49 protein-coding genes (1 of these 49 cut by a window edge) are annotated in these 57671 nt (G+C 59.2%); 7 read left to right on the top strand and 42 right to left on the bottom strand.

What is annotated here, in order from left to right; genetic code table 11:
* From ONB52_02420 to ONB52_02375, 10 genes are all read right to left on the bottom strand, one after another.
* A protein-coding gene (locus tag ONB52_02420; GenBank protein MDZ7414996.1) for a LysM peptidoglycan-binding domain-containing protein crosses the window boundary here: on the bottom strand, positions 1-58 show its 5' end (the start). It extends 611 nt beyond the left edge of the window; only the first 58 of its 669 coding nucleotides appear in the window; the start codon lies at positions 56-58; its stop codon lies off the left edge, out of view.
* 145 nt (positions 59-203) lie between these two features.
* Entirely contained in the window at positions 204-869 is a 666-nt protein-coding gene (locus ONB52_02415; GenBank protein MDZ7414995.1) for a hypothetical protein, read from the bottom strand.
* A 134-nt stretch (positions 870-1003) separates the two neighbouring features.
* Positions 1004-1213, bottom strand: a complete 210-nt coding sequence (locus ONB52_02410; GenBank protein MDZ7414994.1) for a hypothetical protein — start codon at positions 1211-1213, stop codon at positions 1004-1006.
* Positions 1168-1530, bottom strand: coding sequence for a phage tail assembly protein (locus tag ONB52_02405; GenBank protein MDZ7414993.1), 363 nt, complete (start codon positions 1528-1530; stop codon positions 1168-1170). Before ONB52_02405 ends, ONB52_02410 begins: the two co-directional genes overlap by 46 nt.
* Before the next feature lie 85 nt (positions 1531-1615).
* Positions 1616-2050 (bottom strand): phage tail protein, encoded by a 435-nt coding sequence (locus ONB52_02400; GenBank protein ID MDZ7414992.1) that lies wholly within the window; start codon positions 2048-2050, stop codon positions 1616-1618.
* Between the two features lie 88 nt (positions 2051-2138).
* Positions 2139-2588: a phage tail protein gene (locus ONB52_02395; protein MDZ7414991.1), complete on the bottom strand. Its 450-nt coding sequence runs from the start codon at positions 2586-2588 to the stop codon at positions 2139-2141.
* A gap of 24 nt (positions 2589-2612) precedes the next feature.
* Positions 2613-4535 (bottom strand): phage tail sheath subtilisin-like domain-containing protein, encoded by a 1923-nt coding sequence (locus tag ONB52_02390; protein MDZ7414990.1) that lies wholly within the window; start codon positions 4533-4535, stop codon positions 2613-2615.
* A 29-nt stretch (positions 4536-4564) separates the two neighbouring features.
* Positions 4565-5398: a Pvc16 family protein gene (locus tag ONB52_02385; protein MDZ7414989.1), complete on the bottom strand. Its 834-nt coding sequence runs from the start codon at positions 5396-5398 to the stop codon at positions 4565-4567.
* Between the two features lie 55 nt (positions 5399-5453).
* Positions 5454-5591 carry a hypothetical protein gene (locus ONB52_02380; GenBank protein ID MDZ7414988.1) on the bottom strand — a complete coding sequence of 46 codons (138 nt, stop codon included), beginning with the start codon at positions 5589-5591 and terminating at the stop codon, positions 5454-5456.
* A 66-nt stretch (positions 5592-5657) separates the two neighbouring features.
* A complete protein-coding gene (locus ONB52_02375; GenBank protein ID MDZ7414987.1) occupies positions 5658-7391 on the bottom strand; it encodes a DUF4157 domain-containing protein in 1734 nt (577 codons plus the stop codon).
* Here ONB52_02375 and ONB52_02370 point away from each other — a divergent pair.
* Positions 7390-8034 carry a hypothetical protein gene (locus ONB52_02370; protein ID MDZ7414986.1) on the top strand — a complete coding sequence of 215 codons (645 nt, stop codon included), beginning with the start codon at positions 7390-7392 and terminating at the stop codon, positions 8032-8034. The genes ONB52_02375 and ONB52_02370 overlap by 2 nt on opposite strands.
* Before the next feature lie 193 nt (positions 8035-8227).
* Here ONB52_02370 and ONB52_02365 read toward each other — a convergent pair whose 3' ends face one another.
* The 3 genes from ONB52_02365 to ONB52_02355 form a co-directional block, all read right to left on the bottom strand.
* Complete coding sequence (locus ONB52_02365) at positions 8228-10498, bottom strand: AAA family ATPase (GenBank protein ID MDZ7414985.1); 2271 nt, start codon at positions 10496-10498, stop codon at positions 8228-8230.
* A 487-nt stretch (positions 10499-10985) separates the two neighbouring features.
* The gene (locus tag ONB52_02360) at positions 10986-11258 is read right to left on the bottom strand and encodes a hypothetical protein (protein MDZ7414984.1); all 273 of its coding nucleotides are present in this window, start codon (positions 11256-11258) and stop codon (positions 10986-10988) included.
* A gap of 253 nt (positions 11259-11511) precedes the next feature.
* On the bottom strand, positions 11512-12876 hold the full coding sequence (locus tag ONB52_02355) for a sigma-54 dependent transcriptional regulator (protein MDZ7414983.1): 1365 nt from the start codon (positions 12874-12876) through the stop codon (positions 11512-11514).
* 396 nt (positions 12877-13272) lie between these two features.
* Between ONB52_02355 and ONB52_02350 the strand changes: the two genes are divergently transcribed.
* On the top strand, positions 13273-14052 hold the full coding sequence (locus tag ONB52_02350) for an RNA methyltransferase (protein MDZ7414982.1): 780 nt from the start codon (positions 13273-13275) through the stop codon (positions 14050-14052).
* Between the two features lie 170 nt (positions 14053-14222).
* Here the strand turns inward: ONB52_02350 and ONB52_02345 are convergent, their stop codons facing one another.
* The 8 genes from ONB52_02345 to ONB52_02310 form a co-directional block, all read right to left on the bottom strand.
* Complete coding sequence (locus tag ONB52_02345) at positions 14223-15497, bottom strand: hypothetical protein (GenBank protein ID MDZ7414981.1); 1275 nt, start codon at positions 15495-15497, stop codon at positions 14223-14225.
* Between the two features lie 54 nt (positions 15498-15551).
* Complete coding sequence (locus tag ONB52_02340; GenBank protein MDZ7414980.1) at positions 15552-17417, bottom strand: hypothetical protein; 1866 nt, start codon at positions 17415-17417, stop codon at positions 15552-15554.
* A gap of 617 nt (positions 17418-18034) precedes the next feature.
* Complete coding sequence (gene metH / locus ONB52_02335) at positions 18035-21496, bottom strand: methionine synthase (protein ID MDZ7414979.1); 3462 nt, start codon at positions 21494-21496, stop codon at positions 18035-18037.
* Positions 21497-21939: 443 nt separating this feature from the next.
* The gene (locus ONB52_02330) at positions 21940-22266 is read right to left on the bottom strand and encodes a hypothetical protein (GenBank protein MDZ7414978.1); all 327 of its coding nucleotides are present in this window, start codon (positions 22264-22266) and stop codon (positions 21940-21942) included.
* 33 nt (positions 22267-22299) lie between these two features.
* Positions 22300-22779, bottom strand: a complete 480-nt coding sequence (locus ONB52_02325; GenBank protein ID MDZ7414977.1) for a heme-binding domain-containing protein — start codon at positions 22777-22779, stop codon at positions 22300-22302.
* A gap of 477 nt (positions 22780-23256) precedes the next feature.
* Entirely contained in the window at positions 23257-24417 is a 1161-nt protein-coding gene (locus ONB52_02320) for an ArgE/DapE family deacylase (protein ID MDZ7414976.1), read from the bottom strand.
* 93 nt (positions 24418-24510) lie between these two features.
* Positions 24511-26253, bottom strand: a complete 1743-nt coding sequence (locus ONB52_02315; GenBank protein ID MDZ7414975.1) for a hypothetical protein — start codon at positions 26251-26253, stop codon at positions 24511-24513.
* Between the two features lie 36 nt (positions 26254-26289).
* A complete protein-coding gene (locus ONB52_02310) occupies positions 26290-26622 on the bottom strand; it encodes a YbjQ family protein (GenBank protein MDZ7414974.1) in 333 nt (110 codons plus the stop codon).
* Positions 26623-26802: 180 nt separating this feature from the next.
* On the opposite strand from ONB52_02310, the gene ONB52_02305 reads away from it, so the two are divergent.
* A complete protein-coding gene (locus tag ONB52_02305) occupies positions 26803-28074 on the top strand; it encodes a tetratricopeptide repeat protein (GenBank protein ID MDZ7414973.1) in 1272 nt (423 codons plus the stop codon).
* A 592-nt stretch (positions 28075-28666) separates the two neighbouring features.
* Here the strand turns inward: ONB52_02305 and ONB52_02300 are convergent.
* From ONB52_02300 to ONB52_02240, 13 genes are all read right to left on the bottom strand, one after another.
* The gene (locus ONB52_02300) at positions 28667-29089 is read right to left on the bottom strand and encodes a biopolymer transporter ExbD (protein MDZ7414972.1); all 423 of its coding nucleotides are present in this window, start codon (positions 29087-29089) and stop codon (positions 28667-28669) included.
* Positions 29089-29484 carry a biopolymer transporter ExbD gene (locus ONB52_02295; GenBank protein ID MDZ7414971.1) on the bottom strand — a complete coding sequence of 132 codons (396 nt, stop codon included), beginning with the start codon at positions 29482-29484 and terminating at the stop codon, positions 29089-29091. The genes ONB52_02300 and ONB52_02295 overlap by 1 nt, the downstream gene beginning before the upstream one ends.
* Positions 29481-30113, bottom strand: a complete 633-nt coding sequence (locus tag ONB52_02290; GenBank protein MDZ7414970.1) for a MotA/TolQ/ExbB proton channel family protein — start codon at positions 30111-30113, stop codon at positions 29481-29483. Before ONB52_02290 ends, ONB52_02295 begins: the two co-directional genes overlap by 4 nt.
* 169 nt (positions 30114-30282) lie before the next feature.
* Positions 30283-31914, bottom strand: a complete 1632-nt coding sequence (locus tag ONB52_02285) for a S41 family peptidase (GenBank protein ID MDZ7414969.1) — start codon at positions 31912-31914, stop codon at positions 30283-30285.
* Positions 31915-32112: 198 nt separating this feature from the next.
* Positions 32113-32994 (bottom strand): PorV/PorQ family protein, encoded by an 882-nt coding sequence (locus ONB52_02280; GenBank protein MDZ7414968.1) that lies wholly within the window; start codon positions 32992-32994, stop codon positions 32113-32115.
* 225 nt (positions 32995-33219) lie between these two features.
* Positions 33220-34656 carry a hypothetical protein gene (locus tag ONB52_02275; protein MDZ7414967.1) on the bottom strand — a complete coding sequence of 479 codons (1437 nt, stop codon included), beginning with the start codon at positions 34654-34656 and terminating at the stop codon, positions 33220-33222.
* Positions 34657-34672: 16 nt separating this feature from the next.
* Positions 34673-35839 (bottom strand): hypothetical protein, encoded by a 1167-nt coding sequence (locus tag ONB52_02270; protein MDZ7414966.1) that lies wholly within the window; start codon positions 35837-35839, stop codon positions 34673-34675.
* A gap of 68 nt (positions 35840-35907) precedes the next feature.
* On the bottom strand, positions 35908-36876 hold the full coding sequence (locus ONB52_02265; GenBank protein MDZ7414965.1) for a hypothetical protein: 969 nt from the start codon (positions 36874-36876) through the stop codon (positions 35908-35910).
* Positions 36877-37293: 417 nt separating this feature from the next.
* Complete coding sequence (locus ONB52_02260) at positions 37294-38028, bottom strand: HAD family phosphatase (protein ID MDZ7414964.1); 735 nt, start codon at positions 38026-38028, stop codon at positions 37294-37296.
* Between the two features lie 521 nt (positions 38029-38549).
* Positions 38550-39590 (bottom strand): asparaginase, encoded by a 1041-nt coding sequence (locus ONB52_02255; protein ID MDZ7414963.1) that lies wholly within the window; start codon positions 39588-39590, stop codon positions 38550-38552.
* 34 nt (positions 39591-39624) lie between these two features.
* The gene (locus ONB52_02250; protein MDZ7414962.1) at positions 39625-40341 is read right to left on the bottom strand and encodes a pyridoxine 5'-phosphate synthase; all 717 of its coding nucleotides are present in this window, start codon (positions 40339-40341) and stop codon (positions 39625-39627) included.
* The gene (locus ONB52_02245; protein MDZ7414961.1) at positions 40341-41555 is read right to left on the bottom strand and encodes a divergent polysaccharide deacetylase family protein; all 1215 of its coding nucleotides are present in this window, start codon (positions 41553-41555) and stop codon (positions 40341-40343) included. The genes ONB52_02250 and ONB52_02245 overlap by 1 nt, the downstream gene beginning before the upstream one ends.
* 51 nt (positions 41556-41606) lie before the next feature.
* Complete coding sequence (locus ONB52_02240) at positions 41607-42287, bottom strand: hypothetical protein (GenBank protein MDZ7414960.1); 681 nt, start codon at positions 42285-42287, stop codon at positions 41607-41609.
* Positions 42288-42639: 352 nt separating this feature from the next.
* Between ONB52_02240 and ONB52_02235 the strand changes: the two genes are divergently transcribed.
* Positions 42640-43644 carry an NUDIX hydrolase gene (locus ONB52_02235; protein ID MDZ7414959.1) on the top strand — a complete coding sequence of 335 codons (1005 nt, stop codon included), beginning with the start codon at positions 42640-42642 and terminating at the stop codon, positions 43642-43644.
* Between the two features lie 121 nt (positions 43645-43765).
* Here the strand turns inward: ONB52_02235 and ONB52_02230 are convergent, their stop codons facing one another.
* The 6 genes from ONB52_02230 to ONB52_02205 all read right to left on the bottom strand — a co-directional run bounded on the left by ONB52_02230 (position 43766) and on the right by ONB52_02205 (position 50530).
* The gene (locus tag ONB52_02230; GenBank protein MDZ7414958.1) at positions 43766-46822 is read right to left on the bottom strand and encodes a BamA/TamA family outer membrane protein; all 3057 of its coding nucleotides are present in this window, start codon (positions 46820-46822) and stop codon (positions 43766-43768) included.
* 69 nt (positions 46823-46891) lie between these two features.
* Positions 46892-47692: an alpha/beta hydrolase-fold protein gene (locus ONB52_02225; GenBank protein ID MDZ7414957.1), complete on the bottom strand. Its 801-nt coding sequence runs from the start codon at positions 47690-47692 to the stop codon at positions 46892-46894.
* 330 nt (positions 47693-48022) lie between these two features.
* Positions 48023-48859, bottom strand: a complete 837-nt coding sequence (locus tag ONB52_02220) for a phenylacetate-CoA oxygenase subunit PaaI (GenBank protein ID MDZ7414956.1) — start codon at positions 48857-48859, stop codon at positions 48023-48025.
* Positions 48860-48948: 89 nt separating this feature from the next.
* On the bottom strand, positions 48949-49164 hold the full coding sequence (locus ONB52_02215) for a phenylacetic acid degradation b (GenBank protein ID MDZ7414955.1): 216 nt from the start codon (positions 49162-49164) through the stop codon (positions 48949-48951).
* Positions 49165-49242: 78 nt separating this feature from the next.
* On the bottom strand, positions 49243-49560 hold the full coding sequence (locus tag ONB52_02210) for a metal-sulfur cluster assembly factor (GenBank protein ID MDZ7414954.1): 318 nt from the start codon (positions 49558-49560) through the stop codon (positions 49243-49245).
* A gap of 25 nt (positions 49561-49585) precedes the next feature.
* Positions 49586-50530 carry a phenylacetate-CoA oxygenase subunit PaaI gene (locus ONB52_02205; GenBank protein ID MDZ7414953.1) on the bottom strand — a complete coding sequence of 315 codons (945 nt, stop codon included), beginning with the start codon at positions 50528-50530 and terminating at the stop codon, positions 49586-49588.
* 106 nt (positions 50531-50636) lie between these two features.
* On the opposite strand from ONB52_02205, the gene ONB52_02200 reads away from it, so the two are divergent.
* The 3 genes from ONB52_02200 to mnmA all read left to right on the top strand — a co-directional run bounded on the left by ONB52_02200 (position 50637) and on the right by mnmA (position 53482).
* Positions 50637-51029: a hypothetical protein gene (locus ONB52_02200; GenBank protein ID MDZ7414952.1), complete on the top strand. Its 393-nt coding sequence runs from the start codon at positions 50637-50639 to the stop codon at positions 51027-51029.
* Positions 51026-52222, top strand: coding sequence for a cysteine desulfurase (locus tag ONB52_02195; GenBank protein MDZ7414951.1), 1197 nt, complete (start codon positions 51026-51028; stop codon positions 52220-52222). Before ONB52_02200 ends, ONB52_02195 begins: the two co-directional genes overlap by 4 nt.
* A gap of 63 nt (positions 52223-52285) precedes the next feature.
* Positions 52286-53482, top strand: coding sequence for a tRNA 2-thiouridine(34) synthase MnmA (gene mnmA, locus ONB52_02190; protein MDZ7414950.1), 1197 nt, complete (start codon positions 52286-52288; stop codon positions 53480-53482).
* 309 nt (positions 53483-53791) lie between these two features.
* On the opposite strand, the gene ONB52_02185 is transcribed toward mnmA, so the two are convergent.
* Complete coding sequence (locus tag ONB52_02185) at positions 53792-54220, bottom strand: hypothetical protein (protein MDZ7414949.1); 429 nt, start codon at positions 54218-54220, stop codon at positions 53792-53794.
* A 180-nt stretch (positions 54221-54400) separates the two neighbouring features.
* Positions 54401-57481: a CHAT domain-containing protein gene (locus ONB52_02180; protein ID MDZ7414948.1), complete on the bottom strand. Its 3081-nt coding sequence runs from the start codon at positions 57479-57481 to the stop codon at positions 54401-54403.
* Positions 57482-57671 lie beyond the last annotated feature (190 nt).

Here is a 57671-nt window from a genome sequence, read left to right as displayed (position 1 = left end):
CGACGAATTCCACTCTCGGGTTGTGCTCCACCTTGATGCTTGCTTTGACCAGTCCCATCCGTTTCCTCATTCATATTGGTTTTGGTCACTCAAAACGTAAAGCCTCGGTTGGCGGTTGACGACTATCCATGGTCCTGCTGGAAGCATTTTAATGCCGTAGCGCCGGCTTCCAGCCTGCAGGCAGGCAAGATGCCTGCGCTACGTTAAAACAGTTTTCCCATGCGCTCCCGGTACGCAATCAGCCGATGGTCAAGCTGGCGAATCACTTGTTCGGTCAACTGATCGAGGTTGATTGCGGGCGCTGAAGCTGCCTGCGGCCACGTGCGTGTGCCGGCCTTGGTGAGAGGCTGAGATTCCATTGCGGTTCGCTCTGCCGCTGAAGGGCGGTCTTGATGATGCTGAACGAGTTGTCGCGCGACCGTAGAACTTTGCATTCTCTCTTCCACTCTTTGCCTTTCATGGACAACCCGGCGCAGAATCCGCAGGCTCTCTTCCACGAGCAGACTCGAACGATTCACCTGTAATACCCCATTGATTCTATCCGCGCGACCAAAGACCTGTTGCCAAGGCGCTCCATCTCTTCCTCCGATCTCACGGTTGCTGAATGTGCTTCGGCCAGAGCTGGAGCCAAGAGGGTTAAGAAAGATCACCCGATTACCGGCCTGACCGCGAGCCTGAACAGAAGGCGAGGCGATACGTCGAGCATTCACTCCGGCATAAGCCGGCGGGAGAACGGGGCGCTCTTTCCAAACCGTCTGCCGCAGGATCGGTGCAATCGCCAGGTTGATTTGTGGAGCGAGCTTCCAGGCGTGGCTCTGCCAGCGCTGGCAGTGGAGATAAAGTCGCGCGAGCGGTTGGAACAAAATCATCGCCCGCGCCCCATGGCGCAAAGGAATTCGTCCGTGCCGTTCGGTCAAAGACCGAGTCCAGCGCGTCCACCGCTGCGAAGGATTGCCCCGCCCGGGCAACCCCTGCCAACGCGAGATTGCCCGAATCATTGCCTTCATGCCCTGGCGCTTTCGTTCATGCGTTGATTGATGACCGAAATCTCCTCGACCCAGCGCCGTCGTTCGGCGTGCTCCAAATTGAGTATTGCTTCGTACGGCCAATGAAAGTGATAAGCCACAAAGGCTACCTCCTCGTACAGCGCCGCGAGGGGGTAGCCGGCTACCCCCCCGCGACGTTCAGCTCCACCTCGAACGTATGCGCACATTTGGGGCAGGCGGCTTCCACGCTGGCCTTGCCGTTGCGATTGACGCGGTTGTAAAACTCCTGCAAGTAAGCCAAATCCGCCGCGTACAATCCCTCAATCACTTTGGGGTTGATATTTTCAATGCTGCCCAGCCGCACGATGACGCGCGAGAGCAAGATGATGATCAGATATGCCTGGTTGTTTTGCACCCGCGCGTCGCGCAGAGGCAAAATCTCATCCGCGGCGGTGGCCAGGCGCATCACACCATCGCGATGCAAACTGCCGTCACCATCCTGATACCCGATCGGCAGGGTGAATTCAAATTCGGTTTGGATCATGGTTTTTAGTTTTTGGTTGCTGGTTGCCGGTTGAATTGACTTTCCCCAATCGCCCTTTTCCCCTCTCTTTCCCCCTTCTCCCTCTCTACGCTCTTTCCAATCCCTCATGCGCAATCTCGAGTGTCTCAATGGCGACTTCATTGCCCTTGGCAGTGAAAGCCGGGCCTTCCCACTTGGTCGGCCAGCCGTTGCGAAAATTCCAGCGCACTGTTTCGTTGCCTTCGAGATCGAGCACGACAATGCTGCCGGTCCTGCGCCGGATTCTTCCATTCACCACGTCACGATACCAATCATACAAGTCGCGCGAATTCGTCAGGCCCCATTTGAGCGTAATATTGTTTTGCTTGGTGCGACCCACGAATTTGTGCGAAGCGTGATTCACGCCGCCTTCATTGACTTCAACCGGTTCGGTGGTCGCCCCAAAGCCGGAGCAATCCGTGAAACCGGCCTGGGTGATGCCGTCAAACTCGACGTAAAAATTGAAATTGCGCAAGGGGTCCGCGCGTTGTCCAGTGGGCATAGACTGACTCTCCGGTTTTGATAGTTCCTAATGCCTTTCGGCACCCTCTTTTGCTGCATGCCCGACCCTGAAGGGGCTACCACGAAACTTACGCCCTTTCCACCCCTTCATGCGCGATCTCCAGCGTCTCGACCGCCACGTCGTTGCCCTTCGAGGTGAAATCCGGGCCGTCCCATTTCGTCGGCCAGCCGTTGCGAAAATTCCAGCGCACCGCTTCGTTGCCTTCGAGATCGAGCACGACGATGCTGCCGTTCTTGCGCACAACCTTGCCTTTGCCGATGTCGCGGTACCAGTCGTACAACTCCCTTGAATCGGTCAGGCCCCACTTGAGCATGATGTTGTTATATTTGGTCATGCCCGGCAGTTTGCGCATGGTTTTGGGATCCTGCCCGGGGTTCTCGTTGCCTTCACGATATTCGATGGGATCGGTGTTCGCTCCGAAGCCGGAGCAATCCATGAATCCCGCCTGCGTAATGCCGTCGATCTCGACCAGAAAATTGAAATTGCGATAGGGATCGACGCGTTGAGCGGTTGGCATATTCTTCTCCTTGCTTGCGTTGGTTTATTCTTCTACGGTCGGTCCACCCGGTTCTTGAATAATCCGGAACACAACGAACTCAGCGGGCGTGGTGGGAAAGACGACGACTTCGATAATAAGCTGCCCCAAAGCGCGCACACTCGGCGGGTTCAATTCCTCATCGACCCGCACCCGGAACGCTTCCTCCGGGCTGGCGCCAAACAGGGCTCCGTCACGCCAGACGCGAGTGAGAAAATCCGTGACTTGCCGTTTCACCTTTTCCCAAAGCCCGAGCTCGTTCGGCTCGAACACCGCGAATTGCGTGCCTTCCTGAATGGATTCCTCGATGAAGAGCATGAGCCGACGCACGTTGACGTAGCGCCACTGCGTGCGGTCCCTGGGAGCAATCGTGCGCGCGCCCCACACCCGAAAGCCGCTGCCCGGGAAAAACCGCAGGACGTTGATGCCATTTTCATTCACCGGGCCCTGCTCCTCGTCGGTGAGTGTTCTTTCCAATTCCAGCACCCCGCGAATCGGCTCGTTCGCCGGTGCTTTATGAACACCGCGGGTGCCGTCGGTGCGCGCGTAGACACCGGCAACATGGCCCGAAGGCGGCACCTTGATACGCCCGGAGGCAACCGGATTGGCAATATAAATCCACGGATAGTACAGCGCGGCATAGCCATTGTCGGAGCTCAAGTTGTTGCGCTGTGTAAGAAGGCCATTTGAAGGGGTGGCATTCGGCAGTGGATCCAGAATCGCAAAGCGATCTTGCATTTTCTCACAATGCGCGATCATATAGGCTTGAATCTCCTGATCGGTGCGGTCGGGAACGCAAAGGAGGTTGACGTCGTCCACCCTTTCCAGCGCATCAATCGCACTCTTATAGTGTGTCGGCTGAATTTGCGAAAGGTCGTCATCCTGTCCGCCAGTCAGCACCGGGGCCGCGATCACCGCGGGACGATTATCCGGTGGCAAGGTCGGATTCGGCGGATCGACAAGCGCCACTTCCACGCTGGCAGAATTCACCACTTTCGCAAAGTAACGGCTGTGGCGCGGGTCCATGGCAAGATTCGGAAAGTTTTCGGCGCCCAGGCCCGGTGTAGTAATGATGAGCGTAAATTCCAATGTCTGGAGATTCACCGCTGCATCGGTGGAGGCCATGGTGTAGGTGTTGGTGAGACCGGAAGCAAGTGTAATGAAATGGTTCACACGCTCGACCGACTGCACCACGCGCGCTTCCGTGGTTGCGCCTTGCGCAATGCTAACATACGAGCCAGGCTCAATGCCGGTAGTGGTGCCGATGCGGATTTGGGTCTGCCCGGGGATGAGGTTGGCGATGCGGATCGTGCCGCCTGAGTAGGTGTTACTCAGGTTCGCTTGAAATGTGATCGTCGTGCCACTGATACTGGCAATTGTTGTCCGCTCATTGGTTCCGCCTTGTTCCAGGAAGACGGTGTCACCGGGTCGGAAATTCGCGGCGTCACCTGCTGCGGTAACGGTGGCTTGATTATTCGACGCGGCAGACAAGGTGGCCTGCGCCCTTACCACGGCAACCGTGGCAACGATACTGGCATCCTGCACTTCAACCGTGATCGCGTTGCCGGTAACGCCTTCTTCCTTCGCCGTAACGACAAGTGCCGGGCGTGCCGTTGGTGTGCCGCGGTCGTTCAACGTGCGCGACGCCCGCACCGCCGTGCCGACGCGCACGAAGTAGCAGCTTGTCCCACCGTTGTCGAAGAACCCGCGCACCGCATGGGTGACATACACCATCGGCGCCGTGATATAGCCGCCGAAGGCATTTTGGAACTGTGTGAGATTTGTCAGAAACGTGGGTATAGTGAGAGGACCTTTTTCCGCTGGGCCGATGAAGGCGGCGGTGCTGGTCCCGACTCCGGCAATCGGGCCGGGCACTTGCACTTCCTCGAGGTAAACGCCCGGCGCTTTGTTGATCGGGTTGAATGGCATGGTATTCCCTCTTTCTTAAAATGTTTTCATTAAAGCGGGGTTAAAATGATCTCATAATCCTCCGGCCGGCCCGGCACAGGCACGGACTGGGTTTTGGGCGCAAACCCGACCGCCACCACACGGATGGTGCGGGTGCCAACCGGCACGCGCGGAAAGGAGTAGCGTCCCTCGGCATCTGTTGGTGTCCGCAATCCGGCATCGATGATGTCCACGAGCGCATTGGCAATACCCTGGCCCGTAGGATTGAGCACGCGGCCGCCGATTTGTATCCAGGTCTCGTCAATCACACCGGCGCCGGCATCAGTGCCGGTGGAATGTGTCGTTACCAGCGGGCCTGCGATTTTTACGCCGGAGTCCATCGCAATCGTCACCAGCAGATTAAAGGAAGGCCGTGGCGGTTGCCCCAGTGCGGTCCAAAACTCGCCCATGCTCTTTTCGCCATTCGGCAGCGCCACCTCGGTGCGATGGGGAAACGGCGGATTCTGCAAGCTGCCGACGAGATAGCGATCGGGAATGACCGGAAAGCGGCTGAGCCATTGCAGGGCCTGGCTGAGCAGTCGATGCTCTCTCTTGGCTTTCTCCTCGCCACTGCCATCCCCCCAGGCCGTAACCATATAGGAGCAGTCAACCCGCAGCGGCGGTGTACGACGGACATAGCTCGTTCCGCTCTTTTCAATAATCGGCACCGGATCGCGCAGCACGCGGTTCTCATGCACATTGTAAAGAAAAAGATTGAGGGTGGGCCTGTCGGGCAAAAAGGTTTTGTCCGGCAGCAAAAAGCTCACCTCGGCGCTCTCGAGATCATCCGGAGCCTCGGCGTCATCGAGAATATTTTTCAAGGTGTCGTCAAGATCGCGGAACATGGAATGTCATTTTTCTATTGTTTGCTCTGCTTTATTTCAATCTTGAAGTTCAAGATCAAAGGAAAATCCCCGTTGCCAAGGCCAGCGGCAAAAGCCCCAACTGCTTGGCGCGAAAATCGGCGATCGCATGAGAACTGCGGCAGACTTCCTGATAGGCTGTCAAGAGGGCTTGTTGTTTGCCATCATCAGTCATGATTCTCTCTGGCAGTTTGAGCAGTCTAGTCGAGTGCTTGGTAACGCCGCGGTTCAGGCTGAAGCATCAGGGGACCATGAGCTCTGTATACGTTACTGTGGTCGTCACACCAGGATGCAAGATGTCCAACCGATTGTCCTGCACCTCAACGATTGGCGGATCGATCACCTCGCGAACCATCGCAATCTGGAGCATGTGGAGTACTGGCGTTTCGGGCATCCAGCCGAGCAACGGCACATACCGGCTGTAGTCTTTCGCCTCGATTTTCACTCTCATGTAGACCGGCTTCAATGGATCTTCACGCTTGAGCCGCTGAGCCCAGGGCATCGCGCCATGCCGGGCCTTGTCTATCGCGGCCTCCAGATCCTTCTCCAGCCGCCTGCGCACTAGGTACTCCAGCCCGGCAAAGACCAGTGCAACACCGAGCGCCTTACCGCCGGCCTGCAGACCCGCCTTCCAAGTAGACGACGGGCGGACAGGTGGAGCCACGACCGGGGGTGGTTGGACAACAGGTGCAGGACCGGGTGTCGGAAGCGGCTTCACGGTCGGCACGAGGGTTGACGGCGGTGTCGTGGCGGCGGGTGGCTTTACTGGTGTGGTGGCGACAGGGGGAGTCTTCGGCTTCGGCTCGGGTAGGTGTTGAACGCCGACGGATTGCAAGCGCCTAGTGACACCAGTTGATCGTCCACCGACGGTCGTCACGACGAGCTTGACGTCATTTGGCAACGGCTTGCCAGCGGCGAGCGCAGCCTTGAGGGCCCGTAGCCGTCCAAGCAAACGGATACGTCCAGGAACGTCCTTTGCCGCCTCGACCCGCTGGATGAGTCCGTCCAGGTTCTTGGGGAGGTTCCGGGTAGGATCAATAGCTGTCGCGCTGCTAACATTACCCTGCCTGCCCAGGGACTTGTTGTCGACGAGGTGGATCTCCCCGGTGCGTGTGTTGTAGGCGACGGCGTCAAAACCGCGTTCGGTCACGCCATGGCCGGCCGATCCGCCCGGCCCCTCGAAGAGGATCCAGCCCTCCTCGCGCCGGTAATGTATGAAACCCATGCCTTGTTCACCCGCGTAGCCGCGGGCGTGACGAGGGTCCATCCGCTGCCGAGCTACCCCGACAGTTGCGCCGCTGTTTTGCTGCACCACGTGTGTCAATTCGTGGGCAAGGAGCCGTTGCCCCTCGTACGTCCCCGGCGCAAACTGGCCCGTATTAAAAACGATGTGCTGAGCCACGGTATAGGCGCGAGCGTTCATATCTCGTGCAGACTGCTCGGCGACTGTATCCGAATGCACCCGCACGTGAGAAAAATCATGTGCGAAGCGCGCTTCCATGAACCCGCGCGTGGCCGGGTCGAGCGGCTGACCGGGTGAGCGCAAAACATCGAGGGCGAGGGACGGTTCTGCACTCAGCTCGAGAGCAGATGACCTGGCGTGCTTGGTCAGTAAGCGCTGATGCCCTTGAGCGAGTTTCTCCGTCTGACGCTTGGGGCAGCCCCCACTGCAGGGGCACGTGCGCTGCATCTGCGGCTCAGACATGCGCATCACCTGTTCAGCCACACGATCCGCTTCTTGCTCATATCGATCTCCAGGCTGGTTGATCGCGAGTTTTGCTTGAATCCTTGAAAAACGGCTCATGCTCAAATTAAGCATGTGCCCAAACGCCCGGTTGCCAATAGTTCGCTGCAAAAACATAACATCGGATTCTGAGCCATGGTCGGCAGGCTGGCGCTTCGAATTCTGCAGGCTTCGCTGAGTTTGCCTGACGCTTTTTTCCTTCGCAGCTCTTGTTGAAAAGAACCCAACCATGCTAATTTTTCTCCTCGGCCAAAGCCGAGCCTTTCTGCTCCAAATTCGATGGCCAATCCGGCTCATTAATTTGCGGATTCACCACCTTGTTCTCAAAATCCAGCCATATCCGTTTATCCTGCCGGCAATCAAAAGCCCGGCAGGGCACTGGCCGATGAGGATGAATCGTGCAACATTTCTTCTCGCGGTGCCAATGCTGACAGCAACCGTCCGGGCCCCTGGCGATGAGATACGGCGCGGAAAAATCCCAGCGCACGACGCCTTCTTCCACATCCTGCTTCGAGAGCGCAAAACGCAATTTGCAACAGGCGGCGTGGCACAGGTGAATCCGATTTTCGCAGCCGATTGGGACTTCGCCCTCGAACTTGTATTTGTCGTACTCCGGTTTCTGATACACCATGCCCATGCCGCGCTCGGAGAATTTTTCCACCAGATTGGCGGCAACTTGCTTTTTGCGCCCATCCAGCTCGGCGAGATCGAGCAAGCCTTTTTGATTGAGCAGATCAATCGCCGCATAGAGGAACGAGGCGACTTCCAAAAGCTTGCCGGTATTCGCGTCGGCGAGAAAATGCGCGTAGCGCAGGCCTTCGGCCACCTCATGGCGGTCGGCGACGCCATTGCTGGTTTGGCCATTCACTTTTGATGCGATTGGCGATGGGTTTTGAAAGTTTTCGATCAGCTCGTCCATCACCAAGTGCCGTCCGCGAACTGTGTCACTCTGAAAGAATCCCTGCTCGTAACGATTGTGTTCATGCAGAAAAAGATTCCCACGGGATGACCCGCCCGCTCTTTTCTTTGCAGCTCCCTTTTCGTTGCAAGCCCGGTTTGGTGCAAGCTCAACACATACCGACCTGCGCGAATTCACTTTCGTTGATCACCTTGCCCATCTTCTGAAACTCGCGCCGGGTCGCCTGCAGCAAATGCTTCATCGTGACCATCTGCCCATTCTCTGCCGCCAAAAACGCCGCCGCGAGGGCAATGTTGCGAATGTTGCCGCCGGTGAGCTTGAACTGCCGGGCGATGAAATTGAAATCGACTTCCGGCGCCACCAGCGTTGCCTTTGGCCAGATGCCCTGCCAGATGCGCCGGCGATATTCCTCGTTGGGAAACGGAAACTCCACAATGAACCGGATGCGCCGCGTGAACGCCTCGTCCAGATTTTGCCGCAAATTGGTGGCAAGAATGGTGATGCCTTCGTACTCTTCCATTTTTTGCAGGAGATACGCGATCTCGATATTGGCATAGCGGTCATGGGAATCGCGCACTTCGGAGCGTTTGCCGAACAGGGCATCGGCCTCATCGAAAAACAGGATGGCGTTGCTGTGCTCCGCTTCCGTAAAAATGCGGTTGAGATTCTTTTCGGTCTCACCGATGTATTTGCTCACCACGGCCGAGAGATCAATTTTGTAGAGATCGAGGCCGAGGTCGTTGGCGATCACCTCGGCGGCCATGGTTTTGCCGGTGCCGCTGGGGCCGGCAAAAAGCGCGGCGAGTCCGCGTCCCAGCGCGAGTTTGTTGCCAAAGCCCCATTCGCCCATCACGGTTTGCCGATGCTTCACTTGATTGGCCAGCTCACGCAACTGCGTCATTTGATCCTCGGGCAGCACCAACTCGCTCCAGCGATATTTTGGTTCGATTTTGCGCGCCAGCGCGACGAGCTTGGGCTGCGACTGCACCCGGCTGCTCGCCAACAGGTCGTCGAGAGTCACCTGGCCTTGTTCGGGATCACGCACGAGCGCCGCTTGTTGGGCGCGGCGCACGGCGCGGGCAATCTGGCCACCGGTGAGATCGAATCGCGCCGTCAGCTCATCGAGGTGGGGCCAATCATTTTCCGCCAAGATGCCATCGAGATGGATTTCCCACAGTTTTTTTTGCGCGGCGTAATCGGGCGCTGGAATTTCTATAGCGTAAATGGTCGCGAGATCAAGCAGCTCGGCCGGCAACGGATTTTCACTCCCCAGAAAAGTGAGCCAGCTCAATTCGCGCAATTCCTGCATCAACATGGTCAAATGGGTGATATTTTCGCCATCGGCGTTTTCCAGCTTTTCGAGATGGTCGAAATACACCGCGCACGGTTGCAGCAAGCCTTCGCGCAAAATCAGCCGGATTTTTTCCACAAAATTTTCCGGTGCGCGCAGCAGCGACCGCACATCGACGACCGCCAAGCCCACGCCGGCCTCGCCGCACAAGGTGCGCGCCACGGTCTTTTTCCCAACGCCGGATCGGCCATAAAGATACAGAATGGGACGCTGGCCGGTGGCATCATTCAAATGCGTTTGCAGGAGCTTTTGCAGGCGATGCTGCAAGGCGGCAGGAACAACAATGTTCTTCCACGGCAGCGGCGGAAAAAAACACAGGTGCGGCAACACACGCGGATCCGGCGCCTGATTGCCCAGCACATATTGCACGATTCGCGCATCGGCACGCAGGAAATGCTGCGCTGCTGAAGTGCCGGCCTCACTTTCCGCGCTTTCGAGCAGGCCGTAATGGCGCAGCCGCGAGCCGGAAGAGAAGTGCGGCAAAAGCCGCAAACGCTCTTCCGGGCCCGGCGAGAGCAAGCCGAGAATCAAATCCACGCTGGGGAATTTTTTGGCGACGTCGTTCTGCAGATAAGCGTAAAGTTTTTCATACCGCGCGTCGATGAGCGGTGCGAGGCAAATCACCAGCGCCTGCTGCTCAAATTCGCTCAGATGAAAGCTGCGGGCCAGATGAACGAGCGGCAGGTGAACATTTCGGGTCAGGGCCTCTTGAACCCGCCGCCCAATCTCTTGGCGCAAATCCTGTGCTTGCTGCATCAGCTTCGCCATGTGCTTGCCCCGCTCGTCGTCGCTACGCAAGCTGTCTGCTTCAAAAATCCCAGCCATGAGCAACGCATCAATCTCCTCGTCCGCAATAAAGACATCGCGAAAGCTTTTTACCCGGTCATAAAAATCCACCCGGCGCAGGCGCAACACGTGGGCGGCCAATAGCCGGTTGAGCCAGCGCAGCTCGTCGAGCAAGAGTGCATGGGCATGCTCGTAGGGCAATGCCGGTCGTTGCTTCAGTAGCTTCACCGGCGCAGATTGTGCCGGCCGCCCGGCACTGGACTTTTTGTAAAAGAGATTCATGAGTTTGTTTCAGAGCTGTGCAAAACAACTCGGGCGCCACAGTCGGATTTGACTCAAGGTGATGCGATTGCTGTTTGACAACCCGCAACATTCACGCCATCCCAAACAGTGTTGTGGCGACGAGATAAGTGCTTTGTTTGCAGAAGAGACATTCGCTGCGGCGGACGTGAGGGCCAACCATCTGAGGTGTGCGCGCCTCAGTTGCACCGGCCCAGGCATGGTATTACTCCGCAGAATTATCCCACCCGTGAAGTTTTTTGACCCGTCAGGCTGACAGGAACACAAAGCAATACCAGCCTGGCGCGCTTTGCGGCCTGGCGGTTGATAGATTTGGTTGTGGCTGTGCCCATGCTACGGTATTACCCGGAAGGAACTATTACGATCGCGAAGTTTTTTGGTGTATGCTTCCAGCTTGCTTTGACTTGCAGGTTGGAAGCATGCGTTACGCGATCTGTTGATTTAGTGGAAGCATCCCGAGTTTCGGCTGTTATTTCTTGCATTGCTGCCGCCAAGTCTGCTCGAACAGGTCGAGCGCGTGTGGCACATTACACTCGGCGGCCAACTGGTAGAGATGTCGGCGCTTCACCAGAATGCCCTCGCGCAGCAAGACTGCAAGCGCCTGTTCCACGGCATCTCTGTCCTCCCCCACCCACCACTGGGCGATGCCCCTGGCGCTGTCCTTAGCCTGGGGATGGTCACGAAGGTAGTGCAGAATCGCGATGGCGATGCGGTACGTCTCGTTTGGGGAGCGTCTCTTCAAGTTGCTTGCTTGTTTCCGGGTCGGCTCACGGCTCATGTTGCGTCAGCAACATCGTTATGCGATGACAGGCGGGCAACATCCAGACCATGAAATTGGCCTGCAGGAAAACCGCAATTAAGGCGGGATTCTTTGCTCCGGGGAGCAAACTGCACGGGCGGGGAAAAGAGGGTATGAGGTGCAAACGCCTCGGTGCGAACACAGCATGCCGGCAAAACAACCATTTCGCCGGCCAGCAGACTGAGGTGTGAGAACCTCAGGAAACAGGTGAATAGCGGTGGCGCGGAGAGACGATCCCATATTTCTTGAGCAAGTGTGCCAGATTTTTGCGGTGAATCTTGGCGAGACGGGCAGCAGCGCTGAGATTGCCCTCCGTCAGCTTCATCAGTTTTTGCAGGTAGGTGATATCGCATTGGGCGAGCGCTTCCCGCCTGACTTCCATGAGCGGCTGCACGGCCTCGGGATCAGAACCGGCAAAAGGCGCGCCGGTTTCCCAGCCGGGCTGTTGTGCGAGCAGCAGCGACCTGATCTTGTTTTCCAGTTCGCGTACATTGCCCGGCCAGTCATAATTTAACCAGTCGCACAGCACGTGTTCGGGGATGGTCGGAGCCGGCTCCGTCGCGGGTGACGAATACTTTTCGAGAAAATGAAAGGCCAGCGCGGGAATATCGGCCTTGCGTTCGCGCAGGGGTGGCACAATGATTTTCACTCCCTCCAGGCGATAATACAGATCCTGGCGGAATTCCCGCTGCCGCACCGCCTCCGCCAGGTCGCGATTGCTGGCGGCGATGACCTGCACATCCACAGTGATATATTTCGTCTGACCCAGTGGTCGGTACTGATGCTCTTGTAAGAAGCGGAGAAATTTGGCCTGCACACTCAGCGGCAGCGCTTCGATTTCATCGAGAAAGAGTGTGCCGCCCGCAGCCTCTTGAATCAAGCCGATGGCGGAAGCGTTGGCGCCGGTGTAGGCGCCACGGCCGTGACCAAACAATTCGTTCTCGCTGAGATGCTCCGGCAAGGCGCCGCAATCAACCGTCACAAACGACTGTCCGGCGCGCGGGCCCAGATAATGAATCGCGCGGGCGATTAATTCTTTACCGGTGCCGGTTTCACCGGTGAGCAGGATTGTTGCTCCGGCATCACCCAACTGCGGCAGCCGGCAAATAATCTCGCGCATCGCCCTGCTTCTGGCGACAATCTGGCGTTGCCGCATTTCGCGGTGCAGCCGTTCCTGCAGCGCGCACAATTGATGCACGGCGGCGCTCTTCTGGAAGAGCCGGGTGCACACAGCAGTCATTTGGTGCTCGTTGTGTGGCGGAGAAATGATTTCATCGATACCGAGAGCGGCATGATCCGCCAGCCCGGCCGCCACCTCGTGGGGAGCAATCAGAACAACGGTGGCTGCGGGATTGATCCTGCTGAATTCCTGGAAAAATTGTTGCCGGAGAGCGATCGCCCGCCATTCGACGATGAGCAGGTTGAAGTGGTGGAGTTGAACGGGTGGGCAGTCTAAAGCGTTGTCGAAGCTGGAAACCTGACAGCCGGCGCTCGCCTGCAGCGCGTGGCGCAATGATCGGTTGAGCTGGCTATCCTGCGCAATCATACCGATTTGGCACATCTCTTTTTCTCCTCTGTGTGAAACCGATGCGGAAGAAAAACGGCACGAACAACGCAAGAGTCGGCATGCCGGCCCGTTGGAGATGTTTGGCAAAGGCGGTCGCAAAGCGCCACTGCACACGACCGCTTTGCCCCCGTGTGCAGGATGCGAGCGTGAGTGAAGAAAGCCCCACTAACAAAGATACAGTTTCGTGAAAGTTTTCTTCAGGAAAGTGCAAAGATCTGGAAAAAGCACACAACGATCGCCACTGCCGGCGCAAGCGCCGCCGCCGGGGCGGGCAGCAGGACCCTGTTGCTTTTCTCCGGGAGTTGCACCAAATTGCGACCGTACAGAAAATCGAACCCGCCGGCGACGACTCTCAAACGCTGCGGCAAAAATGGAATTTCGCAACAAGCCATGGAAATTCTGGAAGGGAAACCGTGTGTGCTGGCGGCTCTGCTGGCGCGACGACGCCGGTTCAAGCTGTTGCTCGTCAAGCAGGGTACGCCGGGGTCGCGTCTCCAGGAGGTGATCGCCGCGGCGGAGTCTCAGTCCGTTCCGATCAAGTATGTGACTGCCGGCGAACTGGAATCGCTGACCAGGGGCAGATCCCATGGCGGGCTGGCGCTCATTTGCACACCCAAACCACCGACGTCAGTGTCCGAGCTGCTCGAGCACTGCCGGCACTTCACTGAGCCAGCTTTTGTTGTCTTGATTGAAGGAACGGAAGATGCCCAGAATCTGGGGTACACGCTCCGCACAGCGGAAGCCCTGGGAGCGCACGCGGTATTTCTCAAAAAGCACGTGTGGAATTTCGACGGTGTGGCGGTCGCGCGCGCCAGCTCCGGTGCATTCGAACGCCTGCCTCTCGTGCAAATCGAAAATGTCGAAAAAGAATTGACGCCCTTGCGGCGGCTGGGAGTGAAGTTCTGGGGAAGTCTTGCCACCGCCAAACGGGCAATGTATGAAGTGGATCTGACTGGCCCAATCCTGCTGGCGATTGGCGGGGAACGACGCGGCTTGTCGCGCAGTCTGCGCGATTTTTGCGATGGTTTTCTCCGCATCCCCACCGTGGGAGGCGCCACCTCCCTCGCGCTCAGCCACGCCGCCAGCATCGTAATGGCCGAAGTCCGCCGGCAGCGCCTGCTGGCGGCGGGAGCGGATCATTCCACGGAAGCAGAAATTCCGCAAGACTAAAAGCCATTGGCGCAATGGCCGTTTTCGGAGGCAAAGAAAACTCGATTCTTTTACTGGATGATGATCGGATTGGGTACAAACCTCGAGACGGCAGTCATGTCAAGAAGAGTGCTGGCGTGATCCCCAATAATGTCTTCCACATTCGAGGTCTGCTTGCTGTGAGGTCGGGTTCATCTCTGCAGGCGCATGCCCAGTGCCAAGCCTGCGCCCTTGCCGGCAGACGGCAGCAAGCCGCCACGCGTCTGGGCGCCCATGTCAACAGCGAAGGTTTTGTGATTATATCCCAAACCAAAGGCCGTTCCCCAGCCGCTGCCTCCGCCGGTGTTCACGCCCAAACGCAAGGGCAAAAATGACCAGTAACGTGCCTCGCAGCCAAGGCGAAGGTCGGGCCGGCGGGAGAGGGCAGCCGTCCGGCGCAGAGGCTGTACGACATCGGCTGTCATCTGCAGGCAACCGCGACGCCAGGCGATACCGGCATGCAGCATCGGCGGCAAGGACGAGAAGAACGCCGGGCCGCGGCGCTCCCATGACCAGCTTTGCAGAGCTGCTTCCGGGTTGTCATTCCAGCTCCGGGCGGTCAGCGAGTCGGCATGCACGCCCCATTCATATTCCCTGACATTGTGATTCCAGTAAATGGCGCTGAGCAAGTGGCGCATGGCGAGACCGATTGACCAGTGTCGATTGATCACTGCCGTTGTGCCGCAATCGAATGCCAGCCCATGCCCGCCGGTTGCAATTCGCATTCGGGCGCGCCCGTCTCCGCTCAGGCCCTCCCAGGTGGTGAGAAAAGCGCCGCCCGCTTCGCGTACTTCGGCGGCCGCCAGGCCATGCAGATAGGAGATGGTGATGCCGGCGGCAAACTCCCGCACATGGCGCGTGAGCAAAGGTAGCGAAACGGGCCGGCCAAAAGAAAAACCGGCAACCACGGCGGCGAAAGCACTCCCGTGGTTGCCCGCGAGCTCGTAACGGCGGTTGAGCACGTTGCCCTGCAAAGCCAATGCGATAAAATCACGTTGCAGGCGGCCGGAGGAGAATCCCTGCAGCGCGACCGTTACGGCGAGGTGCTGGTGTGAATAGGCAGCCAGCGTCGCCTCACTGCCCACCTGAAAACGTAGCCCATCTGAGGGGATGAGCTGCAAAATCGTTTCCTTGTCCTTCTCACTCAACCACGCGCCGTTGTAAAGATGATAGTCATTTTTTGCAAAGGCGTTGTTGGAGATATGCAAACCCAGCGCAAGAAAGTGCAGGGAACGTGCGGGATTATCCCGCAATCCCAAATTGGCGGGATTCCACGAACTGACTTCTGCGCCGCGCGCGAGCGCAAGATAGGCGCCGGCCATGCCGAAACTGCGGGCATTGGCCAGGCCGCTTTGTGCGAGCGTACGGGAGTTGTCGCCGACAAGAAGAAGTACGAAAAGGCAAAAGACCAACCGTTGCAGACTCATGGTGCAATCCTGTGCTGGGCAGTCCTCCACTGGCATGTTGTTCCACCGCCGCTGTCACGGCACGCGGTCTCCCATCCGGGTGGCGATCTCGACCACCGCCTGGACGGCGAGATAATCCTGCACCTTCACGCGCACGGTCCTGCCTGCGCTGCTGGCGAGATCGAGCACGACACCGGCATGCAATGGCACGTTTTGCAAAACCTGCAAATCGGCCGCTGACAGCGGGATTTCCGTCTCTTTCATGACCGGCCGCACGACACGCCCCTTGGCATCCAGTGAGGGCGCCGGCAGGCTGAGCGATTTCACCAATAACGGCTGGGAGTAGACCCCGGTGCGGCGGGCGGCGAGATGCAGGCTCAACACGGCGGCCACGGGAAGGTGGTTGGTCACCCGCACGCGCAACCGTCCCTCCTTCACTCTCTCCTCGAGTTCCCGCCGCAGTGCGGCTTCAATCTTCACTTCCGTGAGCGGTGCCTCAATCTTCTGCGACGGCAATTGAAACATCAGCGGAGCATCCAGACGCAGCGTGCCGGTGACAAAGTCATTTTCCTGCGCGCTCCCGAGATAGGTGGCATCGCCCACCAGCACCCGCCCGCGAACCGTGATGGCGTGCGGCAGGCTGCTGAGAAATGCTGCCAGCGTGCTGTTCTTTTCCGTCAGCAGAATCTGCGCGGTGGTTGGTGCGCTGCCGCCCGCCGGTGAGGCCTGCCCTTGCAGGCTGAGTTGTCGAGCGTGATCCCCCTGAATTTGAAAAGCAAGGGTGAGCGGAAAATTGATGCGGTTGCGCAGGGTGACGGTCATCTCGGCCGCCGCCAATTGCAGACTGTCCAAACCCTCGGGCAGGGCGAGTGCAAAGCGGCGGGGGGCAAGGTCGAACGCTTTGGTCTGAAAGCGGCCGCGCACTCGTGAGAAGACGAACGGAGTGCTGGTAAAATTTCCCTCCACCAGATCATTGTTTGTCAGTGTCACTTCCTGCTGCGCCGCCGCCTGCGACTGCAAACGCCAGTGCAGGCGAATTTTTTGCCGGCCAAAGGGCGCTGCCAATGGTCGAAAAACATGGCCGGCAAGGTTCAACTGAAAAGAAGAGAGTTGCTGCGGCTGCAGCGACAGTGAATCGCGCAGCACGGCGCGGCCGGGCGGGTAAAAATCCGGCAGCGTTGCCACCATCCAGCTTGCCACCGGGAATGAACTGCGCACATTCAGGGATAGACTCCCGCTCTTGATGTCCGCCCGGCTGACGCTCAGCGAATCCCCCAGCGGGATCTCCTCCTCCCCGTCCAACGAGAACGAGGCGAGCGGCAATCGCACGCGACGAATTCTCAAATCGCTTACCGCCACTCTCACCTGCACCCCATTGGTCGCCGCAACCGTGACAAACCGGCCGCCACTGCCCGGACTTTCGCCGGAAAGCTGCAACACCAGCGAGTTGGAGAATTTTTTGGCGCTGAGATCAAAACGCTGCTCCACTACCCCTCCGGGGGGAATTTCCGTACGATGCAGAAAATCGACCAGCACGGCGGACAAGCTGTCGTCGTGGAGCCGCAGGTGCAGCGGCGGGCCGAGTGCAACCGGCAGTTCGTTGTGCAAATGCAAAAGCAAAATGCCGCTCTCCACTTCGACCCAGGCGAATCCCTTGTAAGCCGGCAACGGCACAGCGTTGAGGGCAAAGGGGAAGGGAGGAATGATCGCCCTTTGGCCGGTGAGATTGCCGCTGGGCGCATAAAAATCCGGAAAGGAAAGACGCTGCTGGACTGTGTCAGCGGGGATCGTCAAGTAACGCTTGTGAAAACTCTGGTCAAAGCCGGCATATCGCAAGCGTTCGCCCACCACGAAAGTGTCGAGTTGTGACTCTGCCAGGAAGTGCACCAGGCTGTCGCCACCCGCGTAAAGCTGATCATCCTCGGCAATCAAAGTTCGCATGTCATAGCGAAAATCAACGAGCGGAACAGTAAGGTTGGCCTGCCAGCGGGGTGCCTGGGGCGGCTCCAGCCTGCAGGCAGGCAGGCAAAGACCGCCGACAAGTAAAACTGTCAGCGCCGGCAGGGTTCGCACGCCATGTGATGCCCGGCTGCGGGGAGTGCCGTCATTGATCTGCAAAATTTTTCCTGTTCGCTTGCAAATTCGAGATTGCCATAACGCCATTTTACTGAGCCTGCTTGAGAATCAGCGAGTTTCAAATGCAGGGGAAATTAGCCGGTGGGAAGAGTGCAAATGCCTTACCAAAAGCCGCCCGGCGTTGCAGAGAAGTACAGACAGAGAGGGTCGAGTACAGAGGGTGAATTTATGTGGGAGAGCTTGCGGCGTGCAGCAACCGGGATGCGGGATGATCTGACCTGCCCGCTTGACAAGGCGTGTGTTTGGGCTTTATCGTGGGGAGAGCAGGCGGCGGGTTCTTCTGTTGTCTGCCCGCGGCCTGGCAGCAGGCATGTTGGCAGAGGCCCGGTGGCAGGCGCAATCCTGCCCTGCGGCAAATTGCCAGCGGCGGCAACAAAACTCTCTGCCTGAGGCGGCCGGCATCTCAGCCGCGCCGGGTCCGATCAAATGTTGAAATATCTCGCGGCCGGGTGATGCACGATGATCGCCGAGGTCGATTGCTCCGGCACGAGCTGAAACTCTTCGGTCAGCGAGATGCCGATGCGGGCCGGTTCCAGCAGGCGGAACAGTTTGGTCTGATCTTCCAGAGCGGGACAGGCGGGATAGCCAAAGGCGAAACGCGCGCCGCGATAGCCCTGCCGGAAGAGATCGCGGAGGTCGGCGGCATCTTCTGCTGCCAGGCCCAACTCGGCGCGCATCTGTTTGTGCCAGTATTCCGCCAGCGCCTCGGCGCTTTCCACGCTCAAGCCGTGAAAATAGAGATACTCGGAATACTTGTCGTTTTCAAACAGACGGCGTGAGATTTCCGAGGCAATGTGGCCGACGGTGACTATCATCATGCCGATCACGTCGCGCCGGCCGCTGTCCAGGGGCGCGAAGAAATCCGCCAGGCAGAGACGATGGCCCTGTGACTGACGTGGAAAAGTGAAACACTCGATCTCCCGCCTGCCCTGCTCATCGAAAATGATGACGTCATTCCCCTGGCTGTTGCAGGGAAAATAGCCATAAATCACTTGCGGCACGAGCAGGCGTTCGGCCAGGCACCGCTGCTGCAGCCCGGCGAGCAGCGGTTCGAATTTTTCCTGCACCAGCCGTTCGTATTCCGGCACCGACATTTTGCCCCGACGCACCTGCCATTGGCCGCGAAAGAGCGCGATCTTGTTGAGATATTGGAACACGGTGGCGAGCGCGATGTCGCGCACCACCCTGGTTCCCCAAAAAGGCGGCGTTGGAATGGCCACCGGCTGCCAGCCCGGCGTGACAGCCGCCGTGTCCGGCGCGGCGCCGGCATCATCCTGCTCACGGCGTGCCGTCCCGCGCCGGCGGGTTGGCGGCGCGGAGGAGGATGCCGGCGGGCCGCCCTCGCAGATTTCCCGCATGAACTGCAGGCCGGCGAAAGCATCTTTGCCGTATGCCAACGGGCCGCGATAAAGCGCGGTCAGCTCCTCCTCAACGTAGGCGCGCGTCAGTGCCGCGCCCCCGAGAATCACCGGAATGGTGAGGCCGCGCTCATTCAGCACCTCGAGGTTTTCCTTCATGATCAGCGTCGACTTCACCAGCAGGCCGCTCATGCCGATGACATCCGCGCCGTGCTGCTCGGCCGCGTGAATCATCTGCTCCACCGGCACCTTGATGCCGAGATTGATCACCTGATAGCCGTTGTTGGTGAGAATGATGTCAACGAGATTCTTGCCGATGTCATGCACGTCGCCCTTGACCGTGGCCAGCACCATCGTCCCTTTGCTCATGCCCTGCACTCGTTCCATGTGCGGTTCAAGATACTTCACCGCGGTTTTCATGGTTTCGGCGGATTGCAAGACAAAAGGCAGTTGCATCTGGCCGGCGCCAAACAGGTCACCGACCACGCGCATGCCGTCCAGCAGAATGTCGTTGATGATGGCGAGTGGCGCATGTTTTTGCAGTGCTTCGGCGAGATCGGCCTCCAGCCCCAGCTTGTCGCCGTCGATGATGCGGCGTTTCAGGCGTTCCTCCACCTGCGCCGGCAGCGGCGCGGCTTCCTGCTTGTGTTCGCTGCGTCCGGCATAATAGGCCATGATCTCCTGCAGCGGATCGGAAACGCAGGTGCCGGCTTCGTCGAAGCGGCGCTCGTCGAAAATCAACCGGCGGTGGAGTTCGCGCTCGGCCTCGTTGATGTTGTGCAGCGGCAGGATTTTGGAGGCGTGCACGATCGCCATGTCGAGGCCGGCCTGCACGGCATAGTAGAGAAACACCGAATTGAGCACGTGGCGGGCGTGCGGCGTGAGTCCAAAAGAGACGTTGCTGACGCCCAGAATGGTGCGCACGCCGCGCAACTCCGCCTTGATGCGGCGAATGGCTTCCAGGGTGGCGATGCCGCTTTTGCGAAATTCCTCGTCGCCGCTGCCCAGGGTGAAGGTGAGGCAGTCAAAAATCAAATCCTGCGGCCGCAGGCCGTATTTTCCGCAGGCGAGATCGTGAATGCGGCGGGCGATCGCGACCTTTTGTTCGACGGTTTTCGCCATGCCCTGTTCATCGATGGTCAGCGCGATCACCGCCGCGCCATAGCGCCGGCACAGGGGCAGAACATGCGCCAGACGGGCCTCCCCGTCTTCCAGGTTGATGGAGTTGACGATTGCCCGGCCGGCGATGCGCTGCAAAGCGGCGTCGATCACCTGCCATTCGGTGGAATCGATCACCAGCGGCACGGAGACCTGGGTGTTCAGCCGCTCGACGAGCGCTATCATGTCCCGCACTTCGTCGCGGCCGACGTAGGCCACACAGACATCGAGCATGTGCGACCCTTCACGCACCTGCTCTTTCGCCATTGCCACCATGGCCTCCCAATCCTCCTGCTGCAACAGCTCGCGAAATTTCTTCGAGCCGTTGGCATTGAGGCGCTCGCCGATCAACAGCGGCGGGGGATCGAGATGCAGCGGGATGCTGCTGTAAAGGCTGGCGGCCGAAGGGATGAAATCAACCACGCGCGCCCGGGGAGCGAGTCCGCCGACCGCCGCGACCAGCCGGCTGATGTGCGCCGGCCCGGTGCCACAACAGCCGCCCACAATCTGCACGCCCAGGTCTTTCACGAAGTGGGAAAGATAATGCTCGAGGTCCTCGGGCGTGAGTTTGTAATGCGCCTGGCCGCCGATGTTTTCGGGCAGGCCGGCGTTGGGCATGCAAAAAACCGGAAACGGGCTGTTGCCGGTGAGATAGCGGATGTTCTCCGACATTTCCTGTGGGCCGGTGGCGCAGTTCATGCCGATGGCGGTGAGCGGAAAGGGTTCGAGCGCTGCCAGCGCCGCAGAAATGTCACTGCCCAGCAACATCGTGCCCATGGTTTCGACGGTGACGCTGGCAATCACCGGCAGATGTATTTTCTTTTCCGCGCAGTAGGCAAAGATGGCCGCGAGCGCAGCTTTGGTTTGCAGCAGGTCCTGGCAGGTTTCAACGCAGAGCAGGTCGACCCCGCCTTCCACCAACCCGGCAGTTTGCTCGAAGTAGGCGTCGAACATTTCATTGTAGGAGATGTGCCCCAGGCTGGGAAGCTTGGTGGTGGGGCCGATCGAGCCGGCCACAAAACGCGGATGGTCGGGAGTGGAGAAATCGCGGGCCACCGACCGCGCGATTTCGGCGGCGCGGCGATTGTGCGCATGCGCCTGGCGGCCGAGATCATACTCTGCCAGCACGATCGCCGTGGCGCCAAAGGTGTCGGTTTCGATGACATCGCAACCGGCTGCCAGGAAGCTGGCGTGGAGATTCGCGACGGCGTCCGGCCGGGTAAACACCAGGTGTTCGTTGCAGCCGTGGTAGATCTCGCCGCCAAAATCCTCCGGCGTCAGGTTCAGCAATTGCAAATTCGAACCGGTAGCGCCGTCGAAAACAATGATTTTTTCCTGCAGTCGCTGCTCAAACAGATTTCTGCTCATGCTGCCGCCCTGGTTGTTTTGCTCGGGAAAAATTCCCGGCGAATATAGAAAAAGCCGGCGGGAAAGGAAAGCGGTTTGTTGCCCACAGGCGCGCGGTGGACGGCGCGGCGGCGGCCCACCCATCAGGTGATAAATCGGCTTTCAGCCGACTCGAGCTTTGCGCCTGCGATTTCAATCGCAGACGGTGAAGGCATCATGCCCCATCCAAAATTCAGGTGGGAAATTTTGTTGCAACCGGGGTGCAACGCTTTCGAACAGACAACAAACGGCCGCGTAGCATGAAACAGGCCGCGGCTTGTCCCTCCAGAATCTCGACGGCGCAAATGAAACACACACCGCTTCATCCCGGCGGCGTGCAGATGTTGGGTTTGGGAAAGGAGTTGTTGTCGAACCTTCGTTGGTTGCCATCCGCTGGCGAAACAACCGCTGCAAAACGACAAATGTCAGTAGACCCAGAGCATCATCAAAAGGGTGGTGAGAAAGCTGACGAGAGTGCCGAACAAAAGGAAGATCGCCATCAGGGCATACGCCAGCCCGGCATAGCCGTCTTTGGCCGAACGCGCGAGCAACACGAACACCAGGCCGCCCGCCAGCAGCACCAGAGGCATGAGATAGGTGAGCAGCCACCGGTCCTGAAAATGCCGGCCAATGAAATGAACATACAGCAACGTGAGGAAGACGGCAGCGGCGGCCACGGCCGCAAAAATGCCGGCCAGGCGCGCATCGGAGCCTTTGGCGTGCAGACGCAGGGCTGCTTGAAAGACGTTCATCTCATGCCCTCGCAACCGGGAAAGATGCCCGGCCTATTGCTCATCAGGCGATTCCTGCTCCAGGCGCTGGTGCGCGCTCTTGGTCCATGCGCAGAGGGTTTCGACCTCGGCCGGAGTCAGTTTCGCATCGGGATGCAGCAGCAGATAGGACTTCAGCGGCATCTCACCGCTGGAAATGACTTCACAGATTTCCTCCAGTTTGTGCCGCGCCTGCTTCGGTGTGTATTTTGCCCAATCGGAAAAATTCAGATGGCGGCGGCCCTCGTTGACATGATTGATCACCAGCCAGGAGGCCGGGGCGACATTGCTGTACCAGGGCCATGTGGTTTGATGAGAATGGCAGTCCCTGCAGGCGCGGTCGAAAATATTCTGCACCTTCGCCGGCACGGCCATTTGCGCCGCCAGCGTCCGGCTTTGATCCACCGTCGGCGTGGTCCTGGCCGGCCGCACGAATTGCGCCCCCACAAGAAATGCAATCAGCACCATCCCTGCAATCTTGAGAACTTTTGCCATAAGTTGCCCTACGTTTGAGATGTTGGATTGTCACGAAAATACTTTTGCAATAGAGCCTTCAGGGTTGGTGCCTAAAGGCACGACTGCAAAAGCTCGTTTTCATTCTGATGAATGCAACGCGCGGCATGGCAATTACCTCGCATCCCCTTGGACCATTCCTTGTCACAATCAAAGTGGCGCAGGCAGCGGGGCAGCATGCCTGTCCCCTGCCGCATTCAGGACAATTCTCAGAAAAGGCCAATCTGAAACCATCTGCCTCCGCGCAGGCTTGTTTCCGGGGCAATTCCCCTGTCGCAAGCAGCCGGTTCTGCCGGTGAAAGTAGGGCATAGCATAAAGCATTTGTGCTGGAAAAGCAAGAGGATTGTGGCAATTGCAGGCTGTCACAAAGCCTGGACGCAACCTGGTGCAGTATGAAAATGGGACGGTGGGTGTGCAGCAGACCGGACGACTGGAGAATGAAGTGCCGGCAGCGGGAATCAACGGCAATAGGCCATCGCGGCATGCACCAGAATTTGCGCCAGGTCCATCAACGACTGCAACTCCACCCATTCCACTTCCGCATGGGCACCCGCGCCTGTCGGGCCGATGACGACGGTCTCGATTCCGGCGGCAGCCAGCAGTGCGGAATCCATCCAAAAAGGCATGCCGATCATTGCCGGGGGCTTTCCCATCACCCGTGTGGCAGCCTCCGTGAGAATCACAACCAGTTCCGACCGCGGCGACACTTCAAAAGGATCGCGGGACAACACGGCGCCAAGCCGTGCCTGAAAGCTGGCATGCTGCTGTGACAGGCGGGCCAGGATCGCTTCGATCTCTGTCATGACCCGGGTTGTGGTTTCACCGGGTATCGTCCGGCGTTCGATCTGCAGCCGGCAGTTGGCGGCATAAGTGCTCCAGGCCGTTCCTCCCTGTAGCCGCGCAGCATGCAGCGAGGGCGGACCAGTAAGTGGATGTCCCCGTTGCTGACGCAGTTCGGCTTCCAGCATTCCCAATTCGGCCAGGAATCTTCCCATGTTCATGTTCGCATCGATGCCGTCTTGGAAGCGGCTGCCATGTGCAGCGCGGCCGATGGTTTCCACCTCCAGCCAGACGAAGCCCTTGTGCGCCAGGCAAAGCTGCAACTCCGTCGGCTCGGTCACAATGGCGCCGTCAGCACGGAACTGTTGCAATACTTCGGCCGTGCCCCGGCTGGCATACTCCTCATCGGCAACCGCAGTGAGCATCACTTCACCGGCGGGCACCACGTTGGCTTCCACCAGTGCTTTCATGGCAGTCAAACAGGCCGCCAAACTGCCTTTCATGTCATAAGCGCCGCGACCGTAAACGCGGCCGGCGCGAAACACAGCGGAGAACGGCGCTGACATGCCTGCGATTCCGACGGTGTCGAGATGGGCATTGAGCAACAGGGATTTACCGGTGCCTGTGCCCGGAAGACGGGCCACCACGCTCGGGCGGTGAGGGTGCGCGGCAAGCATGGTGGTATGCAGACCCAGAGCGCGGCATGCCTGTTCCACGTAGCCGGCGATTTCCGCTTCACCAGCGCCGCCCGGCACCAGATCCGGATTGATCGAATTGATGCCGATGAGATCCTGCAGCGTCTGAATCAAATAATCACGATCAATGGCGGGGGTCGTCACCTGTTGCGGTCCTGAGAGATTCCGAATCGCAGCCGCCTCCCGCCTGCAAGAGGGTGCGCGGCAGGATCTGCGGGCGGCATTTCACCAATGAATTTACTCTGTCACGCGGTACACCGTGATGCCATAATGCACCGCATCAGGCGGGGGAGGAGCATTCCAATCACCGAAGGAATGGGAATCATCGGTGGTGAAGCAGAGGTCATATTCGCCGGCTTTCAACCAAATGGAGTCATTGAAGAGACGGTTTTTCGCACTGCCGCCGGCGTGAACCGTCATGCGGTAGGTCATCTCCCAAACAGTGCGGCGGCTGGTAACTTCCGTGATCCAGCCAAAGTCGAACATCTCACCGTTACGGCCCTCCCCAAGGGCGTAGAGGCGGACCATTCCGGATTTGTCCAGCCTGAAGCGGGTGCAGCGTTTTTCATCCTGGCGCACGCGGATGAGCTGGGCCAGGACGGCAGCTTCCCGGTCTGCGAGGTATTCCGTCACCATTCGGGGATTGAAATCCTCGTCGACGGCGCTCAGCGTGAGACCCCAGTGTTCGGGATCAAACGGTGGGCTCGCGTTCCATTCGCGATAGGAGTGTGTGCCGTCGGTTACGTAGTGGGCAATATAGCTGCCTGCTGCAAAGCGCTGGACCTCGTCACTCATGCGGTTTTTGCTGTTGCCGCCGGCATGATCCGTTTTGTGGAAATCCATTTGCCACACTGTCCGACCAGTCCCGGCCTCGGTAATCCAGCCGTAGTCAAACATTTCACCGTCGCGGCCTTCGCCCAGAGCATAAATGCGCAGCGACAGTGGCTTCTTCAAGGTGAAACCTTTGGAGAGATAATCATCATCGCCGGCGCGGGTGAGACGAACAATCACATTGGTTTCGCCGGGCTCTTCATATTCGAACGTCCGGGCAAACGCCTTCATCCGGGGGTCGACAGGACTGATCATCATACCCCAGAAGGCGGGATCGTAAGGCGGGGCAGCGTTCCAACAGCGACTGGAGTGGGAGTCATCTGTGACATAGTAGGCGAGGTAGGAGCCGCCCGGCAGTGTGAGGGTGGTGTTCACCAGGCGATTTTTCATGTCGCCGCCGCCATGCTCGGAATCACGGTGGGAGAATTGCCAGACTTTTTGGCGGGTTTCCTGATTGATAATCCAGCCATAATCAAAGCTGTCTTCGTAACGCAATTCCCCCAGAGCGTAGATGCGAACTTCCATCGGCCGTTCTAAAGTGAAACCGCGGCGTTCATAGGCACCATCAGGCAGATTGTTTATGGCAAGGATGGCATCAGCCTGCAAGCGGCGGTGCCAGTCGACCAGGGCTTCTTCGGGCACGGACCGGCCTCTGCCCTTGATGGTCACCCTGGTCTGTTCGTACACTTCTTCGGTGTACTCGTCATGGCGGCGGTCCCACATGAAGAGCTTGTCGAACAAATGACTGATGGCGTCACCCAAATCCTGCAATTCGTCGGGACGGTGGAAGGTGTCATAGAAGGAGGAGACATAAAGCTCATACTGCCCAGCGGGCAGGTTGACCTGGTCTTCCAACGCGAGCAAGCGGCGGTTGCGGCGCTTGTGTTCGGCGTGCCGCCCCTGCCAGACGACTTGGCGGGTCTGTGCGTCTAAAATCCAGGCTGCGGTGACGGGTAAATCCCGGCCGCGGTCACGGCCGAGCGCGCCCACTGCCTCGATTTGCACCGTTTGATCCTGGTCAAGCACGAAGCCGGCGGACTTGATTTCGTGGAGCCGCACCTTGCGGATTTCAGCCAGCGTCACTTCCTGTGCCTGGCTGGCGGCGCTGGTCCATGCAGCGCATGCTGCGAGCAGTATCGTTCTTTTCATCGTGACCTCCCTGGCAGCGTCGCTTCACCGGCAGCACTACTCCGGTCGCACGACCACCGCGGTTCCGTAGCACAGGACTTCGGTGACGCCCTGCATGACTTCATTGGCGTCATAGCGAATTCCAAGGACGGCATTGGCGCCGATCTCCTCGGCATGCCGGAGCATCATCTCGAAGGCTTCGGCGCGCGTCTTCTCACAAAGCTCGGTGAACAAGGAGATGTTGCCGCCCATCAGCGTTTGCAGCGACGCGCCAATGGTGCCGAATATGGAGCGTGAGCGCACGGTGATGCCGCGCACCACACCGAGATTCCTGACCACACGATAGCCGTCCAGAGTGAAAGCCGTGGTTGTCATCGCAGAGGCAATCATGGCACTGCCACTTTCTCCTTTAAATTTAACCGGTTGCCATTTGGGGTGCCCTTGTTACGGCAGTCGGACCGAAAGGTTGCCGCATCTGCCGGGACCGCCCGCGGTTGAACGAATTCCCGCGGATGACGTCTTTTCGTTTAAACATTTAAAACCCGAACCATTTTCCCCGGAGCCCCGGCCATGAAAATTCCCCCCTCTTACCGAGTTTTCAGCTCCCTCCTGCTGACCGGTTTACTGCTGACCACCAGTTACGGTCAGAAAAAGCTTCCCCTGAGCACTCAATCATCGGACGCCCAAAAATACTATCATGAAGCGGTACAGGGCATCGAGTCCTTTCAACCCTCGCCAAAACTGCAAGCGCTGGCACGTCAGAGCGTGCAGGCCGATTCCACTTTTGCCATGGGACAACTGCTGCTTGCCAGTCTGACGCCGGCAAAAGATCGCCAGCCTGTGCTGGACAAGGCGCGCCAACTGGCGGCAAAAGCCTCCCGCGGTGAGCGGCTCTATATCGAGGCCACCTCGCATGCACTCGGCAACAACCGCGAAAAAGCCATCGTTCTGTTCACCAAGCTGCACCGGGATTATCCCGGCGAACGCCGGATCTGCATGGTGCTCGGGCAACTGCATCAACAACTGGCCCGCTATTCCGAGGCCGTGAAATACTATGACGCCGCCCTTAAAATCGATGACAACTCGCCGCGGGCCTACACCCTGCTCGGCGACTGCCACTTGCTGCAGGAGCAATATGCCCGGGCGCGTGAGTGTTACCAACTTGCCATCAGCAAACTCGCCGCCGATGCCTCGCCCTTTGCGCCGTTTTCCGGCCTGGCCCTCACCAGCCTTTATGAACGCAAACCGGAACAAGCCCTGGAAACCATTCAGGAGTTCCATCGCCGCTACCGCCGCAACGGCTCAGCGGAAAATTTCCCGGACGTCTGGATTTGGAACTACATGGGGCGCGTCAATTTGGAATTCGGCCGGCTTGAGGAAGCGCTGCAGTGTTATGAAACCGGCTATCGCTCCGTGCCCGGCAGTGCACTCGACAGCATCGAAAAGAAGATCTGGTTTGGCCGCCTGTTTCACGGCAAGGCCAGAACCCTGGCAAAAATGGGCCGCCACGCCGAGGCCTGGCAATACGCCGATCAAATCAAAATGATGATCCAAACCGGTGGCCCGCGGGGAGAAGAATTCTGGAAAGCCTATCATTATCTCGCAGGCTACCTTGCGCTGGAAAGTGGGGACAGCAAACGCGCAGTCGAGCATCTGGAACAATCGGATCAAGAGGATCCCTTTCAAAAGCTGCTGCTGGCCAGGGCCCATCTGCAACTGGGCAACAAAAGCCGCGCCCTCGAACTGTGCCGCGACATCGTGAAGAACACCACCAACAACCTCGATCGCGCTCTTGCCTATCCCGAAGCCAAAAGGATTCTCACCACCACCGGCAACTCATAACGCTGACTGCCAGCAGAGGCAAGCTGGAAGAATGTGTCACAAAAATGCCCGCGATCGTGACGGCTTTTCCAGGGTAATAATGCGAGGCGGCCTCTAAGCCGCACCCCCATTGGGGGGCACAGATGGACGACGATTACCGCTGATTTTTTGTATCGGCGCTCGTCAGCGAAAATCGAAGTTCCAAAAATCTTCGCGGTCACGATCGTTTTGCCGGCAAATCCAGCTTGCCTCCCCTCTCTCTTCCCAGTCGAAAGGGCGGGGGATGAGTTTCAAACACCTTCAGTCACAGAGACCGCTTCTTTTTGGCGTCTGTCCCAAAACATTCCCACCCGGTTGAGCTTGGGGGGTGTCTCCAACAGCCAGCCACGGGAAGATCCGGGGTATTTGAAGCGACAGCCAAGCCATCTCGGAGACAGCCGTTGACAAGTCAGTGCTTTCGGACGGGCACTTTGGGGTTCGAGCTTGTCAGGCTTCTCCGGCCCTCTCCTCTTTTGCCACGCATGCGACAGCTTGCCACTGCTGCCACACCCGCCCTGCCTGTCGCTGGGGGCGTTCTTTATCACGCCACCTCTGCGCCCTGCCGAAAGCCATCTCATGGACGGAAAGACCGTGCGGCATAGAGCACATTCAATGCCTCCGCCTCGCGCAGTTGCTGCTGCACCGCATAAACTTGATCCATCTTCACGGTTTCATCAATGTGCAGGGCCACCGCCTTCAGCGGATGCAGGGGATCGCTGCGCCGGGCAGTCATGATCTTTTGCAGATCCGCCACACTCACGATCTTGTCATCCAGCATGAGGCGGCCGTTGCGGTCGATCCAGAGATGGGCCACATCGCGCTTGCCCGGCAGTTTCTCGATCAGGCGCGCCTGCGGCAGGGTCACCGGCAGGCCTGCGTACTGCTTGAAGACGGTCGAGACCATGAAAAAAATCAGCAGCAGGAACACGATGTCCGGCAACGAGGCCGTGGGAATGCCGCCGACAGCCCGGTTTTTTCGCTGGAATCGCAACGCCATCAGTCCGGCTCCGCGATGGAAATGCGCCTGCCCCCCGCCTGTTTGATTTGATCGATCACCGCGAGATAGACACGGTACTCCGCCTGTGGATGTGCCTTTACGGAAACGATGAGATTGGGATTGGCCGCCAGCCGGGGCTGCAGCACCTCCTTGATTGCCGCCAGCGCCACCTCCTGCTCATCAAGCAGCACTTCCCCCTGGGCATTGATCAGAAGCATGATGAGGTCCGGACGTGCCACCACGGTGGCTGCGCCTTTGGCCGGCAGTGTCAGGCGAATGCCCTTTTCCACATCGATGTGGGTGGTGGCGAGAAAGAAAATGAGGATGAGAAAAGCCACGTCCGCCAGCGAGGCGGTGGGGATCTCGGGCATCCGGCGTGCGGGTCGGCGGATCATAGCGGGCGGCCCTGCTGTTCGACCAGCGCTTCCACCAGCTCGAAGGCGCTTTTTTCCATGTCGATCACCAGCTTGTCGATGCGACTGACAAAGTAGTTGTGGCAGGTTTGAATGATGATCGCGACGATCAGGCCGAAAAGCGTGGTGATCAAGGCCACCGAAATGCCGCCGGCCACGATCGCGGGGCTGATGTCATTTGCCATCTCGATGGCTTTGAAGGCAAGAATCATTCCCCACACCGTGCCGAGAAAACCCAGCAGCGGCGCCAGCGAGATCACCGTGGTCAGCCAGACCAGATTTTTTTCCAGAAACGCCATTTCGACCGCGCCGGCATTAATGATGGCTTTCTCCACCTGGTCCAGCCCGCGGTCGGCTCGCTGCAACGCGGCATGGAAAATGGCGGCCACCGGCCCGCGCGTCCGGCCGCACACCGCCAGCGCCTCGGCGATGCCGCCGCTCTGCAAGGCGGCCCTGATGCGCGGCAGGAATTTTCGGGGATCGACGTTTGAACGCGACAGGGTCCAAAAGCGCTCCACGCTGATCGCCAGACCAATGACGAACAAAATCAAGATCGGATGCATGAAGCCACCGCCGTCCTGATACAACTTCAAGACAGAGTACCCTTCCACGCGGCATTCTCCTGCAAGCCAGGTTGGGATGAAATCTGATTCGAATTGACGAAGCGGCGAAAATCTCAAGAAGTTTGCTTTGAATGTCAAGCCCATTTTGGGCCAATAAAAAAGGCGCCGGTGCCGGCGCCTTTTTCAATCCCGGGGGAACACGATGCCATTTTAATTTTTAATTTTTGCGCGGGCGCTGGCTGCCCTCCCCCATGGCGGCCAGTTTTTCCGCCTGCGGGAACAGGCGCAACACCTGTTGAAATTGCGGGTCCTCGTGAATTTCCACCTGCGCGGCATGCTCGCGATCCCACAGGTGCAGGGCGATTTCCTTTTTCAAAAGCATCCTGATCATGCCCTGGTCGGCGTTCCAGCTTGCCTGGTCGAATTTGATGCCTTTGCTGTCGCTCAACCGGCGCAACTCCGCCAGCATGCGCTCATAAGGCATCCACGTCTGTTTAAAACTCTCGAAATCATTTGCCAGGTGGCGGTTCTTGCTGGCAAACTCGCTGGCGTATTCCAGAAACACGTTGGCAATGATCAGATCATAGGTGAACCGCGAAGGCAGCAGCCACTTGAGGCGCACGTCGGGGGTGATGCCGCCGCCACCAAAAACTCCGCGGCCGGCGCTGGTCTTGTACATCGGCCGGTGTTGCGTGCTGTCCGGGGTGGCGTTGGGGTCGACATCATCATAGGCCTCGTTGACGTACTCGGTGAAATTGCCGTTCTCATAGGGCCGCTGAATCAACCGGCCGCTGGGGGTATAGTATTTGGCGGTGGTCACGCGAATGGCGGAGCCGTCCTTCAAGCCGATTTGCGTCTGCACCAGACCCTTGCCGAAGCTGGTTTCCCCAACAATCAGGGCGCGATCCCAATCCTGTGCCGCGCCCGCCACAATTTCCGACGCGCTGGCCGAGCCGTGATCGATGAGAATGATCATGGGGAATTGCGGATGATGATCATCATCGGTGGCAAAGTAGTCATCGTCAGCCTGGGGAATGCGGCCGCGGGTGTAGACAATTTTGCGGCCGCGCTCGATGAATTTATCGGCCACTTCCACCGCCTGGTCGAGATAGCCGCCGGCATTGCTGCGCAAATCGAGGATAAGCTGGCGCATGCCCTGCGCCTCCAGCTTGGTGAGCGCGTTTTCCAGCTCCTCCGCCGTGGTTTTGGAGAAACGCTTCACGCCGATATAGCCGGTGCGATCGTCGATCATGAAAACCGGCTCGACGCTGTAGATCGAAATCCGGTCGCGCGTGATGGTCACTTCAAAAGTCGAATCGAAGCCGGGGCGTTGAATGGTGATGCGCACCTGCGAGCCGCGCGGGCCGCGGAGCTGCCGGATGACTTCCTCCTGCTCGAGGTTGTAGGTCGACTTGCCTTCGATCTGCACGATCTGGTCGCCGGCACGCAGTCCGAGGCGCTCGGAGGGCGAGCCGGCGATCGGTGCAATCACCGTCGGCCATTTTTTGACGATGAGAAATTCGATGCCAATCCCGAAGAAATGCCCCTCGAATTTCTCGGTCACTTCCTCGAGCTGGTCTTTCGGAATGAAAACGGAATGCGGATCCAGCTTGCTGAGCATGCCGGAGATGGCGCCGTCCACCAAAGTTTGGGCTTTGACTTCCTCGACATAATACTTGTTGACCGCGCTGAGCGCTTCACTGAAGCGCATCATCTCCTGATAGAGATTGCTGTTGCGCTGCGGCCGCTCCCACGGCAGGAGACTGAAAGGCTCGAACAGGGCAAGGGTGGAAACGGTTACCACCGCGAAGGTTGCCATCCAAACTTTGTGATTGCCGAAAGACTTCATCGCGCACCTCGAGTTGTGGCGGGAGTACGACGGGAGAGTTGCACCAAAACCGCGCCAAGGTTGCTCACGGACGAACGGCCGCAAGGGTCATTGCTTGATGTCTAAAAACTATAGCGGCGCCCCGCTTCGCCGCAGACGGAATGACAAAATTGAAAGCACTGGCTGAGACGCTGGCGGCCTGAAAAAAGTTGCCTGCCCTCAAAGTCGTGCCAGCAGGGCAAAGCGATGCGTCGCACCCAGTCCCTGATCGAACGGCAAATAGCCATAATCCAGTGTGAAGCGGCCGCGGGTCGCGCCGAAGCCGGCAGCCAGGCCGCGGTTTTCCCGGCCCAGTTGATAACCGGCCCGCGCGGCCAGGCCGGGCAGCGGCCAGTATTCCATACCCGCGTTGACCGCATGGCCGCCCTTGAACAGCATCACGTTTTCAAACGTGAGCGCAAAGGCCGGGGTGCCACTGGCAGAGGGAAGTTGCCAGGCGGCACCGGCACGCAGCAGGGCCGGCAATGCAATGTTTTCCCGCGCCGGCGCACCCATGCTGCCCAGGTTTTGTACGCTGGCCGCCACGCGCACTGGTGAGCCGGGCTTCTGCCATGCCGCACCGAAGTCAACCGCAAAGCCACTGGCAGAATGGAGATAGATCTTTTCGTAAAGGTACTTGGCAGCGAGGCCCCAGGACAGCGCAGCGCCATGCTTTCGGCCATAAGCCAGCGCCAACGCCAGATCGCGGCCATCAAAGGTGCCGATCGGCTCCGCGGTCGGCCGGTCACGCATTTCGATCCCGGGAACGCTTTGCATCGTCAAACCCAGGCCGAGCACGCCGTCAAAGCCTGCAAAGCTGACGGCATAAAAATCATGATTGATGCTCTGCAACCATTCCAAATGGCAGAAGGCAAGTTGCGTGCCCTGCGCCTGAGCCAGACCCGCGGGATTCCAATAGATGGCGGTGGCATCCTGTGCCAGCGCAACATAAGCCTCACCCAATGCTGCGGCCCGGCCGCCCACACCGATTTTCAAAAAAGCCAGCCCGGATTTGCCCGCCTCCTGCGCCAGTACGAAACGCGGCAGGCAAACGAGCAGCAAAAGGCCATGCCAAAAACTCCTGCCTGACATATGATCGGTTTCACTTTCAAAATTGTGTTATCGCTTGTCCGTCTGCCGGGCTGTAAAAAGCAAAAACGCACGAAAAGAGACACAAAGAACACACAAACGGGCTCTCCTTTGCGACCCTTTCCACCGTCGCGCTTTCGCACGACAGTTTTTGCTTTTTGCCAAGCACTGCATTATAACGGATCAATCGCCTGCGTGTCAATCCAGCACCATGATCTTGCCCCAGTACACGCCCTCACCTGCCAGTTCCACGCGGTAGAAATAAACGCCGTTGTGCACCACTTCGCCGCGGCTGTTTTTGCCATCCCAAATTTCAAAGTAATTGCCACTGCGGTTGCGCGGCTTGCCGGAGACGATTTCTGCGACCAGGTCCATGGCAAAATCGAACACCTTGATGGTGACGGTGGTGGCCCTGGTGGTATTGTATTGCAGGCGAACATAGCCGGTCTCGTTCAGGCGATTATGCCGCGACGGTGAAAACGGATTGGGATAAGCATAGGTGCGCGGCTCACCTGCCTCGCCAGCCGGCACCGAGCCGCGAAGAATCTTCCAGGTTTTGCCCGCATCGGCGGTGACCGCCAGGCCGTCCGGCCCGCCCACAAAAAGTTGATTGCCGAGCTGTCCGGCACAGAAGAATTCGTCGCTCAAATAGGGCTGCTGCTCGCTGGCATCATGGATGTCCGGGAATTTCGCCCAGGTGCGGCCAAAATCGTCGGAGCGATACAGCCCCTTGTCCGTGACCACATATGCGGTCGCGCCGTTGAATGCGAAGTTGTGCGCGAATTCATCCAGCAGGGTGACGTGCCAGGAATAGCCGCCATCCTGGCTGATGGAAACCGCACGGCGCTCACCGGGATCTTCGGCATTCACGGTGGCGGCCCACAGGTATTCACGGCCCTGCCATTTCTGCCAGGCGAGCGCAACGACAAAATTGCCGGAGATCGGCTGCGGCTGGTTTTGATGCGAAAAGTTCGTCCAGGTGCGGCCGCCGTCAATCGAACGGTTGATGCCGCCGGCAGTGCCGACATACAGCACCCCGTCGGCATTGAGCACGGAGAAAGCGCGATGATTGAGGTTGTTGGCGACATCGAGAAAGAAGGAATCCGGCGGCACCGCGCGCCAGGTCTTGCCGCGATCACTGGAAGTGGAGACGCTGCCGCCGAAACTCGCGATCCACACTCCCGTGGGGTGCAGTGCGATGTCATACGTGATGTTTTGAATCACGGTGTTGAAGGGAGTTGGTTGCGGCACGTATGTCCAGGTGGCGCCGCGATCGGTGGAGTAGCTCAAACCACCGCCGGCCGGCAGCAAGCCTTCCGGCACGAGAGAATCGAAGGCGGTGGCGACCCAGATGATGCTGTCGGAGACCGCCAGGCCGGAAACACCGCCGCGCGGCAAACCGTGTTCGTGGGTGTAAGTGACCCAGGTGTTTCCACCATCGGCAGAGCGCGCCACCCCGCGGCTGGTTCCCAGCCAAATCTCACCCTGATGAATCACCAGGTCGCTGATGGAATTGGAACGCAAGCCCGGCAGGGGCGCAGCAGCGCGGCCGAGCTGCCATCCGCCTTTGGCCGGAATTTGCGCGGTGAGCGCGGTGGCAGTACCGAACAGCCCGAAAAAGATCATGCGGAGCATGTTGGTTGTTCCCACTTCAAGGTAAAACGTTGATGATGTGCGTGAGGCGCTCGCTCAGGGCGCCGTTGCGGTCCTGTGCATAAAACTCAAAGCGGTAGGTGCCGGTCTGGTTCTGCGGCGCGATTTGAATGCGCAGCGAATACCGCCGGTCATTGGCGCGCGCATCGCCCTCCTGGCCGTCATCACGCATGGCAAAGGGGTTGCCGGAGGCCGGTGTGCCATCCGGCCGGAAGGAATTGAAAAAGACGCGGGCAATGCCGTCGTCGCAACTCGAATCCGGATCGACGGCACGCACGCTCAGCAGATAGAGGTTGGGCGTGGCACTGCGGCTGATGGTGGTGGGCGCGGAGAGATCGGAGAGCAGCGGGGCGTGATTGGTGCGGCAGGCTGCCAGCTCGGTGCGGACCGTGCGCAGCACCGCCGGGCTGATACCGCCCGCGCGATCAATGGCGCGCAGGATCATCGTATAAAGCTGGCGCGAGTTTTTGAACAGCGCGGGATCAAGGTGCAACCCGAAAACACCATCCCGGCTCGCGCCGTCACCGCTGCTGCCATCATCGCGCAGCGCAAGCACCCGGGTGGGGGTGGGCGCCGCGGGGCCATAAATCTCCAGCCGTACCGAGTCGAGCGTTGCCAGGCCGTCGTCGTCGCTCACCGTTGCCAGCAGCAGCGGCATGTAGCTCGAGTCCGACCAGATCACCTCCGGTATGGCGACCGAGGTGATCACAGGCAGCGCATTCTCCCTGCCCGGCAAAACCAGCAGCGTGTCGCGATACGTTTCACTCACGTGTCCGCCGCGATCGGTTGCCACGGCATCCAGCAGCACCTGACCGGTGCGATTCTGGAAGAGCGTCGAGTCCAGGGGATGATGGAATTGTCCGTCGCCCGCGAGCAGGTCGCCGCGCCGGCCGTCGTCGGCCATGGCCAAAGTTGCGAGCACGGTGTTGCCGGCGCGCACCGTCAGCGTGACGCCGGCGAGATCAGCCACCCCCTGGGGGTCTTCGACACGAACGTGCATGCCGGCCGGCTGCCGGGGAATTTGATAAACCGCAGCCGGCATTTGCACGGCCACAATCACCGGCGCTTCTGCCACCGGCGGCTGCGCGGGATTGTCCTTGCAGGCCCACAGCCCCGCGCTGATCAAGGTGAGGATGACAAACAATTTCTTCAACAATTTCTTCACAGTGAAATTTCCTGTTGAGACGCCCTGCAGCATGCTTCCCGGAAGAAACGGGGAAGCCCGAAAAAATTTCAGAAAATGAAGGCCCAGCCAAAGACATGGTCGCTGTCGAGATGGTCGGCGTGGGTGACGAAAGCGTAATGCAGCTCGGACCGGCGCCCCAAGATGCCGAAACGGTAGCCGGCGCCGAAAGAGGGCTGGCCGTCATTGAGGCCGGCGCGCAGGGTGCCGATTTCACGCAGCGTGGCCACCGCGCCGAGATGCAGGGTGCCGTCGCGGAACTGCCGCTTTTCGACGTCGGCTGCGAGGGTGAGCCAGGGCAGCAGGCGCGAGACGGCGATACCGGCACGCACGCCACGCGGAAACTTTTGCACGATGCTGGTGCCGCGATCATACACGCCTTCGGTCTTCCAGGTGTATTTGAGATTCACGTTGCTCACGGCCAGCCCCAGTTGAACGCCGGACACCGGCTGCAGCAAGGCGCCAAAATCAAAACCAAAAGTGGAGGCGGAAATGCCGCCGCCGTCCTGCTTGACGCCCGGCAGGCGGTTGAAGATCACCCGGCTGGTCAACCCAACGCCGAGTTTGGGGTGCGGCTGCAGCGCGAAAGAGAGGCTGAAGGCGTCTTCGGCAGCCGAGAGCGGCTCGAGCTTTTGGCCGTCAAAATCCCGCGCATCGATGTCATCCACGCCGGCGTGAATCCACGCCAGACTGATGCCGCCATTCATGGCCTGTTGTCCTCTGGCATTCGTGGCCGGCCGGATCGGAACGCCGAAACTGAGATAGGCAAACGTGCGGTCCAGGGCAAGTGTCCGATACGAGACCGTCAACTCGCGATGATCGAACCAGGCAACGCTGCCGGGATTGTAGTGGGCGGACTCATTTCCCTCGACCATGGCCACACAGGCCCGCCCCATGGCCTCGGAACGCGCGGCCACACCGGTGCGCAAAAAAGCGCCGGCATAGCCACCCTGGCCGTAGGCACCGGCAGGCAGCAGCGCCGCAAGGAGAGGCAACAGCAAAAAGTTTCGTTGGATCATAAGACTCACTGGTGAATGATTTGGCGCCACCAACCGCACGCCCGCACACGGCAGGGTGAAATGCGTGTATGAACCGGCATCAGCATCCGCCGCGATATTGCAAGGGAAGTTTCACGTGGGATGAAAGCCAATACCGCCTGTGGCAACGGCGAGGTTGCGCCCGCAGGAACCGCGTCAGGGCACGTGCCCGCGTCTGCAGAAATCGCGGCTGCTCTGCAGCCCGGGCCTTGCTGTTGTTTCCCCCGCCGCCCTTGCTGCGCCGACAAACAAGCGCACGCGCTTCCCGCCGGCCGCGTTTTCGCCATCAGTGCGGCCAATCTGCCATGCGGTAACAATTTCTCGCGGTCTGGCTCCTGGAAGGTGGGGAATAATGAATCGCGTTTCACGGAAGGCCATGATCGCCCGTGCGCGCGGGCGTCACTCTTCCACATCCAAATCGGTCAACGGATAAAACCGCTTTTCAGGCTTGGCCTGCGGTTTGGGCTGCAGGGCCGGGCTTTCCAAATGACTGATGAGTGCCGGCAGCCGGCGTCGCAGTTCCACGAAATCCGAAACGATGGCGTCCGCGTTGCGCAGAAAGTAGGGTGCGAGCGTGCTGGCTATGGCAATCACACTCATCCCCGCTGCCCGTGCCGCGGTGATGCCCAACGGCGCATTCTCGACCACCAGGCATTCACTCGGAGCGAGATTGAGTTTTTGCGCCGCACGGATGAACGGTTCGGGATCGGGCTTGCCGTTTTCAACATCCTCCGCACCCACGACACAGTCGAAATAGCGCATCACCTCCGGCCCCAGCAGCGCCTCGACATGCGCGCGCAGCGAACCGGTCACGATGCCGATGCGATAGCGGTTCTGCTGCAGATAATCGAGCACCTCCATGACCCCTTCATTGAGGGTGGAGTTGTCCAGCGCGAAAAAGGCATCCCGTTTTTCTTCGACGATTTGTTGCACCAGCTCCGGTGTCGCCGGCTTGCGATGGCGGTGAAACAACTCCGCCGCCACCTCCATCGTCGTCGCCCCCTCTTTCAGATAAATCTCCATGTCATCGATGTCGATGCCATGGCGTGCCATCACCTGCTGCCAGGCCGCCACGTGATAGGGCATGCTGTTCATCAGCACACCATCGTGATCGAACAAGACGGCATGAATCACGGGGTCTCCCTCCTGTGTCGGGGAATGTACCAGGGGCACCGTCGCACTGCCGTGACATGCGGCGGCTCCCTCCACTCGTCTGTTTGACCAATCTTTTGCTCTGCTGCGTCGTGCTTCCGCTGCAATCCTCTTACCCGCCGCATCCCGTTTGCGTTCCTGCGCAAAATAGAAAATTTCCCCTAAAAGTCAATTTCAGATTTCATGAGTCTATCATCCCTCTCAGGAACGTGTGGATAGCGCCGGTATCCCTGCCTGCAGAGAAGAGGTCTGCGTGACCTCCCCACACGTAACTGAGGCATCAGATGAGCACAGCCGCGGCAACCCTCCGTACCCACGCAGCCTGATAGCATCCGTTGGCGTTAAAATTTGGTCATTCAAAAACCATCCGGGCCCTTGAGGCCTTTGCAGGCCCGATCACCGGGGGACACGGAAATGACAAAGGTGATTCACAGCAAGAACGCCGGTGCGGTGAATTTCCCCACGCGGCCCAATTATTTACCTTCGCATTACTTTTGCAGGCATCAATCAATCGCGGCTTCCAACATCCCCACTGCCAGGCCGCGGTGATTGCGCAAAGTTTCGGGCTGAAAGTGTGCCAAACGCTTCAGCTCATCATCCGAGAGAATCTGCAGCTTTTTCAACAGGGCCACCACCACTGCCGGGATGGCACGGCTGGAACCGTCAACAATTTTGATGGCGATCCCCAATGGCTGCGGCGCACTCACGGCCAGACACTCGATGCCCTCCGCACCGGTTTTCGCCAGGACTTTGCCGCGGGTGACGCGCATGAGAATCGTGTCAAACCTTCCCTCGCCTGCGATATAATCCGGATATTTGACGAAAAGCGAGTAAATGCGCCGGGCAATTTCATCCGTCATGCCGGCCAGGCCGGCATACATGTGTGCCATGCTGATCATCGGGAGGGCAAAATTGGGCGCGCTGCAGCCATCGATGCCCACCGGCACCGCATCTTCCAACAAGCCGGCATGGCGGGCCACGGTTCGCCACAGCCGTTTTTGGTAGGGGTGATTGAAATCGAGATAATTGCCGACCGGCAGGCCGCGATTGACGCAGGCGGCAATCATGCCGGCGTGTTTGCCCGAACAATTGTTGTGCAAGACCGTGGGTTTTTCGCCGGCGCGGGCCAATGCCTCCGCCACCCCACTGCCGAGCGGGACATGCACACCGCAGTGCAAATCCGCAGGCGTGCGCCCGACCTTCGTGAGAATCGCCTGCACGGCCTGCACGTGCTTGGGCTCGCCGTTGTGGCTGGACATGATCACTGCCAGCTCGGCCTCCTCCAGACCGAAAATCTCCGGCACCGAATCTTCAAACAGAGGGATGGCCTGAAACGGTTTGGCGGCGGAACGGATGTAGGTGGTGAAATGCGGATCACCGGCGGAGAGCACGAGGTTGCCCTCGCCGTCGACGACGGCGAAATGCCCGAAGTGCTGGCTTTCTACAACGTCGCCGCGTTTTACGATCGCAAGCAGGTCGGCCGGCATGAATGGTTGGATGATGGGGTTGTGTAAATGTGATTTGTTTTCCGGCTTCGCTGGCATCGCCGGAGTTTCACAAATTGCCACGTGCAGGCCGCTACCCTCTGATCAGCGCCAGCATATCGCGCACGGCGCGCTCCATGCCCACCATGATCGCGCGCCCGACGATGGCATGGCCGATGTTGAGCTCCTCGATCTCCGGAATGGCCGCCACCTCCCGCACATTTTGGTAATTCAAACCATGCCCGGCACTCACGCCCAGCCGCAACTTGGCCGCCGCCGCAGCCAGCGACCGCAGTTTTTCCAATTCGTCATTGATGACATTCAGGCTTTCGGCATGGGCATAGGCGCCGGTGTGAAATTCCACATAGTCGGCGCGCACCCGTGCTGCCGCCTTGACTTGTTGAATGTCGGGATCGATGAACACGCTGACAATGATGTTGTGATTCTGCAGGGTGGCAATCGTCTCTTCGAGATATTCCTGATTCTTGACGACATCCAGCCCGCCTTCGGTGGTGATTTCTTCGCGACGCTCGGGAACCAGCGTGACCATGTCAGGCACCACTTCCAGGGCAATCTTCACCATCTGATCCGTGGCCGCCATTTCCAGATTCAGATGGGTCTTCACCATCTCCTTCAACAGATAGAGATCCTTGTCCTTGATGTGCCGGCGATCCTCGCGCAGATGGCAGACGATGCCATCGGCGCCCGCCATCTCGGCCACGATCGCCGCGGCCACGGGATCGGGCTGGCGATCCTTGCGCGCTTCCCGCACCGTTGCCACATGATCGATGTTGACTCCCAAACGTACCATCACTTCCTCCGCAAAGTTTGTTGCATCGTCAAATTCGCAGTGGGTCCCGCCTGCTCCTGCACCAGCAGGCGGACCGGCACGAACTCCAGCCCCTGCTTTTGCAATTGCGGCACCATTTCCCGCAAGACCTGCAGCGTGGCGGGATAAGGATGACCGATGCCGATGGCATGGCCGTGTTGCGCCGCCAGGTCGGCGAGCAGCGCGAGCTTCTGCGCGATATGCGTTACGTCCTCGATATTATCGAGAAAAGTGTCATTGAGCGCGGTGGCAATGCCGGACTGACCGGCGAGCGCAAAGGCGCGGCTGGCGTTGTTGGTGCGGCTGTCGATGAAGAAAAGACCGGTGTTTTTCAACTCGGCAAACAGGGCGGTGAGCAGCTTCTGGTTCGTTGTCGCGCGCGAGCCCATGTGGTTGTTCATGCCCTCGGCGTGGGGCACCGCACGCAGGGCCTGGCGCACGCGCCGGCGAATTTCCTTCTCCGGCAGGTCGACCAGCAGCTCATAACCGTTGCGTTCGACCGGGCGCTCCAGCGCCTCCATCGGCATGTGAATGATCACGGCCTTGCCGCGGCGATGCAAATATCTGGCGATCGCCTCCGAGTGCGGCAGCCCCGGGATGACCGCGTAGGTAATCGGAAACGGCAGATTGATAAAACCCGCCACTGCCTGCTGATTTTGATAACCGAAATCGTCGATGATCAGCGCAATTTTGCCCGAGCGCCGCATGGGTTGCGGGCTGGTCACCGGCTGGGGAACGAGCAGAATTCTGTAGGGCGGAATATTGGGTGCGCTATAGACCACCTCTGCGCCACCGGCTGGCAGGGTCTCCTGCAGGCTGGTAACCCTTGCCCCGAGCTGCTGCACCCGCTGGGCGATCTGCCGTGCCAGCGTCGCCGGCGATATCTCTGCCGGCAGGCTTACTCGCAGGAGATTTTCGCGCTCGCTGAACCATTGCAGTTGCACACCGGCCTCGGCAAGGATGCGGTCAATAGCCAGACGCAGACGTTCCGCTGGCGTCACTTCACGAAATTTCGGTCGGGCGGGAAGGGTGGCCACCGCCATGGCGGGACGGTCGTGGCGCAAGTAATAGTCCGTCGCCACCAGGGTTGCCATCAGAAGAAGGAAGGCCGCGGTCGCGATTTTCTGCCAGCGGGGTGCCGGCAAAGACACACGCTGTTGTTGCTTGCGGGCCGTTCTTTTGAGGCGTTTCGCCACGAACTTGCTTGCCGTTGATGAGTTACCACGTCGCCGATCGACCGCAACAGCTCAACGCACAAATGCAGCTTTCAGGCTGCTCCAGGTCGGCGCCGGACCGGTGCTGAAGTCAGCCCACCGGTAGATTGACCATTCTCCAAATTGATCCTTGATCAGCCAGAAGCGCAGCTCCCCGGCCACCCGCCCCGGCACACCAATGCTCTGGCGCTTGTGTCGCGCCACCAGAACGTAAGACCGTACGAAAAGCGCGGAATCCCCGTAGCTGATGGTCTGCAACGAATCCAGCAGCAGACTGCGCGCTGAATCCGCCGGCAGCGCGGCCCGCAACTGCACGAAATAGTCACGCTCCGCAGCCAAACCCCAGTGGGAGAACAAACCGGGATTTTGATTGGCAACAGCCGTCTCGGGCTTGAAGCGAAAACGCTGGCCGGTGCGCGTGGAATCACTGAAGCAGCGCAGATAATTTTCCACGTTCTGGTCGGTGATGGCGTTGCGCAAATTTTCCAGCACCACCTCCGAGGCAAACGGTGGCAGCCAGTGGTTGCCGCCGGCATTGTCAGGCGGTTCCGGCGTGCGCGTCACAAAGGGATTCTTGCAGCCTGACACGCTCACCATCAAAGCAACCGTGAGCAGCAGGTTGCGCCGGCTGGCTTGCAGCGGCCTGGCCTTCCGCCTGCTGTGCCGCAACGATGTGCCGGCTGGCACGATGCGGCGTGCAAAATGTGCGATCACAAACACGATTCAATATAGAACAACCCGGCCTTCAGATCAAGGCTTTAATTCCCGGGACAACAGCGGCAACAGCAGGCGGCGGCAATTCCCGCGTGGCAAGCCAGGCCGCTGTGGCGCCATGCGACGGCGTTGTTCCTTGCCGGAACATCCCGGGGAATAATTTTGTCTTCCGGCCGCGTTGTCTCCTGCCGGTAAATGCGTTGCACACGGCCGCAGTGATACCAAGTGGCGGGCCTGGCCTGCTGTGGAAATCGTTCGAACTGCCTCTTGTTTGTGCACGTGAGATTTGCTACCTTTTGCCCCGCTGCGATTGGCTCCCACGACCACAAGGCTGATGAATCACTGGTGGGTTATGAAATATTGCCCGCAATGTGCCGCGCCACTGCATCTCAAACGCATCGAATCCCGCGACTGCCTCGCCTGTACCCAGTGCAATTGGATCTATTGGAACAATCCCGTTCCTGCAGCCGGTTGCCTGCTCGAGGAAAGCGGCAAAATCCTGCTGATTCTTCGCAAAAATCCGCCGGAAGCAGGCAAATGGAGTTTGCCGGTCGGCTTCCTGCACTACGGCGAGTCGGCCGAACAGGCGGCGGCACGGGAAGTGGAGGAGGAGACCGGACTGAAAGTAAGACCGGTGGCCCTGCTCGGCACCTACAGCGATATCATCCATGAATGGCGCAGCCATTTGGTGTTGATCTATCGCGGTCGCCTGCTCGGCGGCGAGCTGCGGCCCGGCGATGACGCCGCCGAGGTGAAATGGTTCTCTATCAGCCGGCTGCCCGAGCTGGCTTTTCCTTCCGGCCGCAACGCAGTGGAACAATGGCTGCTCATTCGCAACGGCCCGGCCAACGCCTTGCATTATTGCCCACGCTGCCGCGGCGCACTGGAACGCCAGCCGGTCGGTAATCGCGAATACCCCACCTGCCCGACCTGCCACTATGTGCATTTCCACAGCCCCATTCCCGTGGCCGAAACCGTGGTGACCGACCGTGACGGTCGCGTGCTCTTGATCAAACGCAGGCTGCCACCAGGCATCGGCGCCTGGGCGTTGCCGGGCGGCCATGTCGATTTCAATGAAAGTGCGGAGGCCGCGGCCATTCGCGAGGTCAAGGAAGAAACTGGATTGGATATCAAGCTGGCGGGGTTGCTTTGCACCATGGGCTTTCCCAGCCTGCTCAATCCCGAGCAGTCGGTGCTGAAAGCCATTTTCCTCGGGGAGATTATCGGCGGCGAGCTGGCGGCCGGGGATGATGCTGAAGACGCCAGGTTCTTTCATCAACATGAGCTGCCAGAAAACCTGGCGACCGAGAGCGTCGGCATCGCGCTGCAAAAATGGCAAAGTGGTCTGAACAGTTGAAAACTACGCGGCTCCTGCTGCAATTCTCTCGCTGCGAAGTGGTGCCGCAAAAATGACTCCCTCCCACTCGCCCCTCCCGTCATGTGTTTACCCCCCACGAACCCCGCCGGCCGTCTGCTTCTCAAAATCCCGTGGTGAAATTAAACTGCCAGAACCAGCCTTTGCGCGGCCGGTCGACGGGCTTGACGTAGTCGAGCTGCAGCACGAGATAACCGAGCAGATTCAGCCGCATGCTGCTGCCGAAACTGCGCACAAAATTGCGATCCCCGCCCAGAAACTTTGCCTTCTCGGCATTGGTCCAGGCGATCCCGAGATCGTAGAACACCGCAGTCTCCAGTGGCAGGAAACCATAATAACCTTCTCCCATCCGCAACAGGCCGAGCAACGGGAAACGCAATTCGAGATTGGCGAGCGCGATTTTTGATCCCACCAGTTGATCGAACACCGGGCAATTGTCACCGTTGCATTCCTCCTGGCTGAAGGAATTGCTGTCGTATCCGCGGATCAGACCGGGATAGCCGAGAAACAGCGGCGCCAGCCGTTCGGTTTCGCTGTCGCGGCCATAGCGGCCATAATGAAACATCCGCGCTGCCAGCGTGAACGGCCGCAGCGGCATGAGATAACGGCGGTAGTCCACCAGCACATTGTTCAATTGAATTGACCCCAGGATCGGCGAGGTTTCCAGACGGTAGCTTTGCCCAATGATCGGACTGGTGGCACCGAACACCGAGGTGTCATACACCAGCGCCAGGCTGCTGCTGGCGAGATTCAAACTGCCGGGCGCCGGTAGATTTTCGGTGCGGTCGAGCAGCGTCTGGCCGGTGGCAAAAGAATACGCGCGCGTGCGCTGCTGCAGACTGAACGAAATATTTTGCAAACCGAGCGAAAACTCCAGGCGTTGTGCACGGTTGAAGGGATACGCCACGATGCCGGCGATTTCGCGGTTCAACTGCCGGTAGCGCAATTCCTGTTCGATGTAAACTGGCGTGCCGTTGTACGTGCCGGAGCCGGCGGCATACTGGCTCGCGATGTAGGGCATCTGCTGAATGCTCACACCCCAATTCCAGCGTCGTGTGGCATTGAAGTAGCCCACCTGTGCCGCCAGATCTTTGAAAGAGCCGTCAATCTGCGCCTGCGTGACCAGAAAGAGATTGTGATTGCCGAGCATGTCGGTCCAAAAGAAGGAGATGCCACCTCCGAGCTGCGCGCCGTAGCGGTCATAGCCTGCGGCCAAATACGGCTGGCTGACATAGGCCAATGACAGACCCGCATGATAGTCCTTTAAAGTGTCGGGCACGCTTTGCGGCAACCCCATGGTGGCGTTTTTCAAAGTGGAATCGAGCGCCGTGGAGACCCGCTGCTGGGGCGGCAACACGGCAACGAGAGCGGCAACCGGTTCGCTGCTGACGCGGCTGCCGGTGAGCACCGTCGCCGCGTCAATGGTGTAGATGTTGTAGGCGCCGTTTTCATAAACGCTGAAGGCCACGCGGTTTGTCCGCGCTGCCACAGAAAGCGCCGGACTGGTGGCGGTGATGCCGCTGATGCCGGTGTACAAATCCGTGATCTGATAGATTTCACCACTCGCCCGTTCCAGGCGATAAAGGTTGGTGATGCCGGTGCGGTCGGAGAGGAAGAAGACGCTCCGGCCGTCGGCGGACCATTGCGGGTTGAGATGTTTGCCCTGTGCGAAGCCGGGCAGCAGCGAAAACCGGCCGGAGTTGACCTCATACAGCACCAGGCGGTACGGCCCGCTTTTCAACGTGCCGAGATCGGTTGTGAAACGGTCGCTGGCAAAGACCAGGTGCTTGCCGTCCGGCGACCACGCCGGATGCAAGTCCGAATAGAGATCGCGCGTCACGCGGCGCAGACTGTCGGTTTTCAGGTCGAAGATGAACAAATCCGTCATGCCGTGCACCAGGGCAGAGAAGGCAATGGCGCTGCCGTCGGGCGACCAGGTGGGATTGAAAATCTCGCCGAGCTGGGGGAAGCGGTATTCGTGCAGGATTTTGTTGCGGCGCACGTCCAGAATCGTGAGACCGGGGCGGCCGCGGGTAACCTGGCTGAAGGCAATTCTCGCACTGGCAAAATCCCATGCGCCGGCAGAGCTGATGAAACCGATACTCTCATAATGCGGATCGAGATCGGCGCTGACGAGATTGCGCTTGATCTTGCCGCTCTCGGTATCCGCGATGAACAGGTTGATCGAGAACAGTTTTTTTTCGGAGAAAAAAATCATTTGTCGGCCGTCCGGGCTCAACACCGGCCCGACATTCAATTCTCCGGCCTTCTGCTTTTTGCCGATCGCGAGGCGGCCGTAATCAGCCGGCATTTTGGTGCTTTTTTGCAGCGGCTCATAGGCTTCGCGCACCGCCTGATGCCACGCCATCGCCAGCGTATCCGGACTCACACCCAGCACCTGGCGGATCGCGAATTGAATATTGCCGGAACGGCCCGCCTGTTTGAGCAGGTCACCGATCACACCATCCCCCCATCGCCCGGCAATATAGGCCAGCAGCGCCTGCCCGTAGCGATAGGGGAAATACCGCGGGTTTTCGAGTTGGGAAATGGTGGGCAGTTTCCCGTTGCGGGCGGCGTCGCGCATCCACATGGCGGTATGCGGATCCATCGAGCCCAGAGAGAGCAGTTCCGCCATGCCTTCCATGAACCACAGCGGCAACTGCAAGCCCGCCGGTGAGCGAAAGCCGCCGCCGGTGTTGACGCCGGTGATGTCATACTGAAAGGCATGCACCAGCTCATGGCCGATGACGTGATCGGTTTCTGCGAGCGGGCCGGCAAAGGGCAAAACAATTCGGCGCCGCAGGGCCTCAGTAACGCCGCCGGTGCCTTCGCCCACGCCGCCGCCGATCGTGTTGGTTTGTTGAAAGTGGGGATGGCTGGCGTACAAAATCAACGGCTGGCGGCCGTTCAGCTCATGTTGCAGCAGGAAAGCCAGCCGGGCGTACCAGCGTTCCGCCAGCCGGGCCGCCTGTTGTGCCGCCTCCTGCGCTTCCGGATAGAAATAAACATCGAAATGCTCGGTCTGGAGCATTTGAAAATCAAAATTCTCGTACTGTACTTTGTTGCGGCCGAAATACTGTGCTGCGATGGGCTGGGTGAGCAAAAAAAAGACGGCAAGCCCGCCTCTCAGCCAGCGACGTAGTTGGAAAGGAGTCATCATGATGACCTCACGTTCGCGCCTGTCAGGGCACAGCAGCCGTTTTTGCCTGTCACGAAAATCGCTCGCCCATCACGAATCTCGGCCGGCTGTGCCGAAGAAGAAAACCAGCGGCCGCCATGCGCGCCGTGCCCAGGAGGCCTCATCGTGGCGGTCGCCGACGCCGTAAAAATACTCCAAATCTTTGCCAAGCGCAAAACCTTTTGCCACCAGGGTGTCACGCATCCGGTGAAAGATCACAGCGTTGTCACCCTCCGCGCCTTCGCTGCCGTGGTCGAGATAGATTTTCGGCCGCGGTCGCGGCGTGGTCATGGCGGCCAAATCCTTGAACACCCGCGCGCCCTGCCACATCCAGGAGGCCGAAAGACAGGCCGCCATGCCGAACACCTCCGGATGCCACCAAGTCAGATAAAACGAAATCAACCCGCCGAGCGAGGAGCCCAACAAGCCGGTGGCGCGGCGACCGGAGGCGATGCGGTATTCCCGGCTGATGAATGGCATTACTTCCCGCAGGAGAAACTCGGCATAAGCGCGGCCGCGAATGGGCGTGTATTCCTCCTGGCGTGCTGGCGTGTTGTAAATGCCAACCAGGAGAAAGGGGCGCACCCGCCGCTGCAGGATCAGTGCTTCCGCCGTCGCGCCCATCTGCCAATCCACACCCAGGTAGGCGGTGGCAGGATCGAAGAGATTTTGTCCGTCATGCGCATAGAGCACCGGGTAGCGTCTCGGGCGTTGCTGTTCGTAGCCGGGCGGCAACCACACGATCAAATCGCGCTGATTGCCCAGGATTTTCGATTCAAAATTACGATGCACCACCAGCCGGCCGGCCGGGGAGGGGGATCGCCTGCGTGCAGAGGCAAAGCTCAGTTTCATGGGAGATCAAAGTTGAATCATCGGACAAAGGACGGTGTATGACGGGCAGGAAGCCTCGTGGCAGGAGGGTTGTGCAGAAAAACCTCGCGCAGGATGCCGCCGCATTTCATTTTTGCAGGAACGCGGGCAGATCGTGCGTCGCGGCCTTTTCCTCCCATTTGATCCACTCAAACGGGGTGCGGCAGCTCCGGCAGAAAAACTGGGAATAGGCATGAGTCGTGCCGAAGGCCGCCTCCTGCTGTGTTTGTGCGGAGCCACAGAATGGACAATATACGGTGGGGCTCGTGGCCGCCGCTGCTGCCGCTTCTTGCGAGGAACGGGATGACGCCATCATTCACCCAGTTTGAAAATATCGTTCTTGCTGCCTCTGAGATGATAGAGGAGATTTTCATCCGGCTGCGTCGCACTGCTGCGCCGCGTCCGGTAGTTCCAGTTGCGGAATTCGGGGACAACTGCCGGGTGCCAGTGCCGGCCATTTTTTTCCAAACCAAGGGCAATGTGCTGTTCCTGCGCCAGCGGGCCGATCCAATCGCAAAACTGCTGCTGCAGTTCCTCCCAGGTGATATTGAGGATACCCTCCTGCGCCAGCGTCCGCATCATGTGGTGATCGACAGGGCCAAGCCATTCGAGTGTTCCCGCCAGCACGCTGCGGCAGGATGCTTCGAGCGCCACCCGCGTTTCGGGATTGCGCGCGGCCAGCGTGCGAAACCAACCCTGGGCATTGCGCAGATGATGCTTTTCCTCCTCCACCATCTTGTCGATGAAGTTGGCCACCGGCTCGAAGGCGGAGCGCTGCAGCGCGGTCAACAACACGGTGAGCGCGCCATCGGTCAGCAGATTGACCGCCACGAAATCCGACCACTGTCGCAGGGGATGATCGAGAGAAGGCACGCTGGCAAACTGTGCCGGCGGCCGGTGTTCGATGAGCTGCCTGGGATCTTCCTGGAACTGAGTGTTGAGGCAGGCATGAAACAGGCGCAGATGGCCGAACTCATCCTGTGACATGCTGCATGCGGCGATGCAGGCCTCCAATGCCGGTGTGCCAAAGGTCCATTCGCCGTAGTGAAAACCCAGCAGCATCTTGCTGTCCGAAAGCGCGATCAACAGTGCGCGCAAATAGTCGCGGCTTTGGGGAGAAAGCTGCGCGGCGGATTTGAAGGTGGACATGCGATCCTCACAATGATGGCTTGTAAAATACAAGACGGGATCGTTGCACTGTCTGACCCCGTCCAGGCCGGCGGTTGATAAGGTGAGGTTCAATTTCCCCAGATCGGCCTGTTTTCGGGATTCAACACCGGGATGATTTGCGTGCGGCGCACCACGCACATCTCAACCCAGCTTTCTTCATCGTAGGTGGTCCAGGCATGGACCCGGGCCAGCTCGTCATTGGGTGCATTGACGCTGCCCACATGCATCAACGCTTCCTCGTGATTCTTACGGGCAAACACTTCGTAAATCTGTTCAGCTGCCATGGATCAAGCCCCTGTTCACTTCATCTTGGCTGATTGGACTAAATGGGTTGCTCGCTGCGGCTGGCGACGGGCGGTCGCTCACACCGCGATGCCCATGCTCTGAAGCACGGCCCTGCCCCGTTCGGTCAGGCGCGCCTTGCTCCACGGCGGATTCCAAACGACGTGGACGCGGGTGGCGACATCATGCGCCAGCGTGTTGATTTTGGCGCAAATGTCATCGATCATCATGGTCATGGCCGGACACGCCATGGCGGTGAAAGTCATGTCAATATCAACCACACCACCATGTACGCGCACGTCGTAAATGAGCCCCATGTCCACCACGCTGATTGGCAGTTCCGGATCCATCACCTCCGCCAGCGCGCGCCAGACGGCTTGTGGGGTAAGGGGATTCAAGTCCAATTTCCGACTGTCAGACAGTTCAATTCCATTGCAGCCCGCCAAAAGTGCCGTGTTTGTTGCCCTGGATCATCGCAACATAGGTCTGGTTCATGGGGCCGCGTTTTTTCCAGCGTTGAAAGACTTGCTGCCAGGAGATGGGTTGATCGAACAGCCAGCGTTTGGCGGTGGGATCATACTCGACCGGGAATTCATAATCAATCACATATTCCTGGCGGGCGGCATCAAAATGCGCCGGGACTTTAATGCCAATGCTCTCGCAAAGCGGCACGGTGGCACTCATCCACACCTGGCGAAGCTGATCGTTGGTCAGCCCTTTCAGCCGGTATTCGAGCTGATCGTTGTGTTTTTTGAGATGGTCGGGCAAACCGAACCACTCCAGGGTCATGGGAAACATCCAGTCGACGGCGCGCTGCAGGGCCTGCCGGGCCTCCCCACCGGCCTTCGCCAGGCGCTTCATCCAGCTTTCGCCATGGCGCAGATGCAGTACCTCTTCGCGATCAACCTTGGTGAGTGCCCGCTGCCAGGGGCCGTAACTGCAGTTCTTGTGCACGTCCGCGAGCAGGGTGATGCCGGCACGATCGAAAAAGCCGTTGGCGACCACCATTTCCGCCCAGTTTTCCAGAGGCTGATCAAAGCCATAGGGATGCTTGAACTCATGCGGCTGGCGGCCGTACATCAGCCATTGCTTGGAAACGCCCAGATCTTCGAGCAGACGATAGGCGATGTTGGCATGTCCCAATTCATCCTGAATGATGGCATATACTGCGAGGCGACTGTTGATGGTCGGAGCGTCCTTGGAGGCAAAGTAATAGGCGGGGGCGCTGAGCAACTCGGTGTCTCCCTGTACGGTCAGGATGACTTCGAGCGCAGCTTTATAACCGGGCGTCATGTCATCTTCCGTCTCAACGATAAAGCCATTGGCGATCTTTTGGCGCAGCTCAGCATCTTTCTCTGCGGGCAGCATGACATGTCCTCCGGGATGGGTAGTGGGCTGGGGGCCAGCTTCCACCCGATGAAGCAGGCGGTCGTCAGCCCTGGCCGGGTGGAGCGGGCTCTCTCATCGAAATTGGGTGAGAAAGATAGAAAGAGCGAAGAGCATTGTCAAGTGGGGAGAGGAAAAGATTTTTGCGCCTCCCTCCTGCGGCGCGGCGAAGACGGGGTCGGAGTGGGACAGTTTCACTCAGCAGTGTGAATGTGCTCAGGTTGGGCACTGCCAGAAAATAAAAAAGGCTATCAGCGAGCGCCGCCAGTACTACGCTGATAGCCGCACCGCTCAAGGCGGCATCCAAAGGATGCGCCGAGCAGTTTTCACCAGCATTAACGCAGAAGTCGGCAGCTTTGTTCCCAGGGCAAAAAAAATTCTCAAAAAAAATTATGCTGTCACTGCCGGGAAAAACCTTGATAATAAGGAAGGCTCGCCCTATATTTTTCACAATGATATAACAGTCTCCAATGAAACATGAATCGCATCTATCTCGACTACAGCGCCACCACTCCCCTTGCTCCCGAAGTCCTGGCAGAAATGCAGCCTTATCTGACCACCCATTTCGGCAACGCTTCGAGCATACACAGCTTTGGCCGGGAGGCCAGGGTGGCGGTTGATCAGGCGCGGGAAAAGCTTGCCGCGAGCCTGGCCGCCCAACCCCAGGAAATCATTTTCACCAGCGGTGGTACAGAGTCCAACAACACCGCGATTCTGGGAATCGTGCACACCTGCGCGACCCCGCAACACATCATCACCAGCCGCATTGAACACCCCAGCGTATTGATGGTTTTCCGCGAGCTGGAACGGCGAGGCTGGCAAATCACTTACCTAGAGCCCGAGGCCGACGGCCGCATTACCACGGAAATGGTGCGCCGCGCACTGCGTCCCGAGACGGTGTTGCTCTCGATCATGCACGCGAACAACGAGATCGGAACGATCAACCCGATTGAGGAGATCGCCGAGCTGGCAGCCGCGCGCCGGCTGGTCTTTCATAGCGATGCTGTGCAAACCTTTGGCAAACTGCCGCTTGATCTCCGCAGCACACCGGTGACGCTGTTGAGCATCTCGGGCCACAAGATCTATGGTCCGAAAGGTGTCGGCGCACTGTTCGTCCGGCAGGGGGTAAAGCTGGCGCCGCTGCTCCAGGGCGGCAAGCAGGAGCGTGAGCGCCGCGCCGGAACCGAGAATGTTGCCGCCATTGTTGGCTTCGCCAAGGCCGCCGAGCTGATCCTGTCCGGGCGCCAACAGGAGCAGCAAAGGCTGCAGGCACTGGCACAGGCTTTTTGGCAGAGACTGCAAATGATCTATCCCAAAGCAGTGCGCAACAGCCCGGAGCAAAACCGGCTGCCCGGCATCTTGAACATATCATTCCCGGGCATGGACAGCCTGGCGATGGTCATGAGTCTGGATTTGCAGGGGATCGCGGTGAGCAATGGCTCGGCCTGCAGCTCCGGCAGCGTGGAACCCAGCCACGTGTTGCGTGCGTTGAAACTGAGTCCGGAGCGCGTCAATTCCGCGATTCGCTTCAGCCTGGGGCGAATGACGACGGAAGCGGAACTTGACCGTACGCTGGAGGCGTTGCAACAGATTCTACAACGGCGCCGGGGCGAGCGGTCACACCCGCGGCAGGAGGCGAGGCAGCCTGCCGGCAGTGATTCGACGGTGCCCTGAAGCAGCGGCCGTCGGGCCTCTTCTTTCATACTTTCAGCAACCCAAGCGACCAAAAGCAAGCACATGCAAAATACATCCAACGATCTTCTTGCGCGGGCCGGCATCGCGCCCGGCAACGGCACCACTGTCGTGGTTGCGATGAGCGGCGGTGTCGACAGCTCGGTGGCGGCGGCGCTGCTGCACGAGCACGGCTATCGCGTGATCGGCATCACGCTGAATCTGTGGGACTATCATACCAGTGGCGGCAACGTGAATTTCGAAAGCGGCTGCTGCTCAATCGACACGATGGCCGACGCGCGGGCAGTATGCCACCGGCTGGGCGTGCCGCATTATGTACTGGATCTGAAGGAAGTGTTTCAGCGCAGTGTTCAGCAAAATTTCATCGCGGAGTACTTTGCCGGCCGGACGCCCAATCCCTGCGTGCGCTGCAACACCCATATCAAGTGGGGCGCGCTGCTGCAGCAGGCCGAAGCCATCGGCGCCGACTTGCTCGCCACCGGCCACTATGCCCGCCTCACGCAAAACCCCGGCTCCCGCAGATGGGAACTGCGGCGCGCGGTGGATCTCAACAAGGATCAAAGTTACGCACTCTGGGGTGTGCGCCAGCAGGCGCTCAGCCGCACCCTGTTTCCGCTCGGCGAGCTCATCAAGCCGGAGGTCAGAAGCCTCGCGCACAGCCTGGGTTTGAAAACCGCACACAAGAAGGAGAGCCAGGAGATTTGTTTCATTCCGGACAACGATTACCGCCGGTTTCTGCGCGAAAATGCAGCGGCAGCGGGCTGGCAGGTGGGCACCGGCATGTTCTTCGATGCCGCCGGGAATGCCCTCGGCACCCACCAGGGCGTGCCATTCTACACCATTGGCCAGCGCAAGGGCTTGGGCCTGGCCCTGGGCCGGCCGGTGTTCGTGACCCACATCGATGCACAAACGAATGCCATCACCGTCAGTGACGGGCAGGATTTGCTGCAGGAGGAATTTACCGTCACTGCCGTGAACTGGGTTTCCGAGGTTTGCCCACCCGATGGCCGCACAGTCGTGTGCAAGATCCGCTATCGTGATCCCGGCGCGCCGGCACTGCTCTTGGACGCAACCGAGCGTTCCGTGCGGGTCCGCTTTGTCTCGCCGCAGCGTGCGATCACGCCCGGGCAATCCGCCGTGTTTTATGACGGTGATGTGGTGATTGGCGGCGGCGTGATCGAGGCTGTCGTCCCCATAAAGCATGCCACGCAACAGTTCCACACCCAGGCAAACCAATCTTGAACTTCACCACACGGCCTTTCCTCAACAAGCTTGCAAGACGATCCCTCCTGCACTTGCGGGCGGCTCCCCTGCGATCGCCGCCCGCCAAAGCCTATCAAGCGTTGTTCTCCCGCACTGGACGCGCTGGTGTGTGGGCGAAGTCGGTCGTGAAACAAGCCGGGACCACCCGCTGCGGATTGTCCAACAACTTCGCAGAGGGCACGCATCTTGAAAACCATTCTGTGTTCGTGCTCCCCGGCATGCCCCCGGCTCTGCCAAACAGAAATGCCCCGGATTTTCGGGGCATTTCTGTTGCGAGCCGTGATCGGATCAGCGGGACTCTGACTGTACCTCGCGGATGAGTGTTTTGAGTTCGTCACGATCGATGGCGATGTGGTGGCCGCGAATCGTGCGGTTGAATTTCCAGGCGAAAACAAAACCGATGAAAAAGCCCGCCACCGCGCCGCCGCCCAGTGACCAGAGGAGGAACTTCAGCCAGTTGATCCCGGTTTGATTTGTCAAAACCAGCCAGCCCACCAGTACAAAGAAAAACGTGAGCAACGGCGTGGTTACGGTGAAGGCCTGGCCAACGCCGCTGGCATCCAGACAATAGGGTGGGCACGGCCAACGGTTGCTGAAAAAATGGATGAGATAGGTGCAGAAGTTCAGCTTGCGCTGCGCTTCCGCCTGCGCACCGGCAGGCTTGGATTGGATGCGAATCCAATAGCCGATGTGTTCTTCCTTCTTTCCCTGGTTCATACTCACTCCCATGTTTTGAGTTATTGAATTGGGGTTGGGACTGCCACTGGCGAATGTTCATCTCTTATTTTCTCCGCGGGATTTTTTTCCCAAAAGATCCAGCCGCAGTGTGCGCAGCGGCGATGACAACCAGGCAGCGAAGCAACCGCAGCAGGCGGAGCGCAAGACACAGCGCGCCGATCAATCCGCGCGTCCGGTGAGTACGAATGCGGCCCAAAAGTACGGAAGAGCATAGCCACCCCCCTTTTCCAGCCTGCGAATGGTTTCGATCTGGGCTGCCTGCAGCGCTGCCGCCGGCGCCACGCCCTGCGCCAGCGGACGGTAGAAACGCGGCATCAGTTCATAAGTGCTTTGATCATCAACCTGCCAGAGTGTGGTGAGCAGCCGTTGCGTGCCGGCGCACAGAAAGGCCTGGGCCAATCCCATCATACCCTCACCGCTGATTTGCCGTCCCAAGGCGGTGTTGCAGGCGGAAAGCACCACCAACTTCAGACCGGCAGCATCGAGGCTCAGCACATCGGCAGCACGCAGGACATGGAGAGTGTCATCATCCCAACTGCGGGCAGGGTGATCGCGGCGCATTATCTGCACGCTTTCCCCGCCGGCCTCGCGGCGTGTCACGAGAAGCTGGCGGTGGCGTTCATCCAGAAGCAGGTACGATTGCAGCGGCTGGCTGTCGTCCACCTCGGCGTGCATGGCCAGATGCACGATGCCCTGAAAGCCATGCAGCCGCGCCAGCAACGCCGGCCGTGTCCAGCGCTCGTGGACAAGGGACCGGGCATTCGCAAACAAGCCTGCAATCGTGTCGACTTCCTGTGCAGCGAGGGGAATGGTGCGGGAGCGCAGCGCGATGGCGAGCAGCGAATCCGGCGGCTGCCAGACAAAGGGCTGCGTCCGCTGCAAAATGAGTTGCAGGGCGGTTAAACTCGGCGCGGTGGCGATGGCATGCTTCTCAATCAGAAACCTCCCGTCCTGCCCGTCTGAGAATGCGGCAAAGGGCAGATAGTGCAGCACGTCATCCGGGATAAAATAGATGGTGCGCGCGTGCGCGAGGCGGCCGGCAACGGGTGCAACGAGCTGGCGGTACAAAGTCGCACCCGCCTGCCGGGTTTCCTGCCAGAGCGCCTGGGTTTCCCGCCGCCAACGCCGGTGAAACGCCTTCAGATCGTCCACTCCCAGAACAGAACGGAATCGTTGCACGGCCTGGCGCAACGTCGTTTGCTCCAGCGGCTGACAGACGAGATCGTAACGGGTGCGGTCCAGGACCACAATGATCAAATGGCGGCGCATGACGCGATAGGCGACCACCGCCGTTGCCTCATCGAGCAAGAGCTGTAATGCCGCGGGATTGGGCTGCAGAATGACGAGTGCGGAGTCGCGCCGGGTCGCAGCAGCCAGGCTGACCCGGACTTGCTGCCGGCGGAGCAAATCGACGATATTGCGGGCACGCGCTTTTTCCATGAACGCCAGCGCCAAACCGGGATTTTTGGCCACCACCAGCGCAAATAAAATGGCGGCATCGAAAACTTCCTGCACGGTGCTGAAATAACTCATGTTGAAATCCACGCGGCCCACCGTGTCACGGATGTTTTCGAGCGCTGTGATGGCCTGACTGTAATGCTGTTCTGCCGCGCCGGTTGCCCGCAACGCTTCATATACCCGTGCCAGCCCGAGATGGCATTTCCAGGCCAGATCGCGCTCGTGGGTGGCTTCACTGCGTGCGAGTTCCTCTTCAAAAAGCCGCCTGGCCTGACCGTATTCCCGCAAGGCAAGAGCCGCCCGGGCCAGGCCCACCCGTGCGCGGGACAATTCACGATCGCTGCCCGCGACCTGCCACAGCTCAATGGCCCTGGTAAACACCTGCTTCGCCTCGCCGGCCCTCTCCTGCTGCAGGGCAATTTCACCGAGGTTGTTCCACAACTCCATCTCGACCTCACGAGCCTGGCCTTTCACCAGCATGTTCAATCCGCGCTCTTGAGCGGCGCGGGCACGCACGAAATCGCGCATCCCGAGATGAATCAAACCAATCAAACCATGCGTTCTGGCCGCGTCAGGGATGCGATCCTGTGCCAGATACATGCCCAGCGCGGAATCGGCCAGCACGAGCGCACGCTGCCTTTCACCCAGTTCCAGAAAAATGTCGGCCTGATGCAGCAACAGGGGTGGCAGATCGACGCGGTGATTCAACTGTTGCACGTGCACAATACTGGAATCGAGATGCGCCAGCGCCTGATCATAATCCGCAAGCATGTGATAGACACGGGCGGCCGAGGCATGGGCAATTCCCTCCAGCGCCCGGAATTTGATCGCGCGCGAGAACTGCAGCAGGCGGCGCAACAACGCGATGGCCTCGGGAAACTCGTTGCGCTCGATGGCCCGCAGCAGGCGAATGTCCAGCAGCCGCGCCAGCGCGTAAGGATTGCCGAGCTGTTGGGCACGCTCGGCGGCAAGATTGAAACAAACACTGGCGGAATCTGTGTTCCGGCGGTTTTCATAAATTTCCGCCAGCAACAGGCTGGCCTGCAGCTCGCCGTCGCGATAGCCCATGTCCCGGCTCAGCGCACACCATTGTTGTGCAATTCCCAGAGCCCGGCCGTCATCATGCAGCACCCGAAAAAAATAGATACAAAGCCACCACAAGTTGTCTGCCACCTGCTTGTAATCAGCCAGGTGCAGAAAACGGCGGTATGCATAATCCAGGCACTGCAGATTGAACGGGACGTTGGTGGAGTCCAGACGGATGCCGCGCATGAATACCGCTTGTGCCGCCACCCAGCCTTGCAGAGCGCGCGGTTGTGACTGTTGCAAAACTGTCAGCCGCTGGAAGCGCTTGATAAAAAAGCTGTCGCTTTGCACCTGCGCCAAATCCTGCGCCAGCAGACGGGCTACGCTTTCCAACAGGCGCGCGCTGTCCGGTTGCTGATTGAAATGGAGAAACAGGCTGCGTTCGAGAAAATGGTGAAAGATGACTCCGGCATGATAAGGATGCAACTCTACAATCTGCCGGATGGAATCGACATGGCCCCGTGCGCCGTGGGCCAACAGCCGCTGCTGCAATTCCAACTGATAAAGGTCGAAGGGGGTTTTACTGAGTGTGGCGGCAATGGTCTCGCGCTGCAACGGGAGTGGTGAAGCGGTGGCATGATGGGAGGCATGTGACAGCCAAATCACCATCCCGGCCGCCAGCGGCAACGCCACCCGCGGCGCGCGGCGCAAGCACTGCGCAACCCTGTTGAAGAAAGAAAGTGTATCGCGATTCACAGCCCGGTTCCTGCGGAGTTCACTCCCTTCGTGCGGCGCCGGCCGGTGGCAGTGGCGTTGGGGTGCGGCAGCACCAGAATGCCCTTTTGCGACTGTCGGCAATTTCGTGCAGACGAATGACCTGAGCTGGAGTGCGAAAAGTGCCCGTCGGCAGTCGCCGCGCCAAAGCGCCAAGACCGGCTGGTCTGCT

This window comes from candidate division KSB1 bacterium (assembly GCA_034506255.1).
Lineage (GTDB): Bacteria > Zhuqueibacterota > Zhuqueibacteria > Zhuqueibacterales > Zhuqueibacteraceae > Coneutiohabitans > Coneutiohabitans thermophilus.
The sequence above is the reverse complement of the archived record's forward strand: the minus strand, read 5'-3'. Positions and strand labels throughout refer to the sequence as shown.

Coding starts and splice junctions, on each gene's coding strand:
- ONB52_02375 (MDZ7414987.1), bottom strand. CDS start 7,391: ATGGTTGGGTTCTTTTCAACAAGAGCTGCGAAGGAAAAAAGCGTCAGG.
- ONB52_02230 (MDZ7414958.1), bottom strand. CDS start 46,822: ATGATGACTCCTTTCCAACTACGTCGCTGGCTGAGAGGCGGGCTTGCC.
- ONB52_02310 (MDZ7414974.1), bottom strand. CDS start 26,622: ATGATTGCCTCTGCGATGACAACCACGGCTTTCACTCTGGACGGCTAT.
- ONB52_02300 (MDZ7414972.1), bottom strand. CDS start 29,089: ATGGCGTTGCGATTCCAGCGAAAAAACCGGGCTGTCGGCGGCATTCCC.
- ONB52_02370 (MDZ7414986.1), top strand. CDS start 7,390: ATGCTAATTTTTCTCCTCGGCCAAAGCCGAGCCTTTCTGCTCCAAATT.
- ONB52_02330 (MDZ7414978.1), bottom strand. CDS start 22,266: ATGAACGTCTTTCAAGCAGCCCTGCGTCTGCACGCCAAAGGCTCCGAT.
- metH (MDZ7414979.1), bottom strand. CDS start 21,496: ATGAGCAGAAATCTGTTTGAGCAGCGACTGCAGGAAAAAATCATTGTT.
- ONB52_02220 (MDZ7414956.1), bottom strand. CDS start 48,859: ATGTCCACCTTCAAATCCGCCGCGCAGCTTTCTCCCCAAAGCCGCGAC.
- ONB52_02305 (MDZ7414973.1), top strand. CDS start 26,803: ATGAAAATTCCCCCCTCTTACCGAGTTTTCAGCTCCCTCCTGCTGACC.
- ONB52_02205 (MDZ7414953.1), bottom strand. CDS start 50,530: ATGCTGCCCGCAGAGAAAGATGCTGAGCTGCGCCAAAAGATCGCCAAT.
- ONB52_02250 (MDZ7414962.1), bottom strand. CDS start 40,341: ATGGTACGTTTGGGAGTCAACATCGATCATGTGGCAACGGTGCGGGAA.
- ONB52_02285 (MDZ7414969.1), bottom strand. CDS start 31,914: ATGAAGTCTTTCGGCAATCACAAAGTTTGGATGGCAACCTTCGCGGTG.
- ONB52_02385 (MDZ7414989.1), bottom strand. CDS start 5,398: ATGTTCCGCGATCTTGACGACACCTTGAAAAATATTCTCGATGACGCC.
- ONB52_02185 (MDZ7414949.1), bottom strand. CDS start 54,220: ATGAACCAGGGAAAGAAGGAAGAACACATCGGCTATTGGATTCGCATC.
- ONB52_02345 (MDZ7414981.1), bottom strand. CDS start 15,497: ATGAGTCTGCAACGGTTGGTCTTTTGCCTTTTCGTACTTCTTCTTGTC.
- ONB52_02380 (MDZ7414988.1), bottom strand. CDS start 5,591: ATGACTGATGATGGCAAACAACAAGCCCTCTTGACAGCCTATCAGGAA.
- ONB52_02365 (MDZ7414985.1), bottom strand. CDS start 10,498: ATGAATCTCTTTTACAAAAAGTCCAGTGCCGGGCGGCCGGCACAATCT.
- ONB52_02390 (MDZ7414990.1), bottom strand. CDS start 4,535: ATGCCATTCAACCCGATCAACAAAGCGCCGGGCGTTTACCTCGAGGAA.
- ONB52_02215 (MDZ7414955.1), bottom strand. CDS start 49,164: ATGGCAGCTGAACAGATTTACGAAGTGTTTGCCCGTAAGAATCACGAG.
- ONB52_02315 (MDZ7414975.1), bottom strand. CDS start 26,253: ATGAAAAGAACGATACTGCTCGCAGCATGCGCTGCATGGACCAGCGCC.
- ONB52_02405 (MDZ7414993.1), bottom strand. CDS start 1,530: ATGATCCAAACCGAATTTGAATTCACCCTGCCGATCGGGTATCAGGAT.
- ONB52_02400 (MDZ7414992.1), bottom strand. CDS start 2,050: ATGCCCACTGGACAACGCGCGGACCCCTTGCGCAATTTCAATTTTTAC.
- ONB52_02325 (MDZ7414977.1), bottom strand. CDS start 22,779: ATGGCAAAAGTTCTCAAGATTGCAGGGATGGTGCTGATTGCATTTCTT.
- ONB52_02340 (MDZ7414980.1), bottom strand. CDS start 17,417: ATGCGAACTTTGATTGCCGAGGATGATCAGCTTTACGCGGGTGGCGAC.
- ONB52_02235 (MDZ7414959.1), top strand. CDS start 42,640: ATGAAATATTGCCCGCAATGTGCCGCGCCACTGCATCTCAAACGCATC.
- ONB52_02350 (MDZ7414982.1), top strand. CDS start 13,273: ATGGAAATTCTGGAAGGGAAACCGTGTGTGCTGGCGGCTCTGCTGGCG.
- ONB52_02395 (MDZ7414991.1), bottom strand. CDS start 2,588: ATGCCAACCGCTCAACGCGTCGATCCCTATCGCAATTTCAATTTTCTG.
- ONB52_02225 (MDZ7414957.1), bottom strand. CDS start 47,692: ATGAAACTGAGCTTTGCCTCTGCACGCAGGCGATCCCCCTCCCCGGCC.
- ONB52_02265 (MDZ7414965.1), bottom strand. CDS start 36,876: ATGATCCAACGAAACTTTTTGCTGTTGCCTCTCCTTGCGGCGCTGCTG.
- ONB52_02415 (MDZ7414995.1), bottom strand. CDS start 869: ATGATTTTGTTCCAACCGCTCGCGCGACTTTATCTCCACTGCCAGCGC.
- ONB52_02255 (MDZ7414963.1), bottom strand. CDS start 39,590: ATGCCAGCGAAGCCGGAAAACAAATCACATTTACACAACCCCATCATC.
- ONB52_02355 (MDZ7414983.1), bottom strand. CDS start 12,876: ATGTGCCAAATCGGTATGATTGCGCAGGATAGCCAGCTCAACCGATCA.
- ONB52_02195 (MDZ7414951.1), top strand. CDS start 51,026: ATGAATCGCATCTATCTCGACTACAGCGCCACCACTCCCCTTGCTCCC.
- ONB52_02410 (MDZ7414994.1), bottom strand. CDS start 1,213: ATGTGCGCATACGTTCGAGGTGGAGCTGAACGTCGCGGGGGGGTAGCC.
- ONB52_02295 (MDZ7414971.1), bottom strand. CDS start 29,484: ATGATCCGCCGACCCGCACGCCGGATGCCCGAGATCCCCACCGCCTCG.
- mnmA (MDZ7414950.1), top strand. CDS start 52,286: ATGCAAAATACATCCAACGATCTTCTTGCGCGGGCCGGCATCGCGCCC.
- ONB52_02275 (MDZ7414967.1), bottom strand. CDS start 34,656: ATGCTCCGCATGATCTTTTTCGGGCTGTTCGGTACTGCCACCGCGCTC.